The 41,270-nt window shown below is 71.5% G+C and carries 30 protein-coding genes and 1 tRNA gene; 15 read left to right on the plus strand and 16 right to left on the minus strand.

Going from position 1 to position 41,270, the window contains the following annotated elements; all coding sequences use genetic code 11:
* Window positions 1-10: 10 nt before the first annotated feature.
* The 4 genes from ACWC24_RS16255 to rpsA form a co-directional block, all read right to left on the minus strand.
* Entirely contained in the window at window positions 11-391 is a 381-nt protein-coding gene (locus tag ACWC24_RS16255; protein ID WP_162469890.1) for a tetratricopeptide repeat protein, read from the minus strand.
* Between the two features lie 87 nt (window positions 392-478).
* A complete protein-coding gene (gene coaE / locus ACWC24_RS16260; protein ID WP_450663475.1) occupies window positions 479-1,108 on the minus strand; it encodes a dephospho-CoA kinase in 630 nt (209 codons plus the stop codon).
* A 148-nt stretch (window positions 1,109-1,256) separates the two neighbouring features.
* The gene (locus ACWC24_RS16265) at window positions 1,257-2,195 is read right to left on the minus strand and encodes a PAC2 family protein (RefSeq protein ID WP_450663476.1); all 939 of its coding nucleotides are present in this window, start codon (window positions 2,193-2,195) and stop codon (window positions 1,257-1,259) included.
* Between the two features lie 203 nt (window positions 2,196-2,398).
* Window positions 2,399-3,892, minus strand: a complete 1,494-nt coding sequence (rpsA, locus tag ACWC24_RS16270) for a 30S ribosomal protein S1 (RefSeq protein WP_152895055.1) — start codon at window positions 3,890-3,892, stop codon at window positions 2,399-2,401.
* 308 nt (window positions 3,893-4,200) lie between these two features.
* Between rpsA and ACWC24_RS16275 the strand changes: the two genes are divergently transcribed.
* Together ACWC24_RS16275 and ACWC24_RS16280 are read left to right on the plus strand one after the other, a co-directional pair.
* Window positions 4,201-5,079 carry a class I SAM-dependent methyltransferase gene (locus ACWC24_RS16275; RefSeq protein ID WP_450663576.1) on the plus strand — a complete coding sequence of 293 codons (879 nt, stop codon included), beginning with the start codon at window positions 4,201-4,203 and terminating at the stop codon, window positions 5,077-5,079.
* 61 nt (window positions 5,080-5,140) lie between these two features.
* Window positions 5,141-8,032, plus strand: a complete 2,892-nt coding sequence (locus ACWC24_RS16280) for an ATP-dependent RNA helicase (protein ID WP_450663477.1) — start codon at window positions 5,141-5,143, stop codon at window positions 8,030-8,032.
* Here ACWC24_RS16280 and ACWC24_RS16285 read toward each other — a convergent pair.
* The 3 genes from ACWC24_RS16285 to ACWC24_RS16295 all read right to left on the minus strand — a co-directional run bounded on the left by ACWC24_RS16285 (window position 8,022) and on the right by ACWC24_RS16295 (window position 11,149).
* A complete protein-coding gene (locus ACWC24_RS16285) occupies window positions 8,022-9,014 on the minus strand; it encodes a DUF3068 domain-containing protein (RefSeq protein WP_450663478.1) in 993 nt (330 codons plus the stop codon). The two genes, ACWC24_RS16280 and ACWC24_RS16285, sit on opposite strands and share 11 nt — an antisense overlap.
* 67 nt (window positions 9,015-9,081) lie before the next feature.
* On the minus strand, window positions 9,082-9,216 hold the full coding sequence (locus tag ACWC24_RS16290) for an SPW_0924 family protein (protein ID WP_351617647.1): 135 nt from the start codon (window positions 9,214-9,216) through the stop codon (window positions 9,082-9,084).
* A 175-nt stretch (window positions 9,217-9,391) separates the two neighbouring features.
* The gene (locus ACWC24_RS16295; RefSeq protein ID WP_450663479.1) at window positions 9,392-11,149 is read right to left on the minus strand and encodes a lytic transglycosylase domain-containing protein; all 1,758 of its coding nucleotides are present in this window, start codon (window positions 11,147-11,149) and stop codon (window positions 9,392-9,394) included.
* 272 nt (window positions 11,150-11,421) lie between these two features.
* Between ACWC24_RS16295 and ACWC24_RS16300 the strand changes: the two genes are divergently transcribed.
* Window positions 11,422-12,369 carry a DUF4184 family protein gene (locus ACWC24_RS16300; protein ID WP_450663480.1) on the plus strand — a complete coding sequence of 316 codons (948 nt, stop codon included), beginning with the start codon at window positions 11,422-11,424 and terminating at the stop codon, window positions 12,367-12,369.
* A gap of 675 nt (window positions 12,370-13,044) precedes the next feature.
* Here the strand turns inward: ACWC24_RS16300 and polA are convergent.
* Window positions 13,045-15,771 (minus strand): DNA polymerase I, encoded by a 2,727-nt coding sequence (gene polA, locus ACWC24_RS16305; protein ID WP_450663481.1) that lies wholly within the window; start codon window positions 15,769-15,771, stop codon window positions 13,045-13,047.
* A gap of 952 nt (window positions 15,772-16,723) precedes the next feature.
* Here polA and ACWC24_RS16310 point away from each other — a divergent pair.
* The 8 genes from ACWC24_RS16310 to ACWC24_RS16345 all read left to right on the plus strand — a co-directional run bounded on the left by ACWC24_RS16310 (window position 16,724) and on the right by ACWC24_RS16345 (window position 27,054).
* Window positions 16,724-19,003 carry an FdhF/YdeP family oxidoreductase gene (locus ACWC24_RS16310; protein WP_450663482.1) on the plus strand — a complete coding sequence of 760 codons (2,280 nt, stop codon included), beginning with the start codon at window positions 16,724-16,726 and terminating at the stop codon, window positions 19,001-19,003.
* Window positions 19,004-19,104: 101 nt separating this feature from the next.
* Complete coding sequence (locus ACWC24_RS16315; RefSeq protein ID WP_450663483.1) at window positions 19,105-19,593, plus strand: hotdog fold thioesterase; 489 nt, start codon at window positions 19,105-19,107, stop codon at window positions 19,591-19,593.
* Between the two features lie 92 nt (window positions 19,594-19,685).
* On the plus strand, window positions 19,686-20,189 hold the full coding sequence (locus ACWC24_RS16320) for a hypothetical protein (protein ID WP_450663484.1): 504 nt from the start codon (window positions 19,686-19,688) through the stop codon (window positions 20,187-20,189).
* 966 nt (window positions 20,190-21,155) lie between these two features.
* Window positions 21,156-22,382, plus strand: coding sequence for a branched-chain amino acid ABC transporter substrate-binding protein (locus ACWC24_RS16325; protein ID WP_450663485.1), 1,227 nt, complete (start codon window positions 21,156-21,158; stop codon window positions 22,380-22,382).
* 109 nt (window positions 22,383-22,491) lie between these two features.
* Window positions 22,492-23,424, plus strand: coding sequence for a branched-chain amino acid ABC transporter permease (locus ACWC24_RS16330; protein WP_450663486.1), 933 nt, complete (start codon window positions 22,492-22,494; stop codon window positions 23,422-23,424).
* Window positions 23,425-23,429: 5 nt separating this feature from the next.
* Window positions 23,430-25,253, plus strand: coding sequence for a branched-chain amino acid ABC transporter permease (locus ACWC24_RS16335; RefSeq protein WP_450663487.1), 1,824 nt, complete (start codon window positions 23,430-23,432; stop codon window positions 25,251-25,253).
* A 5-nt stretch (window positions 25,254-25,258) separates the two neighbouring features.
* Window positions 25,259-26,341 (plus strand): ABC transporter ATP-binding protein, encoded by a 1,083-nt coding sequence (locus tag ACWC24_RS16340; protein ID WP_450663488.1) that lies wholly within the window; start codon window positions 25,259-25,261, stop codon window positions 26,339-26,341.
* Window positions 26,338-27,054, plus strand: a complete 717-nt coding sequence (locus ACWC24_RS16345; RefSeq protein ID WP_450663489.1) for an ABC transporter ATP-binding protein — start codon at window positions 26,338-26,340, stop codon at window positions 27,052-27,054. The genes ACWC24_RS16340 and ACWC24_RS16345 overlap by 4 nt, the downstream gene beginning before the upstream one ends.
* A gap of 83 nt (window positions 27,055-27,137) precedes the next feature.
* On the opposite strand, the gene ACWC24_RS16350 is transcribed toward ACWC24_RS16345, so the two are convergent.
* Window positions 27,138-27,794 (minus strand): ANTAR domain-containing response regulator, encoded by a 657-nt coding sequence (locus tag ACWC24_RS16350; protein WP_450663490.1) that lies wholly within the window; start codon window positions 27,792-27,794, stop codon window positions 27,138-27,140.
* A gap of 102 nt (window positions 27,795-27,896) precedes the next feature.
* On the opposite strand from ACWC24_RS16350, the gene ACWC24_RS16355 reads away from it, so the two are divergent.
* Both ACWC24_RS16355 and ACWC24_RS16360 read left to right on the plus strand, forming a co-directional pair.
* Window positions 27,897-27,979: transfer RNA gene (locus tag ACWC24_RS16355), tRNA-Leu, on the plus strand.
* A gap of 86 nt (window positions 27,980-28,065) precedes the next feature.
* Window positions 28,066-28,851 carry a helix-turn-helix domain-containing protein gene (locus tag ACWC24_RS16360; protein WP_450663491.1) on the plus strand — a complete coding sequence of 262 codons (786 nt, stop codon included), beginning with the start codon at window positions 28,066-28,068 and terminating at the stop codon, window positions 28,849-28,851.
* Window positions 28,852-28,861: 10 nt separating this feature from the next.
* On the opposite strand, the gene pyk is transcribed toward ACWC24_RS16360, so the two are convergent.
* Together pyk and ACWC24_RS16370 are read right to left on the minus strand one after the other, a co-directional pair.
* A complete protein-coding gene (gene pyk, locus ACWC24_RS16365) occupies window positions 28,862-30,298 on the minus strand; it encodes a pyruvate kinase (RefSeq protein ID WP_450663492.1) in 1,437 nt (478 codons plus the stop codon).
* 129 nt (window positions 30,299-30,427) lie between these two features.
* On the minus strand, window positions 30,428-31,165 hold the full coding sequence (locus tag ACWC24_RS16370; RefSeq protein ID WP_450663493.1) for an SIMPL domain-containing protein: 738 nt from the start codon (window positions 31,163-31,165) through the stop codon (window positions 30,428-30,430).
* A gap of 165 nt (window positions 31,166-31,330) precedes the next feature.
* Between ACWC24_RS16370 and ACWC24_RS16375 the strand changes: the two genes are divergently transcribed.
* Window positions 31,331-33,157 (plus strand): bifunctional metallophosphatase/5'-nucleotidase, encoded by a 1,827-nt coding sequence (locus ACWC24_RS16375; protein ID WP_450663494.1) that lies wholly within the window; start codon window positions 31,331-31,333, stop codon window positions 33,155-33,157.
* A 119-nt stretch (window positions 33,158-33,276) separates the two neighbouring features.
* On the opposite strand, the gene ACWC24_RS16380 is transcribed toward ACWC24_RS16375, so the two are convergent.
* The 5 genes from ACWC24_RS16380 to ACWC24_RS16400 form a co-directional block, all read right to left on the minus strand.
* The gene (locus ACWC24_RS16380; RefSeq protein ID WP_450663495.1) at window positions 33,277-34,692 is read right to left on the minus strand and encodes a lysine N(6)-hydroxylase/L-ornithine N(5)-oxygenase family protein; all 1,416 of its coding nucleotides are present in this window, start codon (window positions 34,690-34,692) and stop codon (window positions 33,277-33,279) included.
* On the minus strand, window positions 34,689-36,047 hold the full coding sequence (locus ACWC24_RS16385) for a pyridoxal phosphate-dependent decarboxylase family protein (protein WP_450663496.1): 1,359 nt from the start codon (window positions 36,045-36,047) through the stop codon (window positions 34,689-34,691). The genes ACWC24_RS16380 and ACWC24_RS16385 overlap by 4 nt, the downstream gene beginning before the upstream one ends.
* 201 nt (window positions 36,048-36,248) lie before the next feature.
* Window positions 36,249-38,741: an aminopeptidase N gene (gene pepN, locus ACWC24_RS16390; RefSeq protein WP_450663497.1), complete on the minus strand. Its 2,493-nt coding sequence runs from the start codon at window positions 38,739-38,741 to the stop codon at window positions 36,249-36,251.
* Window positions 38,742-38,797: 56 nt separating this feature from the next.
* The gene (locus ACWC24_RS16395) at window positions 38,798-39,343 is read right to left on the minus strand and encodes a response regulator (protein WP_450663498.1); all 546 of its coding nucleotides are present in this window, start codon (window positions 39,341-39,343) and stop codon (window positions 38,798-38,800) included.
* Between the two features lie 141 nt (window positions 39,344-39,484).
* A complete protein-coding gene (locus tag ACWC24_RS16400; protein ID WP_450663499.1) occupies window positions 39,485-39,880 on the minus strand; it encodes a chorismate mutase in 396 nt (131 codons plus the stop codon).
* A gap of 205 nt (window positions 39,881-40,085) precedes the next feature.
* Between ACWC24_RS16400 and ACWC24_RS16405 the strand changes: the two genes are divergently transcribed.
* Window positions 40,086-40,979 carry a hypothetical protein gene (locus tag ACWC24_RS16405; protein ID WP_450663500.1) on the plus strand — a complete coding sequence of 298 codons (894 nt, stop codon included), beginning with the start codon at window positions 40,086-40,088 and terminating at the stop codon, window positions 40,977-40,979.
* The last annotated feature ends 291 nt before the right edge of the window (window positions 40,980-41,270 follow it).

The following is a 41,270-nucleotide window of genomic DNA, read 5'->3' on the forward strand; positions in this document are numbered from 1 at the left end:
GACAGCCGGCTCAGGAGTCGAAGCGGGCCGCCTTCAGGTACTGCGGCTTCGGGTCCAGCGCGGCGGCCAGCCGGAAGTGGCGCTTGGCCTGGTCGTGCCGTCCCTGCCGCTCGTAGGTGCGGGCGAGCGCGAAGTGCGCGAAAGCGTTGTCCGGCTCGCGCTCCAGGACGATCGTGAACTCCAGTTCGGCGGGCCGCAGTTGCGCGGCCGCGAAGAAGGCCCGCGCGCGCAGCAGCCGGGCGGCGGTGTTCTCCGGGTGCGCCGCGATGACGCCGTCGAGCAGCTTCACCGCGCCCCGCGGGTCCCGTGCCGCGAGCAGCTGCTCGGCGGCGCGGAAGTCGATGACATGCGTCTCCGGAGTACGTCCGGTCGAACCGCTGGTTTCGGGCACGCGAAATTCCTTCCCTTGCCGGGATGATTCAACGCCCGGACCGCGTACTCCTATTCCTGGCGTGGTCCCAGGGGGTGATTCCCGGGTTCACTCCCGGGGTTCGCGGTCCGCCTCCCGCGACGATCGCGCCCGGTGCACGAGGTCCGTCCACACCTCGCGTACCCGTCGCTCCAGCCGGGCGAGCGGCACGTCGTTGTCGATGACGATGTCGGCGATCTCCAGGCGCTTCTCCCGGCTCGCCTGGGCGGCCATCCGCGCGCGGGCGTCCGCCTCGGTCATGCCGCGCAGACGGACGAGCCGGTCGAGCTGGGTCTCGGGGGCTGCGTCGACGACGATCACGACGTCGTAGAGCGGCGCGAGGCCGTTCTCGGTGAGCAGCGGGACGTCGTGGACGACGACGGAGTCCTCGGCCGCGGCGCTCTCCAGCTCGCGCGAGCGGGCGCCGACGAGCGGGTGGACGATCGAGTTCAGGACGGCGAGCTTCTCGGGGTCGGCGAAGACGAGGGAGCCCAGCCGTGGCCGGTCGAGGCTGCCGTCCTCGGCGAGCACCTCCGTGCCGAAGGCGTCCACGACGGCCGCGAGTCCGGGGGTGCCCGGGGCGACGACCTCCCGTGCGATCCGGTCCGCGTCGATCAGCACGGCCCCGCATGACACGAGCAGCCGCGACACCTCGCTCTTGCCGGCTCCGATCCCGCCGGTCAGACCCACGGACAGCACGACCGCGCCTCCCCCTCGCCATGCCCCGCCACCGCGGGGCTCACCGACCTGCCCCGACGGCCGTCGTCCGGACCCACCGGGTCACCCCCGCAGGGGTGGCGCCGTGGGCGCGGACGAGTGGCACGCCGCCGTGCGGCAGCGTATCGGATCAGTTCTCGCCCTCCCGCTCCGCGAGGAACTTCTCGAACTCCCGGCCGATCTCGTCCGCCGACGGGATGTCGACGGGCTCGGCGAGCATGTTGCCCCGGCTCTCGGCGCCCGCGGCCGCGTCGTACTGGTGCTCGAGACCCTGGACCAGCGAGGTGAGCTCCTCGTCGCCCTCCTGGATCTGGCGCTCGATCTCGGTCTGCGTCCGGTGCGCGTCCGTGCGCAGGGCGTGCGCGATGCCGGGCAGGACCAGGCCGGTGGCGGCGGTGACGGACTCCAGGACGGTCAGCGCCGCGTCCGGGTACGGGGAGCGGGCGACGTAGTGGGGCACGTGGGCTGCGACGCCCAGGACGTCGTGGCCGCCCTCGATGAGCCGGTACTCCACGAGCGCCTCGGCGCTGCCGGGGACCTGTGCCTCGTCGAACGGGCTGCGATGGCCCGGGACGAGGTCCGTGCGGTTGCCGTGCGGGGTGAGGCCCACGGGGCGGGTGTGCGGGACGCCCATGGGGATGCCGTGGAAGTTCACGGACAGCCGGACGCCGAGCCGCTCCACGATCTGCTGGACGGCCGCGGCGAACCGCTCCCACTCGACGTCCGGCTCGGGGCCGGACAGCAGCAGGAAGGGCGCCCCGGTGGCGTCCTGGACGAGCCGCACGTCGATGGCGGGCTCGTCGTAGTCCGTCCACTGGTCGCGCTGGAAGGTCAGCAGCGGGCGGCGGGCCCGGTAGTCCACGAGCCGGTCGTGGTCGAAGCGGGCCACGACCTGGTGGGGCAGCGAGTCGAGGATCCGGTCGACGATCTGCTCGCCGGTCTCGCCCGCGTCGATGTATCCGTCGAAGTGGTAGAGCATGACAAGTCCGGCCGACTCCCGGGCCAGCGCCATGTCGACGACGCCCAGCCCCTTCGGCTCCCATGCGTACAAACCCTGCGGATCAAGCACTTGGACCGCTCCTCCTCGTGTTCCTACTAGTGAACGTCGTGGACGACGCACGCATTCCCGGGCCGCGGCCTTGATCGGGCGGCGCCGCACGGGCCTTCGGACGCACCGGCACCCGGGGAACACACATCGGGAGACAAAAGCACCGAGGGCCCGCACCCGGGTGGGTGCGGGCCCTCGGCAGAGAGCTAGCTACTGCTCAGCGATCAGCTCTGGCCGCCGGCCAGCTTCTCGCGCAGCGCGGCAAGCGCCTCGTCCGAGGCCAGCGCGCCGGAGGTGTCGGCACCCTCGGAGGAGTACGAACCGCCACCGGACGCGGCCGGAGCCGCGGCCTCGCCGCCCTCGGCGGCAGCGGCCTCGTCGGCCTCGCGGGACTTGATGACCTGAGCCTGGTGCTGCTCGAAGCGCTGCTGCGCCTCGGCGTACTGGTGCTCCCAGGCCTCGCGCTGGGTCTCGTAGCCCTCGAGCCAGTCGTTGGTCTCGGGGTCGAAGCCCTCGGGGTAGATGTAGTTGCCCTGGTCGTCGTACGACGCGGCCATGCCGTACAGGGTCGGGTCGAACTCGACCGAGGCCGGGTCGGCACCGAAGGACTCGTTGGCCTGCTTCAGCGAGAGGCTGATGCGACGACGCTCGAGGTCGATGTCGATGACCTTGACGAAGATCTCGTCGTTGACCTGGACGACCTGCTCCGGGATCTCCACGTGGCGCTCGGCCAGCTCGGAGATGTGGACCAGACCCTCGATGCCCTCGTCCACGCGGACGAACGCACCGAACGGAACCAGCTTCGTGACCTTACCCGGGACGACCTGGCCGATCTGGTGGGTACGGGCGAACTGCTGCCACGGGTCCTCCTGCGTCGCCTTCAGCGACAGGGAGACACGCTCGCGGTCCATGTCGACGTCGAGGACCTCGACGGTGACTTCCTGGCCGACCTCGACAACCTCGGACGGGTGGTCGATGTGCTTCCAGGACAGCTCGGAGACGTGAACCAGACCGTCGACGCCACCCAGGTCCACGAAGGCACCGAAGTTGACGATCGAGGACACGACGCCGGAGCGGACCTGACCCTTCTGGAGGGTCGTGAGGAACGTCTGGCGGACCTCGGACTGGGTCTGCTCCAGCCAGGCACGGCGGGAGAGGACCACGTTGTTGCGGTTCTTGTCCAGCTCGATGATCTTGGCCTCGAGCTCCTTGCCCACGTAGGGCTGGAGGTCGCGGACACGGCGCATCTCGACGAGGGAGGCCGGCAGGAAGCCACGGAGGCCGATGTCGAGGATGAGACCACCCTTGACGACCTCGATGACGGTACCGGTGACGATGCCGTCCTCTTCCTTGATCTTCTCGATGGTGCCCCAGGCACGCTCGTACTGGGCGCGCTTCTTCGAGAGGATCAGGCGGCCTTCCTTGTCCTCCTTCTGGAGAACAAGGGCCTCGATCTCGTCGCCGACCTTGACGACCTCGTTCGGGTCGACGTCGTGCTTGATCGAGAGTTCGCGGCTCGGGATGACACCTTCGGTCTTGTAACCGATGTCGAGCAGGACCTCGTCCCGGTCGACCTTCACGATGACGCCGTCGACGATGTCGCCGTCGTTGAAGTACTTGATCGTCTCGTCGATCGCGGCGAGGAAGGCTTCCTCGTTACCGATGTCGTTGACCGCAACCTGCGGGGTGGTGGCGGTGGTCTCGGTGCTGCTCGTCATGTGGGAAAGGGCTCCGGTTACGGACAGAAAGTCGTAGGTACTGCTACGCCGGGAGCCCGTGATCGCTCTGATGAAGCCGGACAGCCAAGGAAGCGCCACACCGAGAGAACTCCGGTGGCGCCTCGAGAACCGAGGGGACATACAACAGATGCGAGCGCAGCCTGCTAGGTCTGAGGAGCGCAGGCTCGCAGCGCAACTTGTAGCATACGGGGGCAGCCGGGCACGGTCAATGCGCGAAGGCGCACACCCTGGGCGGATCGCCCTAAATCCGGCACAAAAACTCGTCCCAGCAGGCCACACAGGCCGGGATACCCCTCCCGCGACACGCCCGGCGTGTTGCAGGGAAGTGGCCGCAGACTAATACGAGGGAGCCGATCATCCAAGAGCCCGAGACCTTCGAACCGGAAGCCACCCGCCGCGCCTCGGACGTCACGGAGAGCGCGCGGGCCAACCGGGGCTGGTGGGACCGCAACGCCGACGAGTACCAGGTCGAGCACGGCACCTTCCTCGGGGACGACCGCTTCGTCTGGGGCCCCGAGGGTCTGGACGAGGTGGAGGCCGAGCTGCTCGGCCCGCCCGAAGCCCTGAAGGGCCGGGACGTCCTGGAGATCGGCGCCGGGGCGGCCCAGTGCGCGCGCTGGCTGGCCGCCCAGGGCGCGCGTCCGGTCGCGCTCGACCTCTCCCACCGTCAGCTCCAGCACGCGCTGCGGATCGGCGGGTCGTTTCCCCTCGTCTGTGCCGACGCGGCCGCGCTGCCCTTCGCGGACGCCTCCTTCGACCTGGCGTGCTCGGCGTACGGCGCGCTGCCGTTCGTGGCCGACCCGGTCCTGGTACTGCGCGAGGTGCGCCGGGTGCTGCGGCCCGGCGGCCGGTTCGTCTTCTCGGTGACGCACCCGATCCGCTGGGCGTTCCCGGACGAGCCGGGCCCCGAGGGGCTCTCGCTGTCCGCCTCCTACTTCGACCGCACGCCGTACGTGGAGCAGGACGAGGAGGGCCGGGCCGTGTACGTGGAGCACCACCGGACCGTCGGCGACCGGGTCCGCGACGTGGTGGCGGCCGGTTTCCGCCTGGTCGACCTGGTGGAGCCGGAGTGGCCGGCCTGGAACACCGCCGAGTGGGGCGGCTGGTCGCCGCTGCGCGGGAACCTGATCCCGGGGACGGCGATCTTCGTCTGCGTACGCGACTGAGACACGTGTGCGTACGGGACTGAACATGTGCGTACGGGACTGAACATACGAGGCTGAACGAGTGATCCGTTACGACGCCCTGGACGCCCTGCCCGTCCGCGAGGCCGTGCCCGCCCTGGACGAGGCCCTGGAGAGGCACGGCACGGCCGTCCTCGTGGCGCCGCCCGGCACCGGCAAGACGACGCTCGTCCCGCTCGCCCTGGCCGGTCTGACCGGCGCGGGTCCCGCGCGGCGGGTGGTCGTCGCCGAGCCGCGGCGGATCGCGGCGCGGGCGGCGGCCCGGCGGATGGCCTGGCTGCTGGGCGAGAAGGTCGGCGGGAGCCTCGGCTACACCGTGCGCGGCGAGCGGGTGGTCGGGCGCCACGCACGCGTGGAGGTCGTCACGACCGGTGTGCTGCTCCAGCGCCTCCAGCGTGACCAGGAGCTGGCGGGCGTCGACGTGGTGGTGATCGACGAGTGCCACGAGCGGCATCTGGACGCGGACACGGTGGCGGCGTTCCTGTGGGACGTCCGCTCGGCACTGCGGCCCGAGCTGCGTCTGGTGGCCGCGTCGGCGACGACCGACGCGGACGGCTGGGCGCGGCTGCTGGGCGGGGCGCCGGTGGTCGAGGCGCGGGGGACCGCGTACGAGGTCGAGGTGGTGTGGGCGCCGCCGGCCCGTCCGCTGCGGCCGCCGCACGGGATGCGGGTCGACCCGGCGCTGCCGGCGCACGTGGCGTCGGTGGTGCGCAGGGCGCTGGCCGAGCGCTCCGGTGACGTGCTCTGTTTCCTTCCGGGCGTGGGCGAGATCGCGCGGGTCGCCGGGCAGCTCGGGGCGCTCGGCGACGTCGACGTGCTCCAGGTGCACGGGCGGGCTCCGGCGGCCGTGCAGGACGCGGTGCTGGCGCCGGGGGTGCGGCGCCGGGTGGTCCTCGCGACGTCCGTGGCGGAGTCGTCGCTGACGGTGCCCGGGGTGCGCGTGGTGGTCGACTCGGGGCTGGCGCGCGAGCCGCGCGTCGACCACGCGCGCGGGCTGAGCGCGCTGGCGACGGTACGGGCGTCGCAGGCGGCGGGCCGACAGCGGGCGGGGCGGGCCGGGCGGGAGGCGCCGGGCGCGGTGTACCGGTGCTGGTCGGAGGCGGAGGACGTCCGGCTGCCGCGCTTCCCGGCACCGGAGATCAAGGTGGCCGACCTGACCGCGTTCGCCCTCCAGGCCGCCTGCTGGGGAGATCCGGAGGCGTCCGGGCTGGCGCTGCTGGATCCGCCGCCGGGCGGGGCGATGGCGGCGGCGCGGTCGGTGCTGACGGCGATCGGCGCGGTCGACGCGGCCGGCCGGGCCACCCCGCGCGGGGGCCGCATGGCACGGCTGGGGCTGCATCCCCGGCTGGGGCGGGCGCTGCTGGACGCGGCGGCGGCGGTCGGCGCGGAGCGGGCGGCCGAGGTGGTGGCCCTGCTCGCCGAGGAGCCGCCACGGGAGTACGGGGACGACCTCGCGGCGGCCCTGCGGACGGCCCGGCGCGGAGGTGACGCGTACGCGGCCCGGTGGCGGGCGGAGACCCGACGCCTGCGGTCCGCCGTCGCGGGGGCGGCCGATCCGGGTGCGGGGCCCCTGGATCCGGCCGCGGGGCCCCCGGACCCGACGGCCGGATCCCGGGACGCCGCCGCAGGGTCCGCGAGCACTACGGCCGGTGCCGCGGGGACCACTGCCGGTGCCGCTGGTGCCACGACCGGATCTGCGGGCACCACTGCCGGTGCCACGGCCGGTGCTGCCGCCGCAGGGTCCGCGAGCACCACGACCGCTGCGGCCGGTGCCGGTGCCACAGGAGTCGCCGCTGATACTGCTGGTGTCGTCGGCACCACGACCGCTGCGGCCGGTGCCGCCGGTGCCGGGACCCGCGCCGCGGGCACCCCGACCGGTGCCGTTGGTGCCGGTGCTGCGGGCACCAGGACCGCTGCCGCCCGTGCCGTCGGCTCCGTGGGCGGTGTCGTGTCCGGGAGCGGGGAGGAGCGGCTGGTGGGGCTGGTCGCCGCGCTCGCCTTTCCCGAGCGTGTCGCCCGGGCGCACGGCGGCTCCTGGCTGATGGCCTCCGGGACCCGGGCGGAGCTCCGCGAGGGCTCGGGGTTGCGTGGCGCGCCCTGGCTCGCGGTCGCGGTCGCGGACCGGCCGCTCGGCCGGGGGCACGCGCGGGTGCAGCTCGCCGCCGTGGTGGACGAGGACGTGGCCCGGCAGGCCGCCGTGCCACTGCTGTCGTCCGGCCAGGAGGTGCGCTGGGCCGACGGCGACGTGGTCGCCCGGCGGGTCGAGCGGCTGGGTGCCGTGGAGCTCACGGTGCGCCCGCTGACCGACCCGGATCCCGGCCTCGTACGGAACGCGCTCGTCGAAGGGTTGCGGCAGGAAGGGTTCGGGCTGCTGCGGTGGACGCAGGAGGCGGAGTCGCTGCGCCGGCGGCTCGCCTTTCTCCGGCTGCACCTCGGTGACCCCTGGCCCGACGTCGACGACGAGGCGCTGCACGCACGCGTGGACGACTGGCTGGAACCGGAGCTCGGCCGGGCGCGCCGACGCGCGGACCTGGCGCGGATCGACGCGCGCGAGGCGCTCGCCCGGCTGCTGCCCTGGGCCTCCGGCGACGCCGCCCGCCTCGACGAACTGGCCCCCGAGCGGATCACCGTGCCCAGCGGGTCCGCCGTCCGCGTCGACTACGCCGATCCGCAGCAGCCCGTGCTCGCGGTGAAGCTGCAGGAGATGTTCGGCCTCCAGCGGTCGCCGGCCGTCGCGGGGGTGCCGCTGCTCGTGCACCTGCTCTCCCCGGCGGGCCGACCCGCCGCCGTCACCGCCGACCTCGCCTCCTTCTGGAAGGACGGCTACAAGGGCGTACGGGCCGAGCTGCGCGGCCGCTATCCGAAGCATCCCTGGCCCGAGGACCCCGCCGGCGCGGAGCCGACCCGGCACACCAACGCCCGGCTCAGGCGGTGACCGGTTCGGGGTCCGCGGCGGGCGCCGGTGCCGGACCGGCGGGACGGCGGCCGCGCGCCTCCAGCCAGAGGGAGAGGGCCAGCAGCAGCGCGGCCAGGGCCAGGAAGCCCCAGGGCAGGTAGGAGGTCAGCAGCAGGACCAGGGTGCGGTTGGACTTGACCAGGGCGACCGTGTGCTCGATGTAGTCCTCGCGCATCTTCACGTGCCCCGCGAACGCGGTGACCTTCGCGCGGCCGCCGAGCAGGGTGCCGCCGCGCAGTTCCTCCCGGTGGATCTCCTCGCCGTAGACGGGGGCGCCGGTGACGGGTTCGACCCAGAACCTGCGGACCGTGGTGTACCAGCGAGTGGTGCCGGTCCCGGCGACGGACTCGGGCGTGACGCCCTCGACGGGCATGACCTTGGGGAACGCGACCTTCGTCCAGGGGACGGTCTGCTCGAAGTAGTAGACCTTCAGTCCGCGGAAGGTCCGGGTGCCCCGGTAGTGGATGGGCGCCGAGGTGCGGGTCTGCGCGTCGAAGTACCGGTAGTCCCGTTTCTCCGTCAGGAAGGGCCACTTGAACTCGATGCCCTGCCGTCGCACCGGGTCGCCGTCGACGGCCTCGCCGGTGGCGTGGACGGGTTCCTGGGTGTGGGCGTCGAAGATGTAGCGCTCGGACACCTTGGAGACCATCTTGCCGTCGGGGCCCTGGACGTAGGAGAGGCCGTCCCAGACCACGACGTCCCGGCCCGCGGTCTTCTCGATCCGGTCCGACTCCTCCACGTTGCCCTTGAGGGTCTGCACGATGGTGACCTTGGGGACCTTGCGGGCCTGCATGGTGCCGTAGTCGAGGAGGGTGGCGTCCTTCGCCTCCAGGACCATGTCCTGGTACTGGTTCGCGGGGATTTTGGCCAGCCTCGGGAAGGCGTACCAGCGCAGCAACGGGGACAGCGCCGCGAAGAACACGGCGAGGGCGAGCAGGACCAGGCCGGCCTTGCGGCGCATCTCGGCCTCCCTCCCGGGTGGAAACGCTTTCGGCGGACGGTTTCGCTGAGCGGCTTTCAGCCGGCGGTCACGGGTGCGCGGGGACCGTCGTCAACAAAGGTTCCGGGGACGTGCGGCCGGTCGGTGAGCCCAGCGCGGTGAGGGTCAGGACCAGGGCGAACGCCAGGGCGAGACCGGTCGCGGCGGCGATCAGGGCACGCATACGGAGCCTCCCGACGGACTGGAACTGACACCATGTCAGGTCGGGCACCGTAGCAACGGCCGCGCGAGATGAGAACACGTCGGACGCACACGACGAAGGCGCCCCGCCGCCGCAGCGGAGGGGCGCCTGTCCCGCGCCGGCCGGAAGGCCGACCGGTCGGACCGTTTACAACCGGTCAGGCCGAGGGCGTCGCGGAAGCGGACTCGGAGGGGGAGGGGGAGGCGGAGGCGGAGGGGGTCGCCGAGGCGGACTCGGTGGGGCTGGGGGTCGGGGTCGGGTCGGGCGTCGGGGCCGCGGTGACCGCCAGTTCGACGGTCAGCGTCGCCCCGCCGGTGGTGGTGATGCGCAGCAGGTACGTGCCCGCGGTGTCGTCCGCGTACAGCTTGGGCAGCTTCAGCAGGCCGTTCGCGTCGGTCTCCAGGGCCGTCAGGGTGCGTACGGCGTTGCCGTTCGCGTCCTTGAAGTAGGGGCCCTTGTCGTTCTCGGTCGTGTCGCCCGCCGCCCCGACGAGCATGGCGGTGGCCGCGACCTTGCCCGCGACGGCCCCGCCGTTGGTGGCCTTCACCTCGACCTGGTCCGCGAACTCCCCGCCCGCGGTGCAGCTCAGCGCGGCGGCGTCGGTGCGGGTGAGCGTGTCGGCGGCGCGGGCGGTGACGGTGGCCGTGTGGTCGACGGCGGAGAGCGTGCGGCCCACGACGACGGCTCGGACGGTGAAGGTGCCGGTCTTCTCGCCCGCCTGGAGCACCGGCGCCACCGCGACGCCCGTGGTGTCGGTGACGACGGTCGCGACGCTCTCGCCGCCGGTGAAGGTGGCGTCGGTGTCGCCGACGAGGGTGAAGCGGACGCGTACCTTGCCGACGCCCTGGCCCGCCTTGGTCTCGGCGCGCGCGCTGATCTTCCCGTCGAACGCCTGACCGGCCGTCGCGGTGAGCTTCGCCGTGCCGACGTCCTTCAGGTGGTCCACGGTGTCGGTGGGCGTCGGGGCCGGGGTGCTCGGCGTCGACGGCTTCGGGCTCTCGGGGGCCGGATCGGACGGCTTGGGCGTCACCGGCGCGGACGGGGAGGTGCTGGGACCCGACGTGTGGTGGTCGTCGCTGCGGTTGGTGGGCAGGGCGCCGGTGCCGTTCGGGATCTCGTGGGTGCCCTTGCGGTAGTACTCCAGCCACGACAGGACCGTGTTCAGGTAGTCCTGCGAGTAGTTGTAGCTGAGGATCGCGCTGTGGAGGTCGGCCTGGGTGGACAGGTCCCAGCCGTTGCGGCACAGGTAGTGGCCCGCGGCGAGGGCGGCGTCGTAGACGTTGTTGGGGTCCTTGGCGCCGTCGCCGTTGCCGTCGCGGCCCGCCCACGCCCACGTGGACGGGATGAACTGCATGGGGCCCACGGCCCGGTCGACGGTGGCGTCGCCGTCGTAGGCACCGTTGTCGGTGTCCTGGATGAGCGCGAAGCCGTTGCCGTCCAGCTTCGGGCCCAGGATGGGGCTGAGGGTGGTGCCGTTCGCGTCGACGTTGCCGCCGCGGGCCTGGCCCGACTCGACCTTGCCGATGGCGGCGAGGAGTTCCCAGGGCAGGTTGCAGCCGGCCTTGGAGGCCGCCAGCTCGGCCGCGGCCTTCTTGTAGGCGTCCAGGACGGTGGCCGGTATGCCCGCCTCGGCCGGTCCCGTCACGACGGGACCGGTGGTCGCGCCCGGCGTCGGGGTCGCGGGGTTCGGGCTGTTCAGCGGCGGCAGGTCGGTGTAGTAGGGCGAATTGCCGGTGGCGGCGCCGTCGCCGGCGGTCGCCTCGGGCGTGGCCTGCGCGTCGGCGGCCGTCTGCCTGCCCTGGGTGTCGACCGTCACTCCCGGCGCCTGGGAGGCGGAGAGAGCCGCGACCGCGGCCGCCGCCACGGTGGTGGCGAGGGCCCCCTTGCGAAGACGCTTGCCGAATTGCGCCGCCATAGAGTGCATCCCTCCCATGGACGCCGAGTGCGCCCGACCGACTTCCGTCTGCTGTTCCCGCTCTGGTGTGACGGTCCTGCCGCCCCGGGGGTTGCCCTCCCGGGAGTGTGACCCAGGCGACCCTACGGCAACTTGCTTTGCACGGGCACCCGTTCACGCCCGATATTCACCAGTTGGCCAAGTCCGGTTCCCCGAGACGATCGTCACGCATACTGAACGGCAGATGATCATCGGGTCGGCCGTTCGGCCAACGCCCTGCACAGGAGGCCGTGTTGCCGTTCACCCTGAGCCACGCGGCGGCCGTGCTGCCCGGTTTGCGCACCGACGGCTCCGGCCGGGGACCCCTGGTGCCCGCGGTCCTCGTGGCCGGATCCTTCGCGCCCGACATGACCTACTACGCGGCGAGTGCCGTCCCGGGCGCGATGGAGTTCGGCGACGTCACGCACTCCTTCCCGGGCGTCTTCACGATCGACGTGCTGATCGCCTGGGCGCTGGTGGGCCTGTGGTCGCTGCTGCGCGAGCCGCTGGTGGCGCTGCTGCCACGGACCCGGCAGGGGCGGTGGGCGGCGCTGCTGCGCTGCGGGGCGCCGCGGGCTCGCGCGGGGGCGGTCACGGCGGCGCGGTGGTACCTGTCGGCGGCGCTCGGCGCGCTGACGCATGTCGTGTGGGACGCGTTCACGCACCACGACCGCTGGGGCACGCGGCTGTTCCCGGTGCTGGGCCGGGAGGCGGGGGGCCACCCGGTGTACTGGTTCGCGCAGTACGGCAGCTCGGCCGTGGCCGCGGTGGTCATCGCCGCGTTCGTGCTGACCGCGCTGCGCCGCACGCCGGCCCGCCCTGCGGCCCACCCGACGGCGGGCCGCCCGGCCGACGGGCCGGCGGGCGCCGAGGCGGAGCGGGCGGCGGGTGACTCCTCGGGCGTGCCCGCCCTCTCCGTGCGGGACCGCTGGTGGGCGGCCTCGGTGATCGGCGGCTGTGCGCTGGCCGGGGCCGTGCAGCGGGTGTCGCGGTGGTGGGTGTCCTGGGACACGACGCTCAGACCCTGGGAGCTGATCCCGACGCTGTGTTTCGGCGTGGGCGCGGGACTCGTGCCGGGACTGCTGCTGTACGCCGCCGGCGTGCGCGTGTGGCGTCCGGCGCCCGGGGCCGCCGCCGGGCGCCGGAAGCGCGGGGAGGCCGTCAGGGTCGGTCGGGGCCGTCCGGAGAACGACGGAGCCTGACGGGCGCCGCGACGAACACGGTGACGGTCCTCGTGGCACGGGGCCTTCGGGGAAGCCGGGCCAGGAGCAGGTACAGGTACGCCCGGCCGGTGTCGGCCCACAGGCGCCAGGCGGGCGTCTCACGAGGGCCCGCGGCGTACCGTCCCCCGCGGGTGAGCCTGCGCCGGAGCGCACCGGCCGTGCGGCGTGCGGCCATGGCCGTCGTGGCGGGGACGCGGACGGCCCCCGCCCCGGCCGCGAAGGCCGGGACCACCGGGAGCCCGGCGCCGGTAACAGCCCTGCCCTTGCCGTCGGACCGCGCCGACGACCGTCCCTGGGGACGGGCCCGGTCGGGTCCCGTCCGGCGGTGGAGCATGCGTATACCCATGCCCGCATCCTTACGGTCGCGGGCCCCCACGGGCGTTCTCGCGGGGGCCACGCGGGTGACGGGTCGCCGCCCACGGGGGGAGACCCCGTCCACCACCGCCCCGCCCCGCGCCCCGCGTCCCGTCAGGGGCGCCACGCGAGCGACCGCCACGGCCCGCGGGCGCACCGGCGGGCCGGGGCACGGGACCTGGGGCCACGCGAGCGGCCGCCACGGCCCGCCCGCGCACCGGCGGGCCGGGCACGGGACCGCGGGACGCACCGCCGGGCCCGGGCGGGACGGCAGGGCGAACCCGGGCCCGGGCGGGGCGCTCAGTGCGCGGCCGACTCCCAGTCCGGCCCCACGCCCACCGACACGTCCAGCGGGGCGCGCAGCTCGACCGCGCCCGCCATCTCACGGCGGACGATCTCCTCGGTCGCCTCCCGCTCCCCCGGGGCGATCTCCAGGACGATTTCGTCATGGACCTGGAGCAGCATCCGGGACGTGAGGTCCGCCTCCCGCAGCGCCCGGTCCACGTTGAGCATGGCGATCTTGACGATGTCCGCCGCCGTGCCCTGGATCGGGGCGTTGAGAGCCATGCGCTCCGCCGTCTCACGGCGCTGCCGGTTGTCGCTGTTGAGGTCGGGCAGATGACGGCGGCGGCCGAAGAGGGTCTCGGTGTAGCCCGTCGACCGCGCCTCGTCCACGACCCGGCGCAGATAGTCCCGTACGCCGCCGAAGCGCTCGAAGTAGGTGTCCATGAGCGCGCGGGCCTCGCCCGCCTCGATGTTCAGCTGCTGGGAGAGGCCGAACGCCGACAGGCCGTACGCCAGGCCGTACGACATCGCCTTGATCTTGCGACGCATCTCCGCGTCGACGGCCGAGCGCTCGACGGAGAAGACCTGCGAGGCGACCGTGGTGTGCAGGTCCTCGCCCGAGGTGAACGCCTCGATCAGGCCCGCGTCCTCGGACAGGTGGGCCATCACCCGCAGTTCGATCTGGCTGTAGTCCGCCGTCATCAGCGACTCGAAGCCCTCGCCGACGACGAAGCCGCGCCGGATCGCCCGGCCCTCGTCGGTGCGGACCGGGATGTTCTGGAGGTTCGGGTCCGTGGACGACAGCCGCCCGGTCGCCGCAACCGTCTGGTTGAAGGTGGTGTGGATACGGCCGTCGCCCGCGACCGTCTTGATCAGGCCCTCGACGGTCACACGCAGCTTCGCCTGCTCGCGGTGGCGGAGCATGATGACCGGCAGTTCGTTGTCGGTCTGGCCGGCCAGCCAGGCCAGCGCGTCGGCGTCGGTGGTGTAGCCCGTCTTCGTCTTCTTGGTCCTGGGCAGGGCCAGCTCGCCGAAGAGGACCTCCTGGAGCTGCTTGGGCGAGCCCAGGTTGAACTCGTGTCCGGCCGCGGCGTGCGCCTCCTTCACGGCCTGCTGCACCGCGCCCGCGAACATCTGCTCCATGGCCTCCAGATGGGCCCGGTCCGCCGCGATGCCGTGCCGCTCCATCCGCGCGAGCAGCGCCGAGGTGGGCAGTTCCATGTCCCGCAGCAGGTCCGCGGCGCCGGCCTCCGCCAGCCGGCTCTCGAACGCCTCCCCCAGGTCGAGGATCGCGCGGGCCTGCACCATCAGGGCCTCGGCCTCGGCTCCGTCGTCCGCCCCGAAGGCGAGCTGCCCGTCGGCCGCGGCGGCCGGGGCCAGCTCCCGCCCCAGGTACTCCAGGGACAGCGCGTCCAGGTCGAAGGAGCGCCGGCCGGGCTTGACGAGGTAGGCGGCCAGCGCGGTGTCCATGCGCACACCGGCGACGCTCCAGCCGTGCTCGGCGAGGACGCGCATGGCGCGCTTGGCGTTGTGCAGGACCTTCGGCGCGTCCGCGTCGGACAGCCAGGCCGCGAAGGCGTTCTCGTCGGCCTCGTCCAGCCCGGACGGGTCGAACCAGGCGGCCGCGCCGCCGCCCGCGGCGAGCGCGACCTCGGAGACCGAGCCGCTGCCCAGCGCCCAGGTGTCGGCCATGGCGACGCCGAGGACCTCGCCGGCGTGCCCGGCCAGCCAGCCGGTCAGCTCGCCGGTGCCGAGCACCGTGCCGTCCAGCTCCACGCCCTGCGCGACCACCGCGGTCGGCCCGCCCTCCTCCGCGCCCGGGTCGACGGCGAGCAGCCGCTCGCGCAGCGAGGGGTTACGGATCTCCAGGGTGTCCAGGATCATCGCCATGGTCTTGCGGTCGTACGGCGCGCGCTCCAGGTCGGCGACCGTCTTCGGCAGCTCGACGTCACGCACCATCTCGGTCAGCCGGCGGTTGAGCTTGACCGCTTCGAGGTGGTCGCGGAGGTTCTGCCCGGCCTTGCCCTTGACCTCGTCGACCCGCTCGACCAGGTCCGCGAACGAGCCGAACTGGTTGATCCACTTCGCGGCCGTCTTCTCGCCGACGCCGGGGATGCCCGGCAGGTTGTCGGACGGGTCGCCGCGCAGGGCCGCGAAGTCGGGGTACTGCGCGGGCGTCAGTCCGTACTTCTCGAAAACCTTCTCCGGGGTGAACCGGGTCAGCTCGGAGACGCCCTTCGTCGGGTACAGCACCGTGGTGTGCTCGGAGACCAGTTGGAAGGAGTCGCGGTCACCGGTGACGATCAGCACCTCGAAGCCCGCCGCCTCGGCCTGCGTGGCGAGGGTGGCGATGATGTCGTCCGCCTCGAAGCCGTCGACCGCGAACCGGGAGACGTGCATCGAGTCGAGAAGCTCGCCGATCAGCTCGACCTGGCCCTTGAACTCGTCCGGGGTCTTGGAACGGTTCGCCTTGTACTCCGTGAACTCCTCGGAGCGCCAGGTCTTGCGGGAGACGTCGAAGGCCACCGCGAAGTGCGTGGGCGCCTCGTCGCGCAGCGTGTTCGCCAGCATCGACGCGAAGCCGTAGATCGCGTTCGTCGGCTGGCCCGTCGCGGTCGTGAAATTCTCCGCGGGCAGCGCGAAGAACGCGCGGTAGGCCAGCGAGTGCCCGTCCATGAGCATCAGGCGCGGGCGGCTCTCGCCGGAGGTGTCGTCGGTCGTCTTCGCTGCTGAATCTGCCACGTCCCCGATCCTGCCACGCCGCACCGACAGTCGGCTCCGCCCTGAGCACTCACACGACCTCGCGCGACCGGCCGTCCGACACCCCGGCCGTCCGACACCCCGGCCGTCCGACGGCCGTCCCACGGCCGCCCCCTGCCCGGCCCGCGGGCACCCCATGGCCGTCCGACGGCCGCACGCCCGCCCCCGGTATCTGACCGGCCCGTGGGCGTCCCATTGCCGTCCCACGGCCACACAGCCACCCTCCGTCCCACGGCCCCCGGCCGTACCACGGGCGGCCGGAGGGCGGGGGCGGCACCCGGGTGCCTCATGGGCGGCGGCGGAAGCAGTCGGGGGTGCCGCCGACGGCAGCGGGAGCAGTCGGGGGTGCCTCACGGGCGGCAGCGTGACTGCACGCGTGCGTCCGCCGACGGCAGCTGGACGGCACGTGGGTGGTACGTGGGTGGCGCGTGGGGGGGGGTACGCGGGTCGCCACCTCGCAGGCGCCCCGGCGGGACACCCCGGTCGCCGACCGGCCGTCGTACGAGGGGCACCCCGACAGCCCCCGGGCGGCACCCGGCAGGCGCACCCGCATCCAGGCCGGCGGCCGACCGCGGCAAGCACGGCGGGCACGGCAAGCACGGCGGGCACGGCGGGCACGGCGGGCACGGCAAGCAGAGCGGGCGCAGCGGGCGCGGCAGGGGCAGCGGGCGCGGCACGCGCGGCGATCGCGGCACGCGCAGCAGGCGCGGCACGCGCAGCAGGCGCGGCACGCGCAGCACCCGCGCCGCCCACGCCGCCCACGCCGCCCACGCCGCCCACGCAAGCATTGCTCCCGCTTCCCCGCACGACCGGCCTCCGTCGTTGTCGGTGCCGCGTGCGAGGATCGGGGATGTCGAGGGTCCTGGGCCCGTGAGAGGGCAGCCGCCCGCAGGACCCGGGAGACGCAGCACACACGGAAGAAGGAGAGCTCGCGATGGCAACGAAGCCGCCGAAGGCCGATCCGGTCCAGGACGCGCCGCGGGTCGCCGAGCCGAAGCACGCGGCCGCCGGACTGCCGGCCGTCGGGCACTCCCTGCGCATCGCCCAGCAGCAGATGGGCGTCAAGCGCACCGCGCTGACCCTGCTGCGCGTCAACCAGAAGGACGGCTTCGACTGTCCCGGCTGCGCCTGGCCCGAGCCGGAGCACCGGCACACGGCGGAGTTCTGCGAGAACGGCGCCAAGGCGGTCGCCGAGGAAGCCACCCTGCGCCGGGTCACCCCCGAGTTCTTCGCCGCCCACTCCGTCCAGGACCTCGGCGCGCGCAGCGGCTACTGGCTCGGCCAGCAGGGGCGGCTCACCCACCCCATGTACCTCCCCGAGGGCGCCGACCACTACGAGCCGGTCACCTGGGAGCGCGCCTTCGACATCGTCGCCGACGAGATCGCCGCCCTCGACTCGCCCGACGAGGCCCTCTTCTACACCTCGGGCCGCACCAGCAACGAGGCCGCGTTCCTCTACCAGCTCTTCGCCCGCGAACTGGGCACCAACAACCTGCCCGACTGCTCGAACATGTGCCACGAGTCGTCGGGCTCGGCCCTGACCGAGACGATCGGCATCGGCAAGGGCAGCGTCCTGCTGGACGACCTCTACCAGGCCGACCTGATCATCGTCGCCGGCCAGAACCCCGGCACCAACCACCCGCGGATGCTCTCCGCGCTGGAGAAGGCCAAGGCGAACGGCGCGCGGATCATCAGCGTCAACCCGCTGCCCGAAGCGGGCCTGGAGCGCTTCAAGAACCCGCAGACCCCGCAGGGCATGCTCAAGGGCGCCGCCCTCAACGACCTCTTCCTCCAGATCCGCATCGGCGGCGACCAGGCCCTCTTCCGCCTCCTCAACCGGCTCGTCCTGGAGACCGAGGGCGCCGTCGACCAGGAGTTCGTCGACGAGCACACCCACGGCTTCGAGGAGTTCGCCGCGGCCGCCCGCGCCGCCGACTGGGACGAGACCCTCACCGCGACCGGCCTCACCCGCGAGGAGATCGACGAAGCCCTGCGCATGGTGCTCGCCTCGGAGCGCACCATCGTCTGCTGGGCCATGGGCCTCACCCAGCACAAGCACTCCGTCCCGACCATCCGCGAGGTCGTCAACTTCCTGCTGCTGCGCGGCAACATCGGCCGCCCCGGCGCGGGCGTGTGCCCGGTGCGCGGCCACTCCAACGTGCAGGGCGACCGCACCATGGGCATCTTCGAGCGGCCCGCCCCCGCCTTCCTCGACGCGCTGGAGAAGGAGTTCGGCTTCGCCCCGCCGCGCGAGCACGGCTACGACGTCGTCCAGGCCATCCGCGCCCTGCGCGACGGCGAGGCGAAGGTCTTCTTCGCCATGGGCGGCAACTTCGTCTCCGCCTCGCCCGACACCGACGTCACCGAGGCGGCCATGCGGCGCGCCCGGCTGACCGTGCACGTCTCGACGAAGCTCAACCGCTCGCACGTCGTCACCGGCGCGCGCGCCCTGATCCTGCCGACACTGGGCCGCACCGAGCGCGACCTCCAGGCCGGCGGCGAGCAGTTCGTGACGGTCGAGGACTCCATGGGCATGGTGCACGCCTCCCGCGGCCGGCTGGCGCCCGCCGGCGCCCACCTGCTGTCCGAACCGGCCATCGTGTGCCGGCTGGCCCGCCGGGTGCTCGGCGCCGACAGCAAGGTCCCGTGGGAGGACTTCGAGAAGGACTACGCGACCGTCCGCGACCGCATCGCGCGCGTGATCCCCGGCTTCGAGGACTTCAACGCGCGCGTGGCCCGCCCCGAGGGCTTCACCCTGCCGCACGCACCGCGCGACGAACGCCGCTTCCCGACGGCCACCGGCAAGGCGAACTTCACCGCCGCGCCGGTCGAGTTCCCCGCCCTGCCCGAGGGCCGGCTGCTGCTCCAGACCCTGCGCTCGCACGACCAGTACAACACCACGATCTACGGTCTCGACGACCGCTACCGGGGCATCACCAACGGCCGCCGGGTGGTGCTGGTGAACGCCGAGGACGCGCGCACGCTGGGCGTCGCCGAAGGCTCGTACGTCGACCTGGTGAGCGAGTGGAAGGACGGCGTGGAGCGCCGGGCGCCCGGCTTCCGGGTGGTGCTCTATCCGACGGCGCGCGGCTGCGCGGCCGCCTACTACCCCGAGACGAACGTGCTGGTCCCGCTGGACGCCACCGCCGACACCAGCAACACCCCGGCCAGCAAGTCCGTCGTGGTGCGTCTGGAACAATCGGCGACCGACTGAGCGTTTGCTCAGCCAACAGCGCCGTACGGAACACCGAACGGGACACCGGGAGGAACACCGGACGGAGCGCCGTACCGATCCCGACGAACGGAGCCGGCCCCATGGGCGAGCAGCAGCAAGTGAAGTTCCCGCAGGAGGTCATCGACGAGTACGCCGCGCTCGGTGTCGACCTGCCCGCCCTGTTCTCCGCCGGTCACCTCGGCACCCGGATGGGCGTGCAGATCCTCGAGGCGTCCGCGGACCGCGTCGTCGGCACCATGCCGGTCGAGGGCAACACCCAGCCCTACGGCCTGCTGCACGGCGGCGCCTCGGCCGTCCTCGCGGAGACGCTCGGTTCGGTCGGCTCCATGCTGCACGGCGGCAGCACCAAGATCGCCGTCGGCGTCGACCTCAACTGCACGCACCACCGCGGGGCCCGCTCCGGCCTGGTGACCGGGGTCGCCACACCGGTGCACCGCGGGCGCTCCACGGCGACGTACGAGATCGTGATCAGCGACGAGGAGGGCCGGCGCGTGTGCACGGCCCGGCTGACCTGTCTGCTGCGGGACGTGAACCCGGGCGACGCGGCCCAGGCACGGACGGCGGGCTGACCCCACCTGGACACAGGCCCCGCGGCGCGGGGCACATGTGACGCCTGCGGGGCCGTTGCCCCGCAGGCGTCGGGCACCCTAGCGTTCAGGGCATGGCAACGGGAGCGCCCCACCGCGCCGCGGCGGCACGCCTGCCGCGGCGCCGTCCCGCCCTCACCCCCGCGCTCGCCCTCGCCGTCGGACTCGCGCTCCTGACGGGCGTATCGGCTACCGGCTGCGACCGCGACTCCCCCGCCACCGCCCGCGCACCCGACCCGTCCGACCCGCCCTCCGCGTCCGGCGCAGCCGGAACATCCGCCGGCACCGCGGGGCGCGGTTCCCCTGCACCCTCGGCCACTCCGCCCGAGGAGCTGTGCACCCGTCTCGTCACCCACTGGGCCCGTCAGTCCCTGGACACCCCTACCTACGGTGACTATCAGTCGATGGGCCTGTCCAACGGCCAGTACGAGATCCTGCGCGCCGTCGTGGACGCCGCGCGGGCCGAACGGAAGCGTCAAGGCACCTCCTCGGCGGTTCAATTGATCAACCGTCAGGCGCGCAGGGGCTGCGCCGACCGGTACCGCTCCAAAGAACCGGGCGAGGACCCCTGGCGGTGAGCGGCGTCGGCTCCAAGCGCCCCGGAAAGCGCACCCCGGGCACAGGACGAACTCCCCGAACCGCCCCCGTCGGCACGCGCGGCCGGTCCCTTCCGAGCCACCCGCGCCACCTGAGTAGCCGTCAGAGTCGCCACCGCGCCGCACGCGCCCGCCCGTCGGTCACCGGCCCGCCCGGCAACACCGGCCACCCCTGCGCGTCCCCCACGCACGCCTGCCCACACAGCGTCAACACGCGTACTCGTACAGCGTCAACAACCGTGCCCCGCAAGGCCGTTCCCCGCACTGACGTTCTCCGCCCGGCCGGCTCCGATGACGCCCGGCCCGACCCGCACATCACACCGTCCGGCGCACCGCCGCACGGCCTCGGCCGGGAGCCGCTCCCGCAGGTCGGGTCCCGGCCGCCGGCCGCCGCGACGCGGCCGGCCCGGCTCTCCGCAGGACTCGCACCGACCCCGGCCCAACAGACACGTTTCCGGACAAAAACCGGTTCAGCTCGCAAGATCGCCATCACCATGCATGTCACGGAATGCGGAAATGCGCCAAGAAACGCCGATCCAGCTTTCCCCGCCGTAACTCTACGTAATGCGCGCGCAATACGGGTTTCACGTTTACCCCGGCGTCGGCGCTATGCACGCGCCCCCTCCATGGCCCCGCAAGTCGCCTGCGGCAACGATTTACGTCATTACCAAAACGCCTGAAGCACCTGGCCACTTCGAGGGCCATCCTGCAGGTTCTCACTATGCGGACAGGGCGAATCGGCCTGAATTCCACTGTTCCCCCCGCTCGGCACCGCTCTGCATTACCCCGTGTCATAACAAGAGAGTCACAGCCTTCGTCAGACCCTCCTCGACATTCCCTCCACACGCTTAGAGTCACGGCCAGTCACCGCGGCCGGAAAGTCACTCCGACCAGCGCTCGACTCGGCCTCTTCCAGGGGGGAGGGCCGCCCAGGGAAAGGACAAGAACGTGCGTCAACGTTCGCTCATCGCCATCACCGCCGCGCTGTCCGCGGGAGCACTCACCCTCACCGCCTGCGGTTCGCGTGACAGCGGCGACAAGAGCTCCGACAGCGGCGGCACCGTCGTCACCATCGGCGTGGACGCCCCGCTCACCGGCGACCTGTCCGCGCTGGGTCTCGGCATCAAGAACTCCGTCGACCTCGCCGCCAAGACGGCCAACAAGAAGAAGTACGTCGACGGCGTCACCTTCAAGATCGTCGCCAAGGACGACCAGGCGCAGCCCTCGTCCGGCCAGCAGAACGCCGCCGCCCTCGTCGCCGACAAGAGCGTCCTCGGTGTGGTCGGCCCGCTGAACTCCTCCGTGGCCGAGGCCATGCAGAAGGTCTTCGACGACGCCAAGCTCGTCGAGGTCTCCCCGGCCAACACCAACCCCGCGCTCACCCAGGGCACCAACTGGGCGACCAGCAAGGCCCGCACCTACAAGTCGTACTTCCGCACCGCGACCACGGACGCCATCCAGGGCCCGTTCGCCGCCCAGTACGTCTTCAACACCGCGAAGAAGACCAAGGTCTTCGTCATCGACGACAAGAAGACCTACGGCGCCGGCCTCGCCGGTACCTTCACCACCGAGTTCAAGAAGCTCGGCGGCAAGGTCGTCGGCACCCAGCACATCAACCCCGACACCAAGGACTTCTCCGCGGTCGCCACCCAGGTCAAGAACTCCGGCGCCGACGTCGTCTACTACGGCGGCGAGTACCCGCAGGCCGGCCCGCTCAGCAAGCAGATCAAGTCCGCCGGCGCCAAGATCCCGCTCATCGGCGGCGACGGCATCTACGCCGACGACTTCCTCAAGCTGGCCGGCTCCACCGCCACCGGCGACCTCGCCACCTCCGTCGGCGCCCCGGTCGAGACCCTCGACTCCGCCAAGGAGTTCGTCGCCAACTACAAGGCCGGCGGCTACAAGGAGGAGTACGGCGCCTACGGCGGCTACTCCTACGACTCCGCCTGGGCGATCATCGAGGCCGTCAAGAAGGTCGTCGACGACAACGGCGGCAAGCTGCCCGACGACGCCCGCGCGAAGATCACCGCCGCCACCCAGAACGTCTCGTTCGACGGTGTGACCGGCAAGGTCTCCTTCGACGAGTTCGGCGACGCCACCAACAAGCAGCTCACCGTCTACGCCGTCGAGAACGGCGCGTGGAAGGCCGTCAACTCCGGCACCTACACCGGCTGACCCACCTCGCAACTCTGAGCCGCGCGGGGCGCTGTTCCACTGGCGCCCCGCGCGCACTCGCATCCGGCCCCACCCGTCGAAACATCCGAACCGTCTCGGAGGACATGCGGTGAACGAACTGCCGCAGCAGCTGGTCAACGGCCTGCTACTGGGATCCATGTACGGCCTGGTCGCCATCGGCTACACAATGGTCTATGGCATTGTCCAGCTCATCAACTTCGCCCACGGCGAGATCTTCATGACCGGAGCGTTCGGCGCTCTCACGGTCTACCTGTACATACTGCCTGACGGCACTTCCATGATGATCGCCCTGCCGCTGATGCTGGTGGGCGCCGTCCTGGTCTCCGTCACCATCGCCGTCGGCGCGGAACGGTTCGCCTACCGCCCCCTCCGCAACGCACCACGCCTCGCCCCCCTCATCACCGCCATCGGCCTCTCGCTCGCCCTGCAGCAGGCCGTCTGGGCCTGGTACCCCGACGCCAAGTCGGCCATCGTCTTCCCCCAGATCGAGGGCGGCCCCTTCAAGATCGGCAGCGTCACCATCCAGACCGGTGACATCTTCCTGCTGATCGCGGCCCCCATCAGCATGGCCATCCTCGGCTACTTCGTGATGAAGACCCGCACCGGACGCGGCATGCAGGCCACCGCCCAGGACCCCGACACCGCGAAGCTCATGGGCGTCAACACCGACCGCATCATCGTGATCGCGTTCGCCCTCGGCGCCACCTTCGCCGCCGTCGGAGCCGTCGCCTACGGCCTGAAGTACGGCCAGATCGACTTCAAGATGGGCTTCCTGCTCGGCCTGAAGGCGTTCACCGCGGCCGTCCTCGGCGGCATCGGCAACATCTACGGAGCCATGATCGGCGGCCTCGTCCTCGGCGTCGCCGAGACCCTCGCCACCGCCTACATCGCCGACATCCCCGGCATGGGCCAGTTCGGCAGCAACGCCTGGGCCGACGTCTGGGCCTTCGTACTCCTCATCCTCGTGCTGCTGTTCCGGCCCCAGGGCCTGCTCGGCGAGCGCGTCGCCGACAGGGCGTGACAACGATGACCACACAGACCACCGCACCCGAGACCCCCGGCGCCTTCGCCCCCAAGCAGGCCGGCCTCATCGGCATCCCGCCGCAGATCGCCCGCGCCCTGGCAGCCGGCGGCGCCGTCCTCACCGTCATCTCCACGTTCCTCGCCTGGACCTGGACCTCCGCCTTCCCCGGCGACCTCACCGTCTACGGCTACCCCGGCGGCCTCCAGGTCCTCGTCCTCATCGGCGGCGCACTCACCACCCTCCTCGCCCTCTCCTCCTACGGCGTCAAGGGCCTGGGCTGGCTCACCCCCGCCGGCGCCGACGGCGCCATCAAGTTCGCCGCGCTCGCCACCTTCGCCACCGCCTGGTACACGGTCATCGCGATCAGCGCGAACCTCGGCGGCGTCGTCAACCTCGAACCCGGCGGCTACCTCGTCGCCGTCGGCAGCCTGGCCGCCTTCCTCGGTGCCCTCGCCCTGCCCTTCGAGCACCCCGAGGCCGACCCGATCGACCCCGACGACACCTCCTGGGAGCACTTCAAGCACCAGGCCGCCCACCGGTGGACCACCGTCAAGACCGCCTTCGCCGGCGGCAAGGCCCGCCCCGTCGGCAAGCTCCCCTCGTACGTCGAGATCCTGATCATCGTCGCCGTCCTCGCCCTCGCCCTCGTCGTCTTCACCTACGGCATCGGCACCGAGTACGACGAACTGTTCATCGGCTTCCTGATCACCGCCGGCTTCGGCTTCGCCGCCCTCAACAAGTCCGGCCTGATCGCCCAGGCGTCGCAGATCACCGCCCGCCACCAGAACATCACCGTCTGCGGCGCCTTCGTCGCCGCCGCCGCGTTCCCCTTCACCCAGACCGACGACCAGTACGCGACCCTCGGCGTCTACATCCTCATCTTCGCCACCGTCGCCCTCGGCCTGAACATCGTCGTCGGCCTCGCCGGCCTCCTCGACCTCGGCTACGTCGCCTTCCTCGGCGTCGGCGCCTACGCCGCGGCCATGGTCTCCGGCTCCCCCAGCTCGCCGTTCCACGTGCACTTCCCGTTCTGGGCCGCCGCCCTCGTCGGCGCCGGAGCCTCGCTCGTCTTCGGCGTCCTCATCGGCGCCCCGACCCTGCGACTGCGCGGCGACTACCTCGCCATCGTGACCCTCGGCTTCGGAGAGATCTTCCGGATCACCGCCAACAACCTCGACGGCACCTCCGGCCCCGACGTCACCAACGGCTCCAACGGCATCTCGTCCATCCCGAACCTCGAGATCCTCGGGTTCGACTTCGGCGCCGTCCACGACATCGCCGGCTTCGCCATCGGACGCTTCGCCAACTACTTCTTCCTGATGCTGATCATCACCGCCGTCGTCGTGCTCGTCTTCCGACGCAGCGGCAACTCCCGCATCGGCCGCGCCTGGGTCGCCATCCGCGAGGACGAGACCGCCGCCCTCGCCATGGGCATCAACGGCTTCCGCGTCAAGCTCATCGCCTTCGCCGTCGGCGCCTCCCTCGCCGGCCTCGCCGGCACCGTCCAGGCCCACGTCACCTACACCGTGACCCCCGAGCAGTACCTGTTCGCCGGCCCCATCCCGCCCAACTCCGCCTTCCTGCTCGCCGCGGTCGTCCTCGGCGGCATGGGCACCATCGGCGGCCCCCTCATCGGCGCCTCCCTGCTCTTCCTCATCCCCAACAAGCTCCAGTTCCTCGGCGACTACCAGCTCTTCGCCTTCGGCATCGCACTCATCCTGCTGATGCGCTTCCGTCCTGAGGGCCTCATCCCCAACCGACGCCGCCAGCTCGAGTTCCACGAAGACGCGGAAGCGCCCACCGTCCTCACCAAGGCAGGGGCCTGACCACCATGACCACCGACACCACCACCCAGGACACCACCCCCGGCGCCCCCGCCACCGGAGAGACCGTCCTCGACGCCCGCGGCGTCACCATGCGCTTCGGCGGCCTCACCGCCGTCCGCAACGTCGACCTCACCGTCAACAGCGGCGAGATCGTCGGCCTCATCGGCCCCAACGGCGCCGGCAAGACCACCTTCTTCAACTGCCTCACGGGCCTCTACATCCCCACCGAGGGCGAGGTCCGCTACAAGGGCACGGTCCTGCCGCCCAAGTCCTTCAAGGTCACCGCCGCCGGCGTGGCACGCACCTTCCAGAACATCCGTCTCTTCGCCAACATGACGGTCCTGGAGAACGTGCTGGTCGGCCGCCACACCCGCACGAAGGAAGGTTTCTGGTCGGCCGTCCTGCGCCTGCCCGGATTCCACAAGGCCGAAGCCGCCTCCCGCGCCCGCGCCATGGAACTCCTGGAGTTCGTCGGCCTCGCCGACAAGGCCGAGCACCTGGCCCGCAACCTCCCCTACGGCGAGCAGCGCAAGCTGGAGATCGCCCGCGCCCTCGCCAGCGACCCGGGCCTGCTCCTGCTCGACGAGCCCACCGCCGGCATGAACCCGCAGGAGACCCGCGCCACCGAGGAACTGGTCTTCGCGATCCGCGACATGGGCATCGCCATCCTCGTCATCGAGCACGACATGCGCTTCATCTTCAACCTCTGCGACCGCGTCGCCGTCCTCGTCCAGGGCGAGAAGCTCGTCGAGGGCGACAGCGCCACCGTGCAGGGCGACGAGCGCGTCGTCGCCGCCTACCTCGGCGAACCCTTCGAAGGCGCCCCCGGCGCCGACGAAGCCACCGAGGTCGCGGCGGCCGAGGCCACGGCCGAGCCCGAGACCGAGGCGGAGACCCCCGAGGCCACGGCGGACGACACCGAAGCCGAGACCACCGAGGCCGAGACCCCCGCGGCCGAGACCGAGGACGCCGAAGCCACCGACGCACCCGCCGACACCACGACGGACGCAGAGGACGCAGAGGACGCAGAACCCGCCGCGGCCGCCGACACGACGGACACCGCGCCCGGCAAGGAGAACGACCGATGACCGCACTGCTCGAAGTCGAGGACCTCCGGGTCGCCTACGGCAAGATCGAAGCCGTCAAGGGCATCTCGTTCAAGGTCGAGGCCGGCGAGGTCGTCACCCTCATCGGCACCAACGGCGCCGGCAAGACGACCACCCTGCGCACCCTCTCCGGCCTCCTCAAGCCGGTCGGCGGCCAGATCAAGTTCAACGGCAAATCGCTCAAGAAGATCCCCGCCCACCAGGTCGTCTCCCTGGGACTCGCCCACTCCCCCGAGGGGCGGCACATCTTCCCGCGCATGACCATCGAGGACAACCTCCGCCTCGGCGCCTTCCTGCGCAGCGACAAGCCCGGCATCGAGAAGGACATCCAGCGCGCCTACGACCTCTTCCCCATCCTGGGCGAACGTCGCAAGCAGGCCGCAGGCACCCTCTCCGGCGGCGAGCAGCAGATGCTCGCCATGGGCCGCGCCCTCATGTCCCAGCCCAAGCTGCTCATGCTCGACGAGCCCTCCATGGGCCTCTCGCCGATCATGATGCAGAAGATCATGGCGACCATCGCCGAGCTGAAGTCCCAGGGCATGACCATCCTGCTCATCGAGCAGAACGCCCAGGCGGCACTCTCCCTCGCCGACCACGGTCACGTCATGGAGGTCGGCAACATCGTCCTCTCCGGCACCGGCCAGGACCTGCTGCACGACGAGTCGGTCCGCAAGGCGTACCTGGGCGAGGACTGAGCCCCGGTCCCGCCCGCACGACGAGGCCCGCGCCCCCTGTCCAGGGAGCGCGGGCCTCGTCGTACCTACTACGGCGGTGAAGCTCAGCCCTTCGCGGCCTTCTTCTCCTCGGCATCCGCGATGACGGCCTCGGCGACCTGCTGCATCGACATCCGCCGGTCCATCGACGTCTTCTGGATCCACCGGAACGCGGCCGGCTCGTTCAGCCCGTACTCGGTCTGGAGCACCGACTTCGCCCGGTCCACCAGCTTGCGCGTCTCCAGCCGCTGGGAGAGGTCCGCGACCTCCCGCTCCAGCTCCTTCAGCTCCGTGAAACGCGACACGGCCATCTCGATCGCCGGCACGACGTCGCTCTTGCTGAACGGCTTCACCAGATACGCCATCGCACCGGCGTCCCGGGCCCGCTCCACGAGGTCGCGCTGCGAGAACGCGGTCAGCATCAGCACGGGCGCGATGCGCTCCTCGGCGATCTTCTCCGCGGCGGAGATACCGTCCAGCTTGGGCATCTTCACATCGAGGATGACCAGGTCCGGCTTGTGCTCGCGGGCGAGCTCGACGGCCTGCTCGCCGTCACCCGCCTCACCGACGACGGAGTAGCCCTCCTCCTCCAGCATCTCTTTGAGGTCGAGCCGGATCAGGGCCTCGTCCTCGGCGATGACGACACGGGTCGTCAGCGGAGGCACGTGCGACTGCTCGCCATCGGGCGCGTCTACGGGCTGGGGCGACTCGGGGGCGGTCACGGGGGGCTCCTTGTTCCGGGCCGGGCACATACTGCTGCCTATGCAGCCTACCCAGAGGCGGAGACCCACGGTGACCCGGTATGCTTCCGGGCAGCCAGTCCTGCCGGGTTGGTGGAACGGCATACACGGATGTCTCAAACACATCTGCCCGAGAGGGCTTGCGGGTTCGAGTCCCGCACCCGGCACAGTTCCAAGAAAGCGGATGTTCACGTTCTCGTGAACATCCGCTTTTCACTGCACTGGGCTACAGACAGTGACACAGAGTATTCGCATGAACTTTCACGGCACCGAAGTGCGGCAGAAGGCCCTTACTCTCCTGCGAAACGGCGTGAGCAACGCCGCCGTGGCCCGGGGCCTCAATGTGCCACTGGGGACGATCAGCTACTGGAAGCACGTCGACCGAGCGAAACGCGGCGAGTGCCCCGGGCGAACGCAACAACCATGTCCGCGCTGCGAGGGCAAGCTGGACATCTCCGCGTACGCCTACCTCCTCGGTCTGTATCTCGGCGACGGCCACATCATCCAGAACCGCGCCATGCGAGCACCCAGCCTGTCCATCACCTGCGCCGACGCGCACCCCGGACTCATGGACGAGTGCGCGAAGGCCATGCGGTCGGTGCTGCCCGCGAACTCGGTCTGCAGGGTGCGCCGAAAGGGCTGCCACGAAGTGAAGTTGTACTCCAAGCACCTCTGGTGCCTGTTCCCCCAGCACGGCCCCGGCAAGAAGCACGAGCGGCGTATCGTCCTCGAAGACTGGCAGCAGGAGATCGTCGACGCCCACCCCTGGGACTTCGTCCGCGGGCTCATCCACTCCGACGGCTGCCGCATCACCAACTGGACGACCCGCGTCGTCGCCGGGGAACGCAAGCGCTACGAATACCCCCGCTACTTCTTCACCAATGTCTCCGACGACATCCGGCAGCTCTACACCGACACCCTGGACAAGCTGGGCATCGAGTGGACGCACTGCACCCGGGGCGGAAACCCCTACAACATCTCCGTGGCCCGCAAAGCCTCCGTAGCCCTCATGGACCTGTACGTGGGTCCGAAGTACTGAGCCCCGCAACCTACTTGGGGCTGTCGTCCTCGCCGACGTGGTGGACCCTCACCAGGTTCGTGGAGCCGGAGACGCCGGGCGGGGAGCCTGCCGTGATGACGACGATGTCGCCCTTCTGGCAACGGCCGTAGCGCAGCAGGAGTTCGTCGACCTGGGCGACCATCGCGTCCGTGGAGTCGACGCGGGGGCCGAGGAAGGTCTCCACGCCCCAGGTCAGGTTGAGCTGGGAGCGGGTGGCCGGTTCCGGGGTGAAGGCGAGGAGGGGGATCGGGGAGCGGTAGCGGGAGAGGCGGCGGACGGTGTCGCCGGACTGGGTGAAGGCGACGAGGAACTTGGCGCCGAGGAAGTCGCCCATCTCGGCTGCGGCTCGGGCGACCGCGCCGCCCTGGGTGCGGGGTTTGTTGGTGTCGGTCAGCGGCGGGAGGCCCTTGGCGAGGATGTCCTCCTCGGCGGCTTCGACGATCTTCGCCATGGTGCGGACGGTCTCGATGGGGTATTTGCCGACGCTGGTCTCGCCGGAGAGCATCACGGCGTCGGTGCCGTCGATGACGGCGTTGGCGACGTCGCTGGCTTCCGCGCGGGTGGGGCGGGAGTTGTCGATCATGGAGTCGAGCATCTGGGTGGCGACGATGACCGGTTTGGCGTTGCGCTTGGCGAGTTTGACGGCGCGCTTCTGGACGATCGGGACCTGTTCCAGGGGCATTTCGACGCCGAGGTCGCCGCGGGCGACCATGATGCCGTCGAAGGCGGCGACGATGTCGTCGATGTTGGCGACGGCCTGGGGCTTTTCCACCTTGGCGATGACGGGGAGGCGGCGGCCTTCCTCGTCCATGATGCGGTGGACGTCCAGGATGTCCTTGCCGCTGCGGACGAAGGAGAGGGCGATGACGTCGAAGCCGGTGTTCAGGGCCCAGCGCAGGTCGGCCTCGTCCTTCTTGGAGAGGGCGGGGACGGAGACGGCGACGCCGGGGAGGTTGAGGCCCTTGTGGTCGGAGACGAGGCCGCCTTCGACGACGGTGGTGTGGACGCGGGGGCCGTCGACGGAGGTGACTTCGAGGCATACCTTGCCGTCGTCGACGAGGATGCGTTCGCCGGCGGTGACGTCTTCGGCGAGGCCCTGGTAGGTGGTTCCGCAGCTGTGGCGGTCTCCTTGGGCGCCGTCCTCGACGGTGATGGTGAAGGTGTCGCCGCGTTCAAGGAGTACGGGGCCTTCGGTGAACCGGCCGAGGCGGATCTTCGGGCCTTGAAGGTCGGCGAGGAGGCCGACGCTGCGTCCGGTCTCGTCGGAGGCCCTGCGTACGCGCTGGTATCGCTCCTCGTGTTCGGCGTGTCCGCCGTGGCTGAGGTTGAAGCGGGCGACGTCCATTCCGGCTTGGACCAGGGCTTTGATCTGGTCGTACGAGTCGGTGGCGGGCCCGAGGGTACAGACGATTTTGGCTCGGCGCATGGTTCGAGACTAGGGCTTACCGGTCGGTAGAGGTTTAGGTGCCGGATGTCTACTCAACAACGCTTGTGTGAAGGGCTCTTGACAACTGTTGAATGGGCGGCGGTGTGCTCCGATGAGCAGGTGATCGGCTCAGAGCCGGGGTGGTCGCATGGTGAAGCGGGCGTCGACGGAGGCGTGCAGGCGTTGGCGCTGGGGTTCGAGGTCGAGGGGTGCGGCGGGGGTCTCCTCGGCGGCGCCGGCGCGGGACATGGCGCGCATGCGGCCGGGGGGCCGGGGGTGCATGGCCGCGGTGTTCTCGGTGCCGATGTCGGCGAGTTCCAGGAGGGCTTCGAGTGTGCTGCCGAGGGCTTCGGCGTATTCGCGGGCGCGTTGGACGGCTTCGCGTACGGCTTTCTGGCGTACTTCGCGGTGGGCGGGCGAGTCGGGGCGCAGGGTCCACCAGGGGCCGTCGACGCTGGTGAGGTCGAGGTCGGCGAGGCGGGTGACGAGTTCGCCGAGTGCGGTGAAGTCGGTGAGTTCGGCGGTGGTGCGGACGGCGCCGTGGTAGGTGCGTACGCGTTCGCCGCGGCCGTGCCTGGTGAGTTCGGGCGTGATGGAGAGGGCGCCGGTCTCAAGGCGTTCGACGGCGTCGCCGTAGGTCTTGACGAGGTCGAGGACGGCCGTGTTGCGGCGGGTGAGGTCGTCGAGGGCGGTGCGTCGGTCCTTGCCGCGTGCGCCGACGGTGACGGTGATGGAGGCGATCTCGGGGTCGACTTCGAGGTGGGCTTCGCCGCGGACGGCGATGCGTGGTGCGCCGGGGGTGCCGTAGGGGACGGCGTGTTGTGGGCCCGGGGCGGTGGGGGTGGTGGGGTCCGGGGGTTTGGTCATACGCCCGACTCTGTCACCGGATGGCTGGTTTCGAGGCCGGAAGTCATCGTTCAGGTCACCGGATCGCAACCTGTTGGACCTGTTGCGGTCCGGCGTGGAGGGGTCAGAATCTACGCGCGTCAGTATCTACGCGCGTTGTTGGCCGTTCTTGGAGGAGAACCAGACATGCCGTTGGACCGTCGGAAGTTTCTGAAGAAGTCCGCCGTGACCGGGGCGGGGGTGGCGATCGGGGGCGCGGCGGCGGCTCCGGCGGCGCAGGCCGCGGAGTCGGCGTCGGCGAAGAAGCCGGCCGGGAAGCCGGTCGAGCAGCCGAAGCGGTACGCGTTGACCGTGATGGGCACGACCGATCTGCACGGTCACGTGTTCAACTGGGACTACTTCAAGGACGGGGAGTACTCCGACGCCAAGGGCAACACGATGGGCCTGGCGCGCATCTCGACCCTGGTGAACAAGATCCGTGCGGAGCGGGGCCGGTGCAACACGCTGCTGCTGGACGCGGGTGACACGATCCAGGGCACGCCGTTGACGTACTACTACGCGAAGGTCGACCCGATCACCGCCAAGGGTGGTCCGGTGCACCCGATGGCGCAGGCGATGAACGCGATCGGGTACGACGCGGCGGCGCTGGGCAACCACGAGTTCAACTACGGCATCGAGACGCTGCGGAAGTTCGAGAGCCAGTTGCACTTCCCGCTGCTCGGTGCGAACGCGGTGGACGCGAAGTCGCTGAAGCCGGCGTTCCCGCCTTACTTCATCAAGGAGTTCCACGTCCCGGGTGCTCCGCCGGTGAAGGTGGCGGTGCTGGGTCTGACGAACCCGGGTATCGCGATCTGGGACAAGGCTTATGTGCAGGGGAAGTTGGCGTTCCCCGGCCTGGAGGAGCAGGCGGCGAAGTGGGTGCCGAAGCTGAAGTCGATGGGTGCGGACGTGGTGGTCGTCTCGGCGCACTCGGGTGCTTCGGGTACGTCGTCGTACGGTGACCAGCTGCCGTACGTGGAGAACGCGGCCGCGAATGTGGCCAGGCAGGTGCCGGGCATCGACGCGATCCTGGTCGGGCACGCCCATCTGGAGGTCCCGGAGCTGAAGGTCGTCAACGAGGCGACGGGTCGTACGGTCGTGCTGTCGGAGCCGCTGTGCTACGCGGAGCGGCTGACCCTGTTCGACATCGAGCTGGTGTTCGCGAAGGGCAAGTGGGAGGTCGAGTCGGTGGCGGCGTCGCTGCTGAACTCGAACACGGTCGCGGACGACCCGAAGATCACGAAGCTGCTGGGTGACGAGCACGCGAAGGTGGTGGCGTACGTCAACCAGGTGGTCGGCACGGCGACCGAGACGTTGACGACGGTCGACGCCCGGTACAAGGACGCCCCGATCATCGATCTGATCACCAGGGTCCAGGAGGACGTGGTGAAGGCGGCGCTGGCGGGTACGTCGTACGCGTCGGTGCCGGTGATCGCGCAGGCTTCGCCGTTCTCGCGGACGTCGGAGATACCGGCGGGCGATGTGACGATCCGGGGTCTGTCGAGCCTGTACGTGTACGACAACACGCTGGTCGCGAAGTTGCTGACGGGTGCGCAGGTGCGGGCGTACCTGGAGTACTCGGCGGAGTACTACGTGCAGACGGCGGCGGGTGCCGTGGTCGACGTCGAGGCGCTGACGAACGCGGCCGGCCGGCCGGACTACAACTACGACTACGTGTCGGGTCTGGTGTACGACATCGACATCGCGCAGCCGGCGGGTTCGCGGATCAAGAACCTGACGTACAACGGTGCGGCGTTGGACGACGCGCAGCAGTTCGTGCTGGCGGTGAACAACTACCGTGCCAATGGCGGCGGTGCGTTCCCGTTCGTGGCGTCGGCGCCGGAGTTGTGGTCGGAGTCGACGGAGATCCGGACGCGGATCGCGGAGTGGGTGACGGCGAAGGGTGTGCTGGATCCGAAGGACTTCGCGTCGGTGGACTGGAAGCTGACCCGTGAGGGCACGCCGGTCTTCTGACGGCAGGGGTTCCTGGTGCCGGGGGTGTCCCGGTGTTCCGGGGTGGTCGTAGGTCGACGGCGGCGTTCTTCCCGGGCGCCGCCGTCGTCGTGTTTCCGGCCGGTTCGGCGGTGGTCGGGTCAGCGGTGTTCGGTGAGGTGGGTGAGGGTCTCGGACCGGCGGGCCTGGGGGATCCGGGGGTGTGGTTCGAGTCCGAAGGTGGTGAAGGCGGTGCGGGCCGGGAGGGGGTAGGTCTCTTTTCCGGTGAGGGAGTTGAGGATGGCGGCGCTGCGCCAGGCGGCGAGGCCGAGGTCGGGGGTGCCGACGCCGTGGGTGTGCAGTGCGGCGTTCTGGACGTATGCGTGGCCGGTGACGGCCGGGTCGAGGACGAGGCGGAAGTTTTCGTCGACGCGGGGCCGTTCGCGGTTGTCGCGGCGCAGGTAGGGGTCGAGTCCGGCGAGGATCGGTTCCAGGGGGCGTTGCCGGTGGCCGGTGGCGAGGACGACGGCGTCGGTGGTGAGGCAGGTGCGGTTGCCCTGCTGGAGGTGTTCCAGGTGGAGTTCGATCCTGGTGATGCCGATGCCGACGCGGCCTGCGGTGCGGACGCGGACGCCGGGGGTGAGGACGGCGTGGGGCCAGCCGCCGTGGAGGGTGCGGCGGTAGAGCTCGTCGTGGATGGCGGCGATGGTGGCGGTGTCGATGCCCTTGTGGAGTTGCCACTGGCTGGTGACGAGCCGGTCGCGGGTGGGTTCGTCGAGGCTGTGGAAGTAGCGGGTGTAGTCGGGGGTGAAGTGCTCCAGGCCGAGTTTGGAGTACTCCATGGGGGCGAACGCCTCGGTGCGGCCGATCCAGTGGATGCGGTCGTGGCCGGGGGCTCGGTGGCGCAGTTGGTCGAGGAAGATCTCGGCGCCGGACTGTCCTGAGCCGACGACGGTGATGTGGTCGGCGGCGAGGAGGCTCGCGCGGTGGGCGAGGTAGTCGGCGGCGTGGACGACGGGTACGCCGGGGGCGTCGGCGAGGGGTCTGAGGGGTTCGGGTACGTGGGGTTCGGTGCCGATGCCGAGGACGATGTTGTGGGCGTGGGTGCGGCCGGGGGCGGTGGCGGTGCCGTCGTCGCCGAGTCGGGTGTGGTCGATCTCGAAGAGGTCGCGTGCGGGGTTCCAGCGGACGCTGTCGACCTGGTGGCGGAAGTGCAGGCCGGGGAGGTGGTCGGCGACCCAGCGGCAGTAGGCGTCGTATTCGGCGCGTTGGATGTGGAAGCGCTCGGCGAAGTAGAAGGGGAAGAGGCGTTCGCGGGTCTTGAGGTAGTTGAGGAAGGTCCAGGGGCTGGTGGGGTCGGCGAGGGTGACGAGGTCGGCGAGGAAGGGGACCTGGATGGTGGCGCCGTCGATGAGGAGGCCGGGGTGCCAGTCGAAGGCGGGGCGTTGTTCGTAGAAGACGGCGTCCAGTTCGGGGAGGGGGTGGGCGAGGGCGGCGAGGGAGAGGTTGAGGGGGCCGATGCCGATGCCGACGAGGTCGCGGGGTGCTGCGGGCTCGTGGTGTGGGGGATGGGTCATCTGGGGGTGGTTCCTTCCACGAGGTCGATGAGCGCGGTGAGGTCGTCGGGCCGGGTGTGGGGGTTGAGGAGGGTGGCTTTGAGCCAGAGGCGGCCGTCGAGGTGGGCGCGGCCGAGGACGGCGCGGCCCTGGTGGAGCAGTTGTCGGCGGATGTCGGCGACGGCGGTGTCGGTGGCGTCGGTGGGGCGGAAGAGGACGGTGCTGATGGTGGGGCGGTCGTAGAGCTCGAAGCGGGGGTGGGCGTCGAGGAGTTCGGCGAGGTGGGCGGCGTGGGCGCAGACCTGGTCGACGAGGGTTCCGAGGCCGGTCCGGCCGAGGGTCTTGAGGGTGGCGGCGATCTTGAGGACGTCGGGTCGGCGGGTGGTGCGGAGGGAGCGTCCGAGGAGGTCGGGGAGGCCCGCTTCGGTGTCGTCGTCGGCGTTGAGGTAGTCGGCGTGCTGGTGCAGTGCGGTGAGGTCGTGGGGGTCGCGTACGGCGAGGAGGCCGGCGGCGACGGGTTGCCAGCCGAGTTTGTGCAGGTCGAGGGTGACGGTGTGGGCGGCGTCGAGGCCGGTGAGGGCGGTGCGGTGGCGGTCGCTGAACAGGAGGCCGCCGCCGTAGGCGGCGTCGATGTGGAGCCGGGCGTCGTGGGCGGCGCAGAGGGCGGCGATCTCGGGCAGCGGGTCGATGAGGCCGGCGTCGGTGGTTCCGGCGGTGGCGGCGACGAGGAGGGGGCCGTGGAGTTCGGTGAGGGCCTCGTCGAGGGCGGCGGGGTCGAGGGTGCCTGCGGGGGCGGGGACGACGACGGGGTCGGGCAGTCCGAGCAGCCAGGCGGCGCGGGGCAGGGAGTGGTGGGCGCCTGCGGCGTGGACGAGCCGCAGGCCGGCGCCGTGGGTCTCCCGGGCGAGGAGCAGGGCGAGTTGGTTGGCTTCGGTGCCGCCGGTGGTGACGAGGGCGTCGGTGAGTCCGGCGAGGCGGGCGAGGGCGCGGGTGACCCGGGCTTCGAGTTCGGAGGCGGCGGGTGCCTGGTCCCAGGAGTCGAGGGAGGGGTTGAGGACGCTGACGGCGAGGTCGGCGGCGGTGGCGACGGCGAGCGGCGGGCAGTGCAGGTGGGCGGCGCACAGGGGGTCCGCGGGGTCGGCGGCGCCCTCGGCGAGGGCGTGGACGAGGGTGCGCAGGGCGTCGGGGTCGCCGTGGTCGGGCAGGACGTCTCCGAGGGCGTCCGTGAGGCGGGCGGCGACCGCTGGTGGTCCGCCGGCGGGCAGGGGGCCGCCGCGGGCCCGTCCGCCGTCGCGCAGGGCGTCCAGGACGGTGTCGAGCAGCGGGCGCAGGGCTTGGTGTCCTTCGGGGCCTGAGGCGAGCGGCGGCGTGCTCATGGTGCTCCTCCGGTGCGGGGGCAGGGGAGCACCGGCTTGTGCGCGGATGCTGCGGTGCGTCCGAAGAGCCCAACGATCGGAACCCGTCGGGGGGTACTCCCGGGCGGGGAAATCGTGTCGGGGCGGAGCGGGACCGGGCGGGCCCCGCCGTGTGTGCGATGGGGCCCGCCCGGGTGATGCGCTGGTGGTGCGCCGGTGGTGTTACGCCTGCCTGACCCGCAGGGCCCGGGCGAGGTCGTCGAGCTGGTCGACGAGTTTGCGGCGCAGGGCCGGGGTGGGGTCGGCGTCGCGCAGGCACTCCTCGCCCAGGCGGAGGGTGTCGGCGTGGACGGCGGCGGGGAACGCCCAGCGGCCCGCGGCCTCGGCGATGGCGGGGCCGCGGCGGGCGGCGACGGCGACGGCGTCCTGGTAGTAGCGCGGGACGTACTCCCGTACGAGGTCGGCCTGTTCGGGTTGCCAGAAGCCCTGGGCGGTCGCGGTGAACAGGTAGTTCGACAGGTCGGTGGTGTCGTCGGTGGCGAACATCGCGTCCCAGGCGGCGCGTTTGGCGCTGGGGTCGGGCAGGGCGGCGCGGCAGCGGGCGGCGCCTTCCTGTCCGGTGGCGCTGGGGTCCTGGCGGAGTTCGGCGTCGATGGCGGTGCCGTCGATCGCGCCGAGGACGGCGAGCCGGGCGAGGATGCGCCAGCGCAGTTCGGGGTCGAGTTCGGGGCCGCCTGGGACGGTTCCGTCGGCGAGCCAGGCGCCGATGGTGTCGGGGTGGGCGGCGGCGTCGATGAAGTGGCGTACGGCGATCAGGCGCAGGCCGGGGTTGTCGCCGTCCTCGGTGCGGCGGATGAGGTCGCGGCAGAGGCTTCTGAGGGTGGCGAGGGCGGCGGGGCGGTCCTCGGGGGTGAGGTAGCGGTCGGCGATCTGGCCGTGGGCGAAGGCGAGGACGCCTTGGACGATGGCGAGGTCGTTCTCGCGCGGGAGGTGGGTGTGCGCGGTCTCGAGGTAGGCGGAGGGCGGGAGTTCGCCGTCGCGTACGCAGTCGCGCAGGGCGTTCCAGACGACCGCGCGGGTGAGCGGGTCGGGCAGGCCGGACAGGCCGGTGCGGACGGTCTCGAAGGACTCGGGGTCGAAGCGGATCTTGGCGTAGGTGAGGTCGCCGTCGTTGAGGAGCAGCAGTGCGGGGCGTTTGCCGATGGGCTGGGGGGTGGTCTGCGGGATGTCGAGGTCGAGGCGTCCGCGCAGGGTGAGGCAGCCCTGGTCGTCGCCGTGGTCGTGGTCGTAGAGGCCGACGGAGATGCGGTGGGGGCGGCTGCCGGTGTGCCGGACGGTCAGGGTGCGGGTGCCGTCGGTGTCGGCGGTGACGGTCGGGGTGAGGGTGTCGACTCCGGTGGTGCGCAGCCAGGCGTCGGCCCAGGCGTGGACGTCGCGGTCGGTGGCGGCGGCGAGGGAGTCGATGAAGTCGGCGAGGGTGGCGTTGGCGAAGCGGTGGCGGGCGAAGTGGGTGTTGATGCCGGCCAGGAAGTCCTTCTCGCCGAGCCAGGCGACGAGTTGGCGCAGTGCGGAGGCGCCCTTGGCGTAGGAGATGCCGTCGAAGTTGAGGAGTGCGGAGGCGGTGTCCTCGACGGCTTCGGGGGCGACGGGGTGGGTGGAGGGGCGCTGGTCGGCGTCGTAGCCCCAGGACTTGCGGGCGACGCCGAAGTCGGTCCAGGTGCCGGTGAAGCGGGTGGCTTCGGTGAGGGTCTGGTAGCCCATGTACTCGGCGAAGGACTCGTTCAGCCAGATGTCGTCCCACCAGCGCAGGGTGACGAGGTCGCCGAACCACATGTGGGCCATCTCGTGGGCGATGACCATGGCGCGGGTCTGCCGCTCGGTGTCGGTGACGGCGGAGCGGTAGACGAAGTCGTCGCGGAAGGTGACCAGGCCGGGGTTCTCCATGGCGCCGGCGTTGAACTCGGGGACGAACGCCTGGTCGTAGGAGTCGAAGGGGTAGGGCTCCTCGAACTTCTCGTGGTAGCGGTCGTAGCACTGTTTGGTGATGTCGAGGAGTTCCTCGGCGTCCGGGTCGAGGTGGGGGGCGAGGGAGCGGCGGCAGTGGATGCCGAAGGGCAGGCCGCGGTGCTCGGTGCGTACGGAGTGCCAGGGGCCGGCGGCGACGGCGACGAGGTAGGTGGAGATGAGGGGGGTGGGGGCGGCCCGCCAGCGGCCTTCGCCGAGGTGCTCGGTGACGCTGTTGGCGAGGACGCTCCAGCCTTCGGGGGCCTGGACGGTCAGCTCGAAGACGGCCTTGAGGTCGGGCTGGTCGAAGGCGGCGAAGACGCGCTGCACGTCGTCCATGAACAGCTGGGTGTAGAGGTAGGTCTCGCCGTCGGTGGGGTCGGTGAAGCGGTGCATGCCCTCGCCGGTGCGGGAGTAGCGCATGCGGGCGTCGACGCGCAGTTCGTGCTCGCCGGTGGTGAGGTTCTTCAGGGGCAGCCGGTTGCCGTCGAGGCCGGCCGGGTCGAGGGGCTGTCCGTCGAGGGTGGCGGAGCGCAGTTCGGCGGGCTTGAGCTCGACGAAGGTGTCCGCCTCCGAGCGGGCGGTGAACCTGATGACGGTCACGGACCCGAAGGTGTCGTCGCCGGTGGTCAGATCGAGTTCGATCGTGTAGCGGTGGACGTCGAGGAGCCGGGCACGGGTCTGCGCTTCGTCGCGCGTCAGTACGGACATGAACGACATGCTGCCTGATGGCGTCGGAATGGCACAGTGGCGGTTCGGTACGTTCCTTATGTCCCTTCGCGTGCCGGAGCCGCCCGAGGTGTGTCGCGTTGGGGTGGGACGCGGGCGTCCAGGTGGGTCGGTCCGGTCCGGGGAAGGTCCTCCGGGGGGTCGGTCCGGTCCTTGAGGAGGGCGCGCAGGTCGCGGATCTCCCGCTCCAGGGCCAGCTCGCGCCGGCGGGCTTCGTAGAGGTGGCGGATCTTGGTGCGCAGGGCCCAGGGGTCGACGGGTTTGGCGACCAGGTCGGCGACGCCGAGCGCGAAGGCCGCGGCGGTCAGTTCGGGGTCGGGGCCGAAGCCGGTGAGCAGGACGACGGGAATGTGCTGGGTCTGTTCGACGCGTCGCATGTAGCGCACGACGTCCAGGCCCTCGACGCCGGACATGCGCACGTCGAGCAGGAGCAGTGCGGCCCGGCCGCGCAGGATCTGTTTGAGTGCCGCGTCGCCGCTGGTGGCGCGGCTGATCGGGTGGCCGAGCGGGGCGAGGGTGCTCTCCAGTGCGTAGAGGGTGTCCTCGTGGTCGTCGACGATGAGGATCGCGTCATCCGACGGCATGGCCCGACGTCCCTCCCGCGGTGGGACCACCAGCTGGCGTCCGGGGTGCTGACGCGCTGTGCCCGCCGGTTGACGAGCGGTGCACAGCGCAGCATGCCTCGGACGGGTGCCCGTGTCACCTCCGGGGGGCGTGGACCGGCGTCAATCGGCCGTCGTGGTCGTGCTGTTCGTGGGGGTGCCGTTGGCGGTGGTGCCGTTGACGGCGGTTCCGTTGGCGGTGGCGTCCGCGATGCGTTCGTGGTGGCGGATGACCTCGGCGACGATGAAGTTGAGGAACTTCTCGGCGAAGGCGGGGTCGAGTTTGGCGTTCTCGGCGAGGGTTCGCAGCCGGGCGATCTGCCGGGCCTCGCGGTCGAGGTCGGCGGGGGGCAGCTGGTGCGCGGCCTTGAGGTGGCCCACCTGCTGGGTGCACTTGAAGCGTTCGGCGAGCATGTGGACGACGGCGGCGTCGATGTTGTCGATGCTGTTGCGCAGCCGGTCGAGTTCCTCGCGGACGGCGGGGTCGATGCCGCCGTCGCCGGTGGGGCTGGTGGTCATGGGTATTCACCCTACGCGGCGCCGCTGACGCGCGGCCTGCGGCCTCCTCCGGCACGGACGGGACGGGCGGGGCGAGTGACCGGGCCCGGGACGGGCGGCGGGGCCGCGGACGCCGGGAGCGGGGAGCCGACAAGCGGTGAGGGAGGGGAATTCCGCGCGGGGGCTCGTAGAGTGGAAGCGGGATCAGCGTCTTGGGGGTGCGGGCGTGGCGAACGGCGGACCGGTCGAGCACGGCTACCCCCATCTGGAGACGGTGCGGGCCGCCGTCACCGCGCTGTACAGGCGGCTGTCGTACGACACGATCCAGACGTTCGCGACGAGCGTGGCGCCGGTCGACGTGGCGTTCTGCGACACCGACGATCTTCATCTGGGCACCCAGCGCGTGGCGCGTGAGCTGGTGCGGCACTACCGGCTGCCGGACGCCCGGATGATCGTCGGTTTCCGGGAGATGGAGCACGCGGCGCACATCGAGCTCGCCGCGGGTCCGGAGTACTTCGTGGAGCTGAACGACCGGTTCCGTACGCATCGCAGGGACATCGGCGCGGCGCTGGCCCACGAGATCATGCATGTGTATCTGCACCGGCTGGACCTGTCCTTCCCCGGCACGCGGGACAACGAGATCCTCACGGACACGGCGACGACGTACCTGGGCGCGGGCTGGCTGCTGCTGGACGCGTTCCGGGAGGACGCGGTGACCTCGCAGAAGCTGGGTTATCTCACGCCGGAGGAGTTCGGGTACGTGCTGGCCAAACGCGCGCTGCTGTTCGGTGAGGACCCGTCGACGTGGTTCACCAGCGCGCAGGCGTACGAGGCGTACGCGCGGGGCCTGGCGCAGGCGCGCCGGGACGAGCAGCAGCCGCCGCTGACGGCGGCCGGCTGGGCGGGTCGGCGGCGTTACGCGCGGGACCGCCGGCACGCCCAGGACCGGGTGCCGGCCGCCGGGTCCGGCACCGCGTACGCGTTCACGCCGGACGGCCGGGGTCCGCTGCGGGTGTCGTTCCCGTGCCCGACCTGTCATCAGCGGATCAGGGTGCCGGTGCGGGGTCGGGTGCGGGCGCGGTGCGCGTTGTGCCGGACGGTGCTGGAGTGCGACACGTAGGGCTCACGGCGCGCCCGCCCCGGACGGTGGGTGCCGCGGCAGGTGAGGCTCGCGGGGCATCCGGGCCGGGCGGCGGGTGTCGTCGCATGCGAGGGGCATGGCGTGCCCGGGCCGGGATGGTGGATGCCGCGGCGCGCGAGGGGCACCGCGTGCCCGGGCCGGGCGGCGGGTGTCGTCGCATGCGAGGGGCACCGCGTGCCCGGGCCGGGATGGTGGATGCCGCGGCGCGCGAGGGGCACCGCGTGCCCGGGCCGGGCGGCGGGTGTCGTCGCATGCGAGGGGCACCGCGTG

This window comes from Streptomyces sp. NPDC001443, from assembly GCF_053597355.1.

Bases quoted from the DNA above. Each gene is read 5' to 3' on its own strand.
- ACWC24_RS16320 (WP_450663484.1), top strand. From the start codon at position 19,686: ATGGCAACGGGAGCGCCCCACCGCGCCGCGGCGGCACGCCTGCCGCGG.
- ACWC24_RS16375 (WP_450663494.1), top strand. From the start codon at position 31,331: ATGCCGTTGGACCGTCGGAAGTTTCTGAAGAAGTCCGCCGTGACCGGG.
- pyk (WP_450663492.1), bottom strand. From the start codon at position 30,298: ATGCGCCGAGCCAAAATCGTCTGTACCCTCGGGCCCGCCACCGACTCG.
- ACWC24_RS16295 (WP_450663479.1), bottom strand. From the start codon at position 11,149: ATGGCGGCGCAATTCGGCAAGCGTCTTCGCAAGGGGGCCCTCGCCACC.
- ACWC24_RS16360 (WP_450663491.1), top strand. From the start codon at position 28,066: ATGAACTTTCACGGCACCGAAGTGCGGCAGAAGGCCCTTACTCTCCTG.
- ACWC24_RS16380 (WP_450663495.1), bottom strand. From the start codon at position 34,692: ATGACCCATCCCCCACACCACGAGCCCGCAGCACCCCGCGACCTCGTC.
- ACWC24_RS16395 (WP_450663498.1), bottom strand. From the start codon at position 39,343: ATGCCGTCGGATGACGCGATCCTCATCGTCGACGACCACGAGGACACC.
- ACWC24_RS16285 (WP_450663478.1), bottom strand. From the start codon at position 9,014: ATGCGCCGCAAGGCCGGCCTGGTCCTGCTCGCCCTCGCCGTGTTCTTC.
- ACWC24_RS16370 (WP_450663493.1), bottom strand. From the start codon at position 31,165: ATGACCAAACCCCCGGACCCCACCACCCCCACCGCCCCGGGCCCACAA.
- ACWC24_RS16315 (WP_450663483.1), top strand. From the start codon at position 19,105: ATGGGCGAGCAGCAGCAAGTGAAGTTCCCGCAGGAGGTCATCGACGAG.
- pepN (WP_450663497.1), bottom strand. From the start codon at position 38,741: ATGTCCGTACTGACGCGCGACGAAGCGCAGACCCGTGCCCGGCTCCTC.
- rpsA (WP_152895055.1), bottom strand. From the start codon at position 3,892: ATGACGAGCAGCACCGAGACCACCGCCACCACCCCGCAGGTTGCGGTC.
- ACWC24_RS16335 (WP_450663487.1), top strand. From the start codon at position 23,430: ATGACCACACAGACCACCGCACCCGAGACCCCCGGCGCCTTCGCCCCC.
- ACWC24_RS16340 (WP_450663488.1), top strand. From the start codon at position 25,259: ATGACCACCGACACCACCACCCAGGACACCACCCCCGGCGCCCCCGCC.
- ACWC24_RS16290 (WP_351617647.1), bottom strand. From the start codon at position 9,216: ATGCGTGCCCTGATCGCCGCCGCGACCGGTCTCGCCCTGGCGTTCGCC.
- ACWC24_RS16400 (WP_450663499.1), bottom strand. From the start codon at position 39,880: ATGACCACCAGCCCCACCGGCGACGGCGGCATCGACCCCGCCGTCCGC.
- ACWC24_RS16310 (WP_450663482.1), top strand. From the start codon at position 16,724: ATGGCAACGAAGCCGCCGAAGGCCGATCCGGTCCAGGACGCGCCGCGG.
- ACWC24_RS16385 (WP_450663496.1), bottom strand. From the start codon at position 36,047: ATGAGCACGCCGCCGCTCGCCTCAGGCCCCGAAGGACACCAAGCCCTG.
- ACWC24_RS16345 (WP_450663489.1), top strand. From the start codon at position 26,338: ATGACCGCACTGCTCGAAGTCGAGGACCTCCGGGTCGCCTACGGCAAG.